This is a genomic window from Brenneria izadpanahii (assembly GCF_017569925.1).
Lineage (GTDB): Bacteria > Pseudomonadota > Gammaproteobacteria > Enterobacterales > Enterobacteriaceae > Brenneria > Brenneria izadpanahii.
On the sequence record NZ_CP050854.1, the window covers coordinates 2,993,484 to 3,051,154 of the forward strand.

Sequence of the window (57,671 nt, forward strand, 5' to 3'; positions counted from 1 at the left end):
TCGCGCTGGCTGCGCGATCCCCAAGATCTGTCCACCATCCGCACCACCGACATTATTCCGGTGGACCTGAATTCGTTATTGTTTCATCTGGAGATGACGCTGGCGCACGGCGCCAAAGCCGCCGGCAATCAAACGGAAGCGGCGTACTTCCTGCGTGTCGCCGATGAGCGCAAGCAGGCCGTCAATCGCTATCTGTGGAATCAACAGGGCGGCTACTATAGCGACTATGACTGGCGTAGCAAGGCGATAACGCAGCCGATCACCGCCGCTGCGGTATTTCCACTGTATGTCGGCATCGCGCCGCGCGATCGCGCTGCAGCCACCGGCGAAGCGGTGCGCGATCGGTTGCTGAAAGAAGGCGGGTTAACCACCACCACCGTCAATACCGGCCAGCAGTGGGATGCGCCGAACGGTTGGGCGCCGCTGCAATGGGTCGCGGTCGAGGGCTTCAATCGCTACGGTCAGGAGGCGCTGGCGCAGGCCATCGGCACCCGCTTCCTGGCCAATGTGCAACAGTTGTATGACGCCAAGCATAAGCTGGTGGAGAAATATGTGGTGGAAGGCGCAGGGTTCGGCAGCGGCGGAGGCGGCGGCGAATATGCGCTGCAAGACGGCTTCGGCTGGACCAACGGAGTCACGCTGAAGCTAATGGATCGCTACTGCGCCGCTGTGCCGGCCTGTCAGCGCGATGCCGAACCCGCCGCCGCGCGGTAACCCGGTTCATCAGATCCGTGCTATGGAGTAAAAAAGGATTACAGCGTTGTCGTTGTAATCCTTGATGGGTTTATGATTGGCGGGGTTTATACAGCTTGAATATATTAATCACTACTGCATAGATGATTACAGTAACTATCAAATTGATGCATGTATGTGCAACTATATAAACCATTTCATAATCATGAGCGCCTATTTTTCTTGCTAGTTCTATAAGTATTTGCTGTTGTTCCGTCGCCGATAAATCTGGATAGGGTAATGCCCATGCCGCAAGAAAAAATATGACGATGAATATCGCTATTTTACATATTTTATACATCACATGTTTTGCCATGAGTAATTACCTCAATAGATCCATATGCCATCAATTTAGTACTATTGTTTATAGGTATTTTTTGTGTATTCAATAGGACGTTACGCAACGTGGTAAAATCTGTTTTTCTTTGTAGCGTGATGCATCCTAATGATAAGTTACTGCCTCCTACTGGATGCAAGCGAAAATTCCCACGACGGACACCGTCTACCCACGTGTAATCATCAATCTGACCATCGTCACGGTACAATGCAAACCATTCGAAATGATTGCTGGGATTCAACTTAACCGCAGTGTTATAGAGATCTTTCAGTGCTGAATAGGCCATCGATTTTAATCCGCCTGTAGGTCTATCAACTATCCAATATATACCAGCAGGGATGGGGCCGGCATCAGGTATCAGAGTACAACCACCGCGATTACGATAATCTCCGTCGCCAGAAAACGCCATGAACGTTCCTACCCCATTCAGTGTTAGCGGTGAAAAATCTGCGTTATTGACTTCAAACTTTCCGTGTATTGCCATATTTTCAACCAATCAGTAGTGAATAGTTTGGTTATGGTAATGAACTAAATAATGCTGTCAATATTGACTAATACTAAATCAATATATAACAATCATGGATATCCATCATCATTATTATAAATTTAATAATTTGGATGATGGTGATTCAGGCATAAATTAGCCAGCCGAATCAATCTATCCGTTTACTCACTACTAACCTGCGCCATGAGAAGATATCATCTCATGTAGCACGGCTACTTGGTAAAGTTGCTGCATCTCCTTCTAGTGAAACGAATAACCTAGAATTATCTATACCGCCCCCAAAAGCCGTAATTAAATAATAAAATGAATGACATGTGAAAATAATTAACGATTCTGCATTATGGCTTATTGTGGAGTTAAACCGCGTATTGCTCAAACGCGAAAACGTCATCTCTATTACATCAGCCAACAGAACCGCATTGACCCGACGCATCTAATCGGGCTGCTTCGCCAACCGCCAGGATGAGCCGAGACGGCTGAAACTCATCACCGATTTAAGCGCCTGGCCGCGCCCCATCGAATTTATCCAATATTCGTTAACCAATATGACCCGGCATACGCTGGCGGCGTAACGCCTTAAAAACACTAGCGGCTTATCCCTATGTGGAAGGAACCGCTTCCCATGAGCCTATCCGCTTCGCCTTCCTGTCATATTTCTGTTTTATTTCCGTCAAAAAAAAGTCATCCAAGCAGGATAAGGTGACCAAGATTTATCTAAATGCAACAATTTACTACAAGGATTATCCCATGCGTATGTGTTCCACTGCCCTGCTGACGTTTGTGCTCAGTACTTCTCTGGTCACTCAAACCATTGCGCAGGATGTAACCCCCGCCAAAGCAAAAAACGTCATTTTGCTTATCACGGACGGCGCGGGCATTAATACCTGGCACGCAGCCAGTTATTATCGCCACGGAGCATTAGGCCATGAAGTCTATGATGATTTTGACGTCAAACTGTTCGCCTCCACCCATCCTCTGAATACATCTAATGTCCCGACCCATACCGAAAAAGGCGCGGTAACTTTCGAAGCGTCCAAAATCTGGACTAAAGACAAATCCGACGCCATATTCGAAGGCAGCCTGGGGAACTATCCCGGCTACTTCTCCGGCTACGACTACCTTCGCGCCGATTTCACCGACAGCGCCGCCGCAGCCACCGCACTGGCATCGGGCCATAAAACCTACAACAACGCGATCAACTGGTCCAATGATGACAAGAAGCTGAAACACATTGGCGAGTACGCGGTGGAAAATGGCAAAGCGTTGGGCGTTATTACCTCCGTACAGTGGAGCCATGCCACACCGGCGGGTTTCCTGGCGCACAATGTCAGCCGCAATGACTATGCCGCAATCGGTAAAGAAATTATCGAGTCCGGCCTGGCGACGGTGGTAATGGGTTCAGGGCACCCCGCCTATGATGAAAACGGTAAAGCCATCACGCCAAAGGATGAGAAAGCCTATCGTTATGTCGGCGGTAAAGAAGAATGGGATCGTCTCATTTCTGGTAAAACCGCCTACAAACATATCGAAACCAAAGCCGATTTCGAGGCGTTGGCCAACAATAAGCTGGATTTGGGCAATAAAACCAAACTGATTGGAACGGTGCAAAACAACGCTACGCTGCAATTCAACCGCGACGGCGTTGCCGCGGGCAACCTGCTGCCTAACCAGCCTGACCTGCCGACCATGACGAAAGGCGCGTTGAATCTGGTCGCCAAAAACCCGAACGGATTTATGCTGATGGTGGAAGGCGGCGCGGTGGACTGGGCAGCCCATGCCAATAACCTGCCCCGCCTGATCGAAGAGCAAATCGATTTTAACCGTGCGGTTGAAGCGGTAGCGGAGTGGGTGGAAGAAAACAGCTCCTGGGATGAAACGCTGGTCATTGTCACCACCGACCACGGTAACGGTCTGTTGCTGGGGCCGGACTCCAATAACGATGCGTTTTCCGACATCGTCAATCAAGGCGCGGGAGCCCTGCCACTGGTGCGCTGGCACACCGATACCCACACCCGCGAACTGGTGCCGGTGTTCGCCAAAGGCCCTGGCGCCGACTTCCTGACCTCGGTGGCGAAACACGACGCGGGTCTGGCGGCTTATCATGTCTCTGAAGACAATCAGCAGTATGTCGACAATACGGATATTTTCCGTACGGTAGCCAACGCGTTCGGCATTAATACCACGCAGACCCACTAAGCATTAAGCAATGCCGCACGCGATAGATCGATTCCGTGCGGCATTGGCTGATTCCCGTTTACCAAGAGATCCTGTTTATTCATGAGTATGCAATCTTTAACGCCAATCCGTCACATCTGGCTGAAAGCCGTCATGTTATGCGGCCTGTTGCTGTTGCCCGTCTTGAGCGTCAACGCAGCCGAACGTCCGACGGCGCCGACCAACAGCGCCAATGCCGAAGCCCAGGTGATGCGGGCAATCCGTAAAGACGGCGAATTGAAGATCGAACTGCGGTTTGAAACCACAGCCGACACTTTTGGCGGTGAAATCATTTACAGCGGCCTGACTCCCAACGATTTGGACACGCAATTCTATATCGAAGCGGACGGGCAACGCTGGCCGCTAAGCGCCGCCGGCAAACAGAAAACGCCCAGGGATCTGCGCCTGAATTTCAGTTATGACCGCAAGAAAAACCCCAGAGTCGGCTCCTGGCAGGGTATTTTTACCGCCCCGCCGGCCGAAGTCGCTCAGGTCACATTGAAGCTGCCCGGGCTGCCGCCGATTCCATCGATCGCCATTGTCGATCGCTAAATCCAGATAACGCGCTTCCCCACGCCGAACCGCTTCTCGCCCTCACCCCGATTATCACCGGGTTGTAAAACCTTTCCTCTTTACAACCCGGTGATTAACACAGTAAAGTCCCCACCCTTTTTTCATGGCATGGGAAACTCAGGATGTTTATAGGTTTTGACTATGGCACGGCCAATTGCTCGGTCGCGGTGATGAATGCCGGCGCGCCGCAGCTCGTACCGTTGGAAAACGCTTCCCCGTATTTATCCTCCCTGCTGTGCGCCCCGGTGCGCGAAGCCGTTAGCGAGTGGCTGTGGCGTCATCATCAGATCGAATCTATGGGGGAGAATGCGTTATTGCTTCGCCGCGCCATCAACTATAACCGTGACGAGGATATCCGCGTTCAGGCGGACAGCGTGAAATTCGGACGCGCCGCGCTGCAGCAATATATGGACGACCCGGAAGAAACCTGGTTCGTTAAGTCTCCCAAGTCTTTCCTCGGCGCCGTCGGTCTTCAGCCCCAGCAGATCGCGCTATTTGAGGATCTGGTTTGCGCCATGATGCTGCATATTCGCCAACAGGCCGAACGGCAGCTCGCGCAGCCTATCTCACAGGCCGTTATCGGCCGCCCCATCAACTTCCAGAGTATTGGCGGAGAAGAGGCTAACCAGCAGGCGCAGGGCATTCTGGAGCGCGCCGCACACCGCGCCGGCTTCCAACAGGTGAGATTTCAGTTTGAACCGGTCGCCGCCGGCCTGGACTTTGAAGCCTCGCTCAGCCGGGAAACCCGCGTGCTGGTGGTCGATATTGGCGGAGGAACCACCGACTGCTCGATGCTGTTGATGGGGCCGGAGTGGCATCATCAACGTGAACGGCAACAAAGTCTGTTGGGACACAGCGGCTGCCGGGTCGGCGGTAACGATCTGGATATCATTCTGGCCTTCAAGCAGTTGATGCCGGTGCTGGGTATGAACGGCATGACGGAAAAGGGCATCACGCTTCCCAGTCAGCCCTGGTGGAATGCGGTGGCGATTAACGATATCCCGGCGCAGAAAGACTTTTACAGCACGGCATGCCGTACTTTGATCAATGAAATGATACGTGACGCCCAGCAGCCGGAAGCGGTAAAACGCTTGCTTACCGTCTGGCGACGGCGGCTGGGTTATCGCCTGGTGCAACTGGCGGAAGCATGCAAAATCGCCCTGTCCGATGCAGAACTGGCCGCCGCCGATCTGCACTTTGTCGAGCCGGGCGTAACGACGACTATTAGCAACGATGAGTTAAATACGGCAATAGCGCAGCCGTTGATTCGCATTCAACAGCAGATAGAACAAGCGCTGAAGACCAGCCAAACCCAACCGGACGTTATCTATCTAACCGGCGGCAGCGCCCGTTCGCCGCTATTGCGTCATGCCATTGAGCAGTTGTTGCCGGACATTCCCATCGCCAGCGGCAATGACTTCGGTTCGGTCACAGCGGGGCTGGCCCGCTGGGCTGAGGTTTTATTCCGCGATTAACGCGCCGGCCGGATAGTCAATTATGGGAGTGAATAATCGGCCCTCTTGCTCCGATGACTTCATTCGCTCCCTGTCGCCCGGTAATAGACGCGGCCGGTTTAACATGAACGGATAACGCACTCTGAAGGTGCATATTATGGTTTCAGCTAGCTCCCGCCGCGTTGTCCAAGCGGCGCTCCGCCGGGAAAAATAATCATCTACGCCTCGCCCGGCGCCCGTCATCACGTACTATTATTAACGCACCCGTCCGCCCATGGCACCAATATTGCTTCGTAATACAGTACGACAAGCGGAACAGATTAATTTCTAATGCTATTTTTGCCACGGTCTACAGCCTGGCGCGGAGCTGGGCGCAGGCGTTCATTCGTCTTCGCCACAGCCTTCATACCAAAACGGAGTACACAATGAAAAAACAAACACTGGTCTCATTACTGCTGATGGGGATCGCTTGCAATGCTGCCAATGCTGCGGATACCAGCTCTGCCGACGGAGCCGTTCCGACCGATACGCTCAAAAAAATCAAAGACGCCGGAGTTATCGTCGTCGGACATCGTGAATCCTCCGTCCCTTTCTCCTACTATGACAACAATCAAAACGTCGTCGGGTATTCGCAGGAATACTCGAATGCGATTGTTGACGCGGTGAAAAAACAGCTGAATATGCCCAATCTGGCGGTCAAGCTGGTTCCGATCACCTCACAGGCGCGTATTCCCCTGTTGCAAAACGGCACCATTGATTTTGAATGCGGCTCTACCACCAACAATGCGGAACGTCAGCAACAGGTGGCCTTTTCCAACTCGATCTTTATCGTCGGCGGACGGCTTCTGGTCAAAAAAGGCGGCGGCATTAACGATTTCCAGGATCTGGCGGGAAAACCGGTTGTCACTACCTCCGGCACCACCAATGAAATTCTGCTCAATCAGTTGAATGATAAAAACAGCATGAAGATGCGCATCATTTCGGCCAAAGACCATAGCGACGCATTTCGCACGCTGGAAAGCGGCCGCGCCGTAGCATTCTATATGGACGATCCGCTGCTGGCCGGTGAGCGCGCCAAAGCGAAGAGACCGGATCAGTGGGATATCGTTGGCACCGCGCAATCTCATGAGGCCTACGGCTGTATGCTGCGCAAAAATGATCCCGCGTTTAAACAACTGATGGATAATACCATCGCCCAGGCCCAGACCAGCGGCGAAGCGGAAAAATGGTATCAACGCTGGTTCACACAACCGATTCCGCCTAAAAACATCAACATGAACTTTGCCATGTCCGACGAAATGAAGGCGCTGTTCAAAGCGCCGAACGACCGTATTCTGTAATCGCTTCCCCCGGCGGAGGCGGCAGGCATCAATCGCGCCGCTCCCCGCCGGGTGAGCGCGAAGATTGCGGCAACCGCCAGTACGACAGACATTACGGATGATGGAAGAGCGCTGCCCATGGGATTACGCTATTGGGCAGCGTGGAGAGAATCGTTCCGGCCGATGTGCATCAGGTTTTCTGGTTGAGGATCAGCTGACCATTTTTATCTACCGGAATCTGCGTTCCTGGATCGTGGTCCATGCGAATTTTCCCCTGCTGGTCGCCGATTTTATAGGTGACGTCATAACCCAGCACTTTCTGCGATTTGTCGTATACCGTTTGACAACGTTGCTGCGTCGTCGTGTAAGTATCGTTTTCCTGCATATTGCCTTGAACTTTATTACCGGCATAGCCGCCCGCCAAGGCGCCCGCCACCGTTGCGACATCTTTACCTCGGCCGCCGCCGAACTGGTGCCCCAAGACGCCGCCGGCCACCGCCCCTAACACCGATCCGGCTATTTTATGTTCGTCCTGAACCGGACGACGCTGGGTAACGCTAACATTACGACACTCCTGGCGAGGAGTTCTGATCGTTTCTTTGATTGGTGTTGCCGTAACCACCTGCGCAAACTGCGGTTTGGATGAGAAAACATCCATACTCGCCACAGCAGCCACACCCAATGCAGCAGCTACGCCAATACCAATACCCGCTAACATTGATTTGTTCACAGGATACCTCCCAATATATTTCCACGCATTCCCCATCTGCGACCCCGTATATAAGTACGGTGCGACCTAACTACGCATCGCGTCTCACACGATGAATCCGCAGGCTTATCCTGAATAATTTGTCTTCAGGATGAGCGGCGCTCTGTGCCGCCAATAAGACAGTAGGAAGTCTGCACAATGCTCATGGCTCCCGCAATCAGACAAATTAACCAAATATGTTATTTTCATAACAAAAAAACATAGTTTGAGAATTATCTTAACGGGAAGCGCTAACGGAGCGATATTTTATACTGAATAGTGAATAATTAGCAGTGTGAGATAAAACCGCCGTATTGCGCAGACGCCATTCATTCAGATCGAGTATGGAGAGAAAAAAACAGGATAGGGCTAATGATTACGCGCCCTATCCCGAGGAGAAAGCCGGTCAACCCGGCTCTCGATATTAATGCAGTTTAAGGCGGGGACGAATAACCCGGTTGATGCCGCCGACCAGCATCATCAGGCCGGTTTTCACATAACCGTGCAATGCAATCTGGTGCATGCGGTACAGCGAAATATAAACGAAACGGGCAATGCGCCCTTCCACCATTACCGAACCACGCATCAGGTTACCCATCAGGCTGCCGACGGTGCTGAATTTGGACAAGGAAACCAATGAGCCGTGATCTTTATAGACGTACGGCTTCAGCGGTTGTCCGTTCAATAACGCCAGGATATTGGCATGGCAGCGTGACGCCATCTGGTGCGCGGCCTGCGCGCGCGGCGGAACAAAACCGCCCCCTTGCTGCGGGCAAGATGCGCAGTCGCCGATAGCAAAAATATTGGCATCGCGGGTCGTCTGCAGCGTAGGCTCCACCACCAGTTGGTTGATGCGGTTGGTCTCCAGGCCGGCGATATCTTTCATGGCGTCCGGCGCTTTGATCCCGGCAGCCCAGACCATCAGATCGGCCTCAATAAACTCACCGTCCTTGGTATTCAATCCGCCGGCTTCGGCGCTGGTTACCATGGTTTTGGTCAGAACCCGGACGCCAATATTGGTCAGTTCCTGGTGCGCCGCGGCAGAAATACGCGGCGGCAGCGCAGGTAAGATGCGCTCGCCCGCTTCCACCAGCGTAACGTTCAACGTATTTTTATCCAGGCCATCAAAACCATAGCTGTGTAGCTGTTTCACCGCATTATGCAGCTCCGCGGACAATTCGACCCCGGTGGCGCCGCCGCCGACGATGGCAATGTTTACCCGTTCCTTTCCTTCCGTATTGGCCGTGAATTTCAGGAACAGATTCAGCATTTCGTTATGGAAGCGCCGCGCCTGTTGCGGATTATCCAGGAAAATGCAGTGATCTTTTACCCCTGGCGTACCAAAATCATTGGAGGTACTGCCTAACGCCACAACCAGAATGTCATAAGAAATTTTACGGGCCGCCACCAGCAGTTCACCCTGCTCGTCACGGATTTCAGCCAACTGGATATTCTGCTCTTCACGGTTGATATCCGTCAGCATTCCCAACTGGAACTGGAAATAGTGGTTGCGGGCATGAGCCAGATAGCTCAACGCATCCATATCGTCATCCAGCGATCCGGTTGCGACTTCATGCAGCAGCGGTTTCCACAAATGGCTGTGATTACGATCCACCAGCGTAATCTCCGCTTTGCCCTTACGACCTAGTTTGTGACCCAAACTGGTTGCCAGTTCAAGTCCACCGGCTCCCCCACCGACAATAACAATTTTTTTGCTTGGTGATGTCAAAATGACCCCCTAAAAATGTGAACCGATAGTTAATAAAGGGTTAACGATAATATCCTTATATAACATAGGGTTCGCGTAAATCAGACTCGATATCTGCGGCAAGAATACCATGCCAGGTCATTTGGTCATACCAAAATTGATATATATCAATTTATTTTCATTTCGATGGTTTGAGAGGCTGAAATTTATTTTTTATTTCAGTCAATTAGGCGCTATTGGCAAACAGCTAAAAGTGACGCCGTCACCAAATCGGTCTTACCGCGAAGGCTAACGGAAGATAACAGATTGATATTTATTTCAGCGTCTTAAATGCCTTGATGCGCTGTAAGTGGGTCGAAATACTTTTGAATTTGTGCGTCTGTTCATCATCCCAGACTATTTCATAATAGTGACCCAGCGTCCGCGCGCTGCGCTGACTATCCAGCATTTCATCTTCGCGGGATAGCACCACCAGGCAACGCTCGCGGTTTCTTTCACGAAAATCGGCAACGCATTTCGTCGCGATGTCCAGATACTCTTCGGGACGATCGATTTTACCGACCATGTTTTCCTGCGGATACAGGTTGGGATTAAAAATCACCTGCCGAATATCGCACAAGAAACCAATGCGTTCCGCCCAGAAACCGCCCAGCCCGACGCCACATATCAGCGGACACTCGTCGTCGACCTGCTGAATCATTTTATCTACCTGTTTCAGCAGATGATGCATGTCATGACGCGGGTGCCGTGTGCTATAGCTCAACAGCCGGACATCGTCATCGATAAACTCAAGCTGCAGCACTTTCTCATGGTTGCCGGGACTGGTCGAATCAAACCCATGTAAGTAGATGATCATCTATATCCTCGCCGCTGTTTTAGCTACGCCGCGCGCGGCGTAGCGGGAAGGCCTATTTCCCCTCGTCCTTGTATGCCTGCCAACGATCGCTGAGCGCCGTAAGCGCCTGGTTCGCCTGCTTCCAACGCGACGAATCCAGCAACTGTCGACGAGAGAACGAACCCTGATGATATAAGCTGGATAGCCGCTCCGCTTTGACCGGGGACAGATTATCCAAAACGCTTATCGCACCATCCCGGTTATTGCAGGCCAGAACCATGTCGCATCCGGCGTCTAGCGAGGCTTTCGCCCGTTCAGGATAGCTCCCCATCACCGCCGCCCCTTCCATCGACAGGTCATCGGAAAAGATGACCCCGTTAAAGCCCAACTCCTGGCGCAGTATCTGTTTGAGCCAGAACGGCGATCCGCTGGCTGGACGAGGATCCGCGTCAGTATAGATCACATGAGCCGGCATGATCGCATCCAACAGCCGTTGCTGGATAAGCGCTTTGAATATCAGCATATCATGCGCGCGGATTTCATCCAGCGGGCGGGGGTCGATCGGCGTCTCTTTATGGGAATCAGCGCTGACGGCGCCGTGGCCGGGGAAATGTTTACCCGTCGTTTTCATCCCCGCGCTATGCATCCCGGTAATAAAACTTTTAGCCACCACGAGCGCTGACTCAGGCTGAGCGTGAAACGAGCGATCGCCAATCGCGGCGCTTTTGTGACCAATATCCAGCACCGGCGCGAAACTGATATCAATATCCATAGCGATCATTTCCGCCGCCATCAGCCAGCCGGCCTCCTGCGCCAGTCGGCAGGCATCGGCTTCGGCATTCAACGCGGCAAAAGCTTGCGCCGCCGGCAAGCGGGTAAATCCCTCCCGGAAGCGCTGAACCCGTCCGCCTTCCTGATCGACCGCCACAACCAAACGTTCACGCGACGCCGCGCGAATCTGGCGCACCAGTTCAGCCAGCTGCTGCGCATCATGGAAATTTCGGGTAAATAAAATCACGCCGCCGACCAGCGGATGAGCCAACACTTCCCGATCTTCAGCATCCAGCTCGTAGCCGGCGACATCTAACATTACTGGGCCCACAAAAACCTCGTTCATTACTCAATTGATTAACACATCGTCCCGGCCTTGCGCTAACCCGGCTATTCACTTATCCCCAGTTGCCGACGCAAGGGCGCCAGCGCTCGCAGAAATCGCTCCTGTCCGGTTTGCCGCCAGCGTATTTCGTACCACATCAACACCAGATAATCGACCCACGGCAGCCACTGCGCGGTTCTCTGCCGCAGACATGCGAGAGAAAATCCCGGACGCTGCTGCTGATAGGTTTGTAAAAAACGCCGCTGCGCTGCGCTATCCAACTGGTTGGCGCGCATAATAAACGCCATCTCCAACGCAATATCGCCATCCGACGCGTACTCCCAGTCGATAAACATCATTGTTTCATCTGTCAGCAACAAATTTTCCGCATGAACATCCAGATGCAACGGAGCAATAGCCAATGGTTTAGGCTGCGCCTTACGTTGGAAATCTTGGTGAAGCCGCAACAGCCCCGGCGTACGCCGGCGGACATCCATCATTTGCCAATGACGGGCGAAGATCGGCTTTAGCGCTAACGGGTAGCCGCAGCGCGGCTGTTGGTGAAGACGGGCGAGACAACGCGCCAGTTCGCCGTTACGCAGAAAGGCGGAGAACTCGGACGCCGTGGCAACGCGCCCCGCCACCCATTCGACAATTAACCAGCCATCGGCCCACAGCAGCGGACGCGGCGCCAAACCAATCTTCGCCATCTGCCGCAGCAGGTGAAACTCCCGTTGGCGGTCGGTGCCCGATAGACGGCCGGATACCGACTGTGGCCGCGCCAGCACGTCGAATCCGGGGGAACGGATCCGCCAGCTTTCGCTGCTTAACCCGCTGATGGGTTCAAAATGAAAACCGGCGGACTCTGCCGCCGGGAAATGCTTACCGATTATGTCGGCAATCTGTTGTTTGCTATTGTACCGCACCGCTACCCGACCAAACGATTTCGCCGGTCTGAACCAGCATCAGCTGCATATCCAGCACCGGTGATTTGATATCGCCACTCACGTCGCTATACAGCACATACTGCGCGCCGACATAGCGGGCCAGCCCAATCGCCTTGCTGCGCGAACCCAGACTATCGTCAACCGACAGGCCTAACGTCTGCGTAGCCTGAGCGACCTGCTCTTTCGGCACCAGCGTAAAAGTATGATCGGACGACAGCGCGTTATACAGCGCATTAGTGGCTCTCGCCGTCTGCAACGCGCCGTTGGTGTTATTCTTCACGCTGTCCAGCAGCAGGATACTTCCCGGCGCGACGCCCTCGGCTTTCAACATTTGAGCGATCAGCGGATTGATGCTGGCATCCCAATTCTGCGTCTGGATTTTTGGCGGCGGCGGAACCTGCTCGCTCGGCGGGGGCGCCGTAGAAACCGGCGGCTCCACCGGTTCAACTGTCGCAGGCGGTTCCGTGGGCTCGGGCGGTCGGCTTGGACACCCCGTCAGCACCAGCGTAGCCAATACCACCCATAGATATTTTTTCATATGTCCTCTCTCAACACCTAAGTCCGCAGCATCAGTCGGCACTTCCTAATCAATAAAACAGCCGGTACCGGCGCATTGGCGTCAGGCCGGCTCAGCCAATAATGGGCCTAACGCGCGGCCGCCAAGCAGATGCATGTGAATATGGTAAACCTCTTGTCCGCCGTGTCGATTGCAGTTAATAATCAGTCGGTAGCCATCGTCGGCGATACCTTCCTGTTTGGCGATTTTCCCGGCAACCGTAATCATCCGCCCCAATGCGGCTTCATGTTCAGCCGTCGCATCATTAACCGTGGGGATCAAGACGTTGGGTACGATCAGAATATGTGTGGGTGTACGCGGGGCGATATCACGAAAGGCTGTTACCAATTCATCCTGGTAAACGATGTCAGCAGGAATTTCCTTGCGGATAATTTTACTAAAAATGGTTTCTTCAGCCATGATTGATTTCCTTTTAAAACAAGCTCGGACCAAAATCGTATCTGCCCAATAGAATGAAAGGCATAGGCAGTATGAGTGACATATTCCATTTCTTTCAACCTTCTTTGACTATTTCTATCACAAATGGATAATTCGCCACCGCCAAAATACGGATCCGCCGAGTTGTCCGCCGCATCACGGCGCCTGAGATTAACGAAGCGCCCCATGGCTCGACTGACGGATCGATTCGGCCAGCCATGATTCAAACTCCGGCACGGAGAGTGGTTTTGAAAAGAAATATCCCTGCCCCAGCTTATATCCATGCTCCTGTAGAATCTCCAACTGCGCGCGTTTTTCGATGCCTTCCGCCACCAGCCTGAGCTCAAGGCCGTCGCCAATGCCGACGACCGCCTTGCTCAACGCCCGGCTGGCGGCATCATATTCAAGATCGTCGACAAAACTCTTGTCCAGCTTGAGTTCGCTTATCGGCAGCCGGCGCAAATATCCCAGGCTGGAATATCCCGTGCCGAAATCGTCGATGGATAATTGAATGCCGCTACGATGGAGCTCCATGATCGAAGACATAATGTTAGGGCTATTATCGAGCAGAATATTTTCTGTGATTTCGATGATTAAATCAGCGGATTCCAGGCCATACTTTTCCAACGTGGCAAGTATCGCCGCCGGCAGGTTCGGATTATAAAAACTCGCCGGCGAAAGATTGATGGAAATGCCGGGCACGGGAACATCAGCCTCACGCCAACGGGCGAGTTGCCGGCAGGCGGTATTCAGCACCCAATCACTCAGTTGGTGAATGAGGCCGCACTCTTCAGCCAGCGGTATAAAGCGTGAAGGCGGAATATATCCCAATTCATGATGATGCCAGCGCGCCAGCACCTCTACGCCGCACAGTTCGCCATCTTTTAGCTTCACCTGCGGCTGCCAGGCTAAACTTAGCGATTCATTGGCCAAAGCCAGGCGAAGTTCGTGTTCCATCATCATCCGTTCGCGGGCGGCGATGTTCATCTCTTTGTTATAGAAACTCAGGCCGCCACGTCTGGTACGTTTGGCCTGATACATAGCCAGATCGGCATGTAATAACAGCGTAGTCATATCTCTGCCGTCATTCGGATATAAACTGATACCGATGCTGGACTGCGGCGTTACGGTGATACCGGCCAACTGAAAGGGCTGACTAATGGCTCCGCGCAGTTTTTCAAGGACTTCTGAAACCTGCTCTTCGCCGCAATACGGCAAGACAATGACGAACTCATCGCCGGAAAGCCGCCCGACGATGTCGGACGTCCGCGAGGACTGCCGCAGCCGATCGGCGATAGTGCGCAGCAGTTCATCCCCTGCGGCATGGCCGTAAGCATCATTGATCGCCTTGAAGTGATCCAAATCGATAAACAGCACCGCCAACGGCGCGCCTTCCCGCTCAACTTCATCAATAGTTTTATCCGCCTGAGCCAACAGCAGATTCCGGTTAGGCAACCCGGTTAGCGCATCAAAGAACGCCAGTTGTCGGATATCGCGGCGGGAATCCTCCCGCTCCAGAGCGAGCGAGCACAGATTAGTGCATATTTCCGCGATTTTCCGATGCAGTGCATCAGGCTCACGGCATTGACGGAAATAGAAAGCAAAAGTTCCGATAACTTTTCCATCGCCGCTGCGGATGGGGCTTGACCAGCAAGCATGCAATCCCAGCGATAACGCCAGCTCGCGCCCCGCCTCCCAGCGGGGATCCTGCGCAATATCCGTAACGATAACCGCTTCGTTCTGGAAGGCGGCGGTTCCGCAGGATCCCACCAACGGGCCGATGGCCAAACCATCGATTGCTTGCATAAAATCGTCGGGCAAGCTGGGCGCCGCCAGAGGATGCAGACGTTGCTGCTCGTCTACGCGGAGAATGGAAGCCATGCAGTCGGGAAGAATCGATTCAATGAGACGGCACATCTGCTCCATTACCTGCGCCAGCGGCTGTTCCCGCACCAGCGCTTCCAATACCTGCTGATGTAAAGACTGATATATCTGAGGCTGCGTGATGTCGGTCAGTACGCCGACAATATGCGAGAGGTTACCCTGTTCATCGTAAATAGGGGTTTCCATGATATCCGCCCACAGGCGCCGGCCATCCGATCGGAATAACAGCCTATTTCCTTTGAACGGCTTACCTTGCCGGAACAGTTCCCACACCGCCTCGATATTGGCGCGGGAAGACGTTCCCGAGGTCAGCAACTGCGGCGGCGTATGTCCCTGGGCCGCCGCCAGCGTATAGCCCAATATGCGGGTGAATCCGTCATTAAGATAGGTAATACGCCAGTTCTCATCCGTGATGTAAATCGCCGATCCGCTTTTATTCAGCGCCAGCGACAACAAACGCCGCTCTTCCTGCTGTCGGCGAACAATAGAGACATCTCTGGCGATGGCCAAATAGAAAATTTGTCCTGCCGTATTGATAAGAGAGAGGCCAATCTCAATAATTTTCTCGCTCGCCCCGTCGTCCAGTTCTATCTGGATATCGCGATAAGTTCCCGCCATGGACGCCAGCTCGCTTGCGGCATCGCATCCGGGATGGGCCGTCAGGGAATGAATGTCGGGGATAAGCAAACCGGCCTCCCGGCCAATCACGCTTTCTCTGTTTTTCCCCCACAGCGTTTCCGCCGCGGCATTAAAGAACAGGACGCTACCATTTTCGCCGATAACCACTTTGGCATCGACAGACTGTTCAATAACCTGTTTTAACATATCAAACCCAGCGCCCTTGATTGCTGTATGCATGCTGTCACCTTCTTGAATGCAAAATACCGGCACCCTCAGGAAATCGTAACGATTATCCTTTACTTAATTTAGGCTGCTTAGCAAAAGACGTGCGCTATGTCAGACTGGCAGCTTGCCCTTATAGATTCGCTGCGCCATATAGAGGGTTATCGGCAAGAGATTGGATTTGTGTTACGGAAATTAAGTGAAATTAAATTGACGGCGGGCGTAGTTGTCATGGAGGTAGAGCGGATGGCAGCCAATGAGGCCATAAAAAAAAGGGGCTTTCGCCCCTTTTGAAACTCCCCGACTGCTAATTAGCTATTACGGATGTAGTCGTCCATATCGGTTTTCAGGTTGTCAGATTTAGTACCGAAAATCGCCTGAACACCAGAACCCGCCACAACGACGCCAGCAGCACCCAATTGTTTCAAACCAGCCTGATCGACTTTTGATACATCCGCCACGCTCACGCGTAAACGAGTGATACAGGCATCCAGGTTGGTGATGTTGTCCTTGCCACCGAATGCGCTAACCAGCGCGGCAGCCATTTCGGAGCTTCCCTGAACAACCTGATCGGCGCTGCTATCTTCACGCCCTGGGGTTTTCAGATTCAGCTTAGCGATCAGGATGCGGAATATAGAATAGTAGATAAACGCATAACCCAGACCAACGATCGGGAACAGCCACAATTTGCTGCCGTTGCCGCTCAGCACGATAAAGTCAATCAAACCGTGTGAGAAGCTGGTGCCGTCACGCATGCCCAGCAGAATACAGATCGGGAACGCCAGACCGGCCAAAATAGCGTGGATCACATACAGGATTGGCGCGACAAACAGGAAAGAGAACTCGATGGGTTCGGTAATCCCGGTCAGGAATGCGGTCAATGCCGCCGAGATCATGATCCCGCCCACTTTGGCGCGGTTTTCCGGTTTGGCCGAATGCCAGATAGCGATAGCGGCGGCAGGCAAGCCATACATTTTGAACAGGAAGCCGCCGGACAATTTACCCGCGGTCGGGTCGCCGGCCATGTAGCGCGGAATATCGCCGTGGAATACCTGACCGGCCGCATTGGTGAATTCACCGATCTGCATCTGGAAAGGCACGTTCCAGATATGATGAAGACCAAAAGGCACCAGCGAGCGTTCAACAATACCATACAGGCCGAATGCTACAACCGGGTTCTGATAAGCGCCCCATTGGGAGAATGCCTGGATGCCTCGGCCAATCGGCGGCCAAATGAACGACAGGACGATCCCCAGAACGATCGCACACAGACCGGAAATAATGGGGACGAAGCGTTTGCCGGCAAAGAAGCCAAGGTATTCCGGCAATTGGATGCGATAAAAGCGGTTAAACATGTAGGCCGCAATGGCACCCGCAATAATACCGCCCAATACGCCGGTATCGGCAAGGTGCTGCGCCGCAATCTCTTCCGGGGTTAAATGCAGAATCAGTGGCGCCACCACAGCCATGGTTTTCACCATGATGCCATAAGCCACAACAGCAGCCAGTGCCGATACGCCGTCATTGTTGGTGAATCCCAATGCCACACCAATAGCGAAGATCAGGGGCATATTGGCGAAGACAGAACCGCCGGCTTCAGCCATAACATGGGATACAACAGCGGGTAACCAGCTAAAATTCGCCGCGCCGACGCCCAGCAGGATACCTGCTATTGGCAGTACGGATACCGGCAGCATTAGCGATTTACCTACTTTTTGCAGGTTTGCGAATGCGTTCTTGAACATAATTGAGTGTGCTCCTGAGTAATGGTGCTTTTACTTCTGATGCTTATATATACATAAAAGGCGGGGAGGATACCCTTTACAAGTAAGGGAGGTCTTAGCCCCCCTTTAATTTTTACGAAGAGTAAAATAAATAGCGCAAACAATGTTTGACTGCTATCACGTTTCAACAACCCGGCAAGTCAAAACAGAGCATAAAGTAATCTAATTTGAGATATCTCACTAAAAAACGCACATAAATGGCGAAAAAAAAGCCAGACAGCTTGTGCGCCCGTCGCTATTAATTACACACCTCAAAAAAACTCGGCTATTCTTAACCACTATTGCGCACTGGTCAACCGTGCCGGATCGATACGAAACAGGCGGGAAAAGTTTTCCGTCGTCATCTCCGCCAGTTTGTCCAACGCGACGCCTTTGAGCACGGACAAATACTCCGCCACATCGCGAACGTTCGCCGGCTGATTTTCCTGCCCCCGGAAAGGAACGGGAGCCAGCCAGGGAGAATCGGTTTCAACCAACATGCGATCCAACGGCACATAGCGAGCGACGTCGCGCAATTCCTCCGCGGTACGGAAGGTGATGATGCCGGAAAACGAGATATAGAACCCCATATCCAATAGCGTTCTGGCTGTAGCTAAATCTTCGGTAAAACAATGCAGTACGCCGCCACACTTCTCTACCTGTTCTTCTTTTAAAATAGCCAGCGTATCGGCTCTGGCAGAACGGGTATGAACAATCACCGGCTTATTCAGCTCATTGCCGATGCGAATATGCTCACGAAAAGACGCTTGCTGTTGCGCTTTAGTCTCTTCCCGATAGTGGTAGTCCAGCCCCGTCTCCCCCATCGCCACCACCTGGCTGGACGCAGCAAGCTGACGCAATTCGGCGTAATCATAAGGCTCATCCTGATTTAGCGGATGAACGCCACAGGAGAAAGCCACATTATCCCGCACGCCGATGAGATCGGTCATGGCGCGGAAACCAGGCAGCGTCGTGGCGACCGCCAAGACAAAACCGACGTCGCGGCGTCTGGCTTTTTCCAATACGTCAGAGACATCTTTATGTATTGACTGATAATCCAGTCCATCAAGATGGCAATGGGAATCAACTAACAACATGATATTTACTCGAAATTAATTAAGCAGAAAATGGATGAAAGTAGCGCTGAACACGCGCAGAGAGGCTCTGTTCGGCATCAAGCAATCGCTCGGTCAATAATAACTCACGGTTCACTCCCGTTACCGTCAGTAACTTTTGCCGGCAGGCCAGCCACTGGTGCGCTTCGTACTGTAGCTGAGAATTGTCTACATTCGCCAACTGTTCAACCAGCGCGGTCTGATCCTGATTCACCAGATATTCTCCCGCCCCTAGCTGCCGCTTCATTGCATCAAGCAGCAACGACGCCAACCAGTGGATACGTTCATCGGCATCATCGTGATTAACTTGAGGCAATAACGAAAGCAGATCGCGCGAGGTCAACGCGGCAGAGAATGCTTGGCATAACATGACCCGCTGCTTCCAACGCTCCGGCTGCAAAAGCTTTTCCGCCGCCAGCGGAGCGCCCGCCTGTAGCCTTAATGCGGTACGCAACGCCAGAGCGTCGCTTTTATGACGTGAATTTAACCATAGCACGCTCTGCGTTTCGCTCGGCGCATCCAGATAATGGTACAGGCAACGGCTACGCAGCGTGGCCAACAAGCGAGCAGGCTCACGGCAGCCAAACAGAAAGTAGGTTCCCTGCGGAGGCTCTTCCAACGTTTTCAGCAACGCATTGGCCGCCGCTTCGGTAAGCTGTTCCGCAGACGGCAACCAGACGACTTTAGCGCCGCCCTGCCGGGAATGCTGATACAGCTTGTCCAAGACGTCGCGCAACGCATCAACCCCCAGACTGTGTTTGCCTTTTTCCGGGCTCAGCACATACCAGTCAGGATGGGTTCCCGCCACCATCAAGTTACAGGAATGACACTTGCCGCAGCTTTTCATTCCTTCCGGCTGCTGGCACATCAACCAGCGACTCAGCGCATAGACCAGCGAATCGTCCCCCATGCCGGGTAGCGCATGCAGCAAAATGGCGTGATGGCCTCTCCCCGCCTGATATTGGCCGATCAACTGGCGGTAGGAGGAATTAAGCCACGGATACCAGTCCATCAGGCACGATCCTGTTCTAACGCTTGCGGAGTCAACCCTTGCTTTTGCAGCCATTGCCGCATGACGTCCCGAATGTCGGCGCTGACCTGGTCTATCGGCTGCGAGGCGTCGATCGTCACAATACGGCTATCCTGCGCCGCCAGAGCCTGGTAGCAGGCTCGGGTACGTTCAAAAAAAGCCAGTGACTCCTGTTCAATGCGATCCAACGCCCCGCGCTGACGGGCGCGTTGCAAGCCAATGGCCGGCGGTAAGTCAAGATAGAGGGTCAGGTCGGGCCGAAAGTCGCCCAGTACGGCATCACGCAATGATTGCAGCAGCTGCCGATCTATTCCCCGGCCCCCTCCCTGGTATGCCTGAGATGAGAGATCGTGACGATCGCCGATCACCCAATTCCCCTGCGCCAACGCCGGCTTGATCACGTTCTCCACCAGTTGGATTCGGGCTGCATACAGCATCAGGATTTCCGCTTTATCCGTCACTTTCTCATCAGTGGCGCCCTGCTTGATCAATTCGCGCAGTTTTTCGGCCAGCGGCGTGCCGCCAGGCTCGCGGGTAAAAGTCACGTCACGGATGCCGTACTCATGCAACGCATCAACCACAACGCTTCTGGCGCTGGTTTTTCCAGCCCCTTCCAGACCTTCCAAAACGATAAATTTACTGTTGTTCATCCCGATCCTTTAGCGCTGAGCGGTATTGCCTTACAGCACGGTTATGGTCTGCAAGGTTAGTAGTAAAACTATGACCGCCTTTGCCATCCGCCACAAAATAAAGATATGACGTTTTAGCCGGGTGCGCGGCCGCATCCAGTGACGCTTTTCCCGGCATCGCGATAGGCGTGGGCGGTAATCCGGAAATAACGTAGGTATTGTAAGGCGTCGGCGTGTCCAGTGCCTTGCGGGTAATAACGCCCGTATACGCATCCCCCATGCCGTAAATGACGGTGGGATCGGTTTGCAAACGCATACCGGCCCGCAGGCGATTAATGAAAACGGACGCGACCTGAGTACGTTCTTCGGCGATCGCCGTCTCTTTCTCAACGATCGATGCCATAGTTAACAGCTCATCCGGCGTTTTATACGGCAATCCTTCCTCGCGTCCCCGCCATACTTCATCAACGGCTTTTTTCATTCGCTGATGAGCGCGTTGCAGCAAAGCAATGTCGGTCGTATCGGCCGTATACATATAGGTATCGGGATAAAACCAGCCTTCCGGATTAGGTTTATCCGTCATTCCAAGCTGCTCTGCGATCGCCTGCGCGCTTTTATCCGTCAGCGTATGCTTAATATAGGATGACTGGCGCAACGTTTCGAGCCATTCCTTCAGCCGGGAGCCTTCCACAAACCGGATGGAAAACTGAGCCTCTTTACCGCTGGACAGCAAGGCCAGCATCTCCCGGACCGTCATTCCCGTGGTAAAGCGGTAGGTGCCGGCCTTAAATTTCGCCAGCTCCGGCTCAACGCGCAGCAACCACGGAAAAAACGTCCCATCGCTAATGATTTTCTGCTCCAGCAATAAGGTTTCCAACCCGTCCCGTCCGGTACCCGCCGGGAGCGTAAAAATGGTTTCCTGTTTGATAGCGAGCGCCGATCCGGCGAAATTTTGTACTTTCTGCCATAGCAGCAATGCGGCTATCAGCAACACGACGATCGGAATACCAATCTTTTTTATCTTCATAAATCAACCAACAACTAACAGTTAGGGCTCAGAAAGCGGTACAGTTTTCTGGAGCGATAACACCAGGATTGCGCCTGGTTTACGGGAACAATCGGCATCAATGCATTACAAATGAGCGCCTCATCCGCATCAGCCAGAGTCTCTGGCGGCTCGCTGACGATATGCAATTCAAAATCGGAATCCGCAAGCAGTGAAATGATATGCCGTCGGGCAACGCCATCAACGCCGGCATAGGATAGATCCGGCGTATAAACCCGTTTTCCCTTACGCCAGAACAAATTAGCCGCACAGCATTCCACTAGCGCACCGGAAGTGTCAAGCACCAATACCTCATCGGCGGAACGCTGTTCAAGATCGATGCGAATCAGCACCTGCTCCAGGCGGTTCAAGTGCTTTATACCGGCCAACAGCGCACTTCTGGCTAACGCCACCGGACTGAGGCTCAGACGAATCCCCTGCTCGCGCCAGCGGATATAGTGCGCGGGATAGTCGGCTTGCATAACGATGCGCGTCGGGCTACCGCATCCTTGAATACCATATCCCCGCCCCCCTTGTCCCCGGGTGAGGATGACCTTGACGATGCCGTCACGGCGGCCCTGCGCCGCCTGCCCCATTTCCTGCGACAACCGCGGCCAGTCAACGGCGGGCAGCATCAAACGCCGGGCGGCTTCCTGCAATCGAGCCAGATGTTTGTCAAGCCATACGATTTGCCCGTCGCGCACTCTGGCCGTGGTAAAGCAACCATCGCCAAACTGGGTGCCTCGATCCGACACCGCCAGCTGTTCTTGCAACCGACCATTTATCCACAGCATTTATTTCTTCCATTCAGCCAAGTGTCGACAGCTTGCCAGCATTTAGGCGCGTCATACAAGCCAAGCAGTCTTATTTTACACAGGCAAAAAAAAACCCGGAAACCGGGTTTTTTCATCGGGGTTTGACGGTCAGACCTTACGGAATAACAGAGAACCGTTCGTTCCGCCGAAACCAAAAGAGTTACACAACGTATACTCCATACCGCTAACCTGGCGCGCTTCATGCGGCACAAAATCCAGATCGCAACCTTCATCCGGGTTATCCAGGTTGATAGTCGGAGGAACAACCTGATCGCGTAGCGCAAGTATACTGAAGATGGACTCTACCGCGCCGGCAGCACCCAGTAAGTGCCCGGTCATCGATTTGGTCGAACTGACTAATACACGGGCGGCATCCGCGCCAAACACCGATTTGACGGCCTGGGTTTCAGCCTTATCACCCGCGGCGGTGGATGTACCGTGCGCGTTGATATAACCGATTTGCGACGCTGAAATGGCCGCATCACGCAACGCATTCTCCATCGCCAATGCGGCCCCGGCGCCATCAGCCGGCGGTGACGTCATGTGGTAGGCATCGCTGCTCATACCAAAGCCGACGATTTCCGCGTAAATCTTGGCGCCGCGTTTTTTCGCATGTTCGTACTCTTCCAGCACCATAATACCGGCGCCGTCGCCCAGCACGAAACCATCACGATCTCTATCCCACGGGCGGCTTGCGGCCTGAGGGTTATCATTACGGGTCGATAAGGCGCGCGCGGCGCCGAAGCCGCCGACGCCCAGCGGGGTACTGGCCTTTTCGGCGCCGCCGGCGACCATGACATCGGCGTCATTATAGGCGATGATACGCGCCGCATGACCGATGTTATGCACGCCCGAAGTACAGGCGGTGGCGATAGAAATACTCGGCCCACGCAATCCGTACATGATAGTGAGATGTCCGGCGACCATATTAACGATGGTCGACGGTACGAAGAACGGGCTGATTTTACGCGGACCGCCCTTCACCAGCGAGCTGTGGTTCTCTTCAATGAGCCCCAAACCGCCAATGCCGGAACCGATCGCCGCGCCGATGCGCGGTGCGTTCTCTTCCGTTACTTCCAGACCGGAATCCTGCATGGCCTGAATGCCGGCTACGATCCCGTATTGAATAAAGGCATCCATTTTGCGAGCTTCTTTGCGCGAAATGAATTCCTCACAGTTAAAATTCTTTACCAGGCCAGCAAAACGCGTTGCATAGGCACTAGTATCGAAATGGTCGATCAGGCTGATACCACTCTGACCGGCAAGAAGAGCACTCCAGGTAGACTCCACCGTATTGCCGACAGGAGATAACATGCCCAGTCCGGTAACAACTACTCGACGCTTAGACACGCTTGTCCTCCAGGGAGGGAAAAATATGACACTGCGGGACAAAAAAAACTTAGGCGGTCGAGTGACCGCCTAGATATGTTCGCTTACTGCTGGTTCGCCTGAATGAAATCAATGGCTGCCTGAACAGTCGTGATTTTTTCGGCTTCTTCGTCTGGAATCTCTGTATCAAATTCTTCTTCCAGCGCCATTACCAGCTCAACGGTGTCAAGAGAATCAGCGCCGAGGTCGTCAACGAAAGAAGCATTGTTTACGACTTCTTCCTGCTTAACACCAAGCTGTTCAACGATGATTTTCTTAACGCGTTCTTCGATAGTGCTCATACTCTTAAATTTCCTATCAAAACTCGCTTTCGCGATGGTTTTCGTAGTGTATAAAATGTTGAAAAAGATGCAACAAAATCCCGGCTGGTCGAACCACGATTTTGTGCTATTTTGCGGTTATCGCCGCAAATAACGCAAATAGTTTTCGTACTTTTTAAACCATATACATGCCGCCATTGACATGCAATGTTTCGCCGGTAATGTAGCCCGCCTCATCAGAGGCTAAAAATGCAACAGCACTGGCGATTTCTTTAGCATCACCAAGCCGGTTAGCGGGAACCTGGCTCAAAATGCCTGCTCGTTGTTCTTCTGTCAATGCCTGAGTCATATCTGTTTCAATAAAACCTGGCGCAACAACGTTAACCGTAATGCCCCGGGAGGCCACTTCGCGAGCAAGCGATTTGCTGAAGCCAATCAGTCCGGCCTTGGCCGCCGCATAGTTTGCCTGTCCGGCATTGCCCATCGTTCCGACCACGGAGCCAATAGTGACGATACGGCCAAAACGCTTTTTCATCATAGCGCGCATTACCGCTTTGGAGAGACGGAATACCGATGTCAAATTGGTATCCAGAATATCCTGCCATTCATCTTCTTTCATGCGCATCAGCAGGTTATCACGGGTGATGCCGGCATTATTGATCAAAATATCAATTTCGCCGAACTCTGTGCGAATATCTGCTAATGTTTTTTCCACGGACGCCTCATCAGCGACGTTCAGCACATAGCCTTTACCGTGTTCGCCCAGCCAGGCGCCGATCGCTTCCGCGCCCTTCTCGCTGGTGGCGGTGCCAATGACTGTCGCGCCGCGAGCAGCTAACGTCTCGGCAATAGCCCGGCCGATTCCGCGGCTTGCGCCAGTAACCAGAGCAATTTTTCCTTCAAAACTCATCGTCTTCTCCGTTTTTATTTTTCAAGCGCCGCTGACAGAGAAGCAGGATCGTTCACCGCGGCAGCTGTCAGGGTAGCAACGATTCGCTTGGTTAAGCCGGTAAGCACTTTACCCGGCCCAACTTCCAGCAATGATTCAACCCCTTGAGAGGCAATAAACTCGACGCACTCCGTCCAGCGCACCGGACTATAAAGCTGACGCACCAGCGCACTGCGAATCGCTTCCGGCGATGTTTCAATCCGCGCGTCGACATTATTTACCACTGGGATCTTCGGTTCGTTGAAATCAACTGACTCAAGCGCGACAGCCAGTTTTTCGGCGGCGGGCTCCATCAACGCGCAGTGTGACGGAACGCTGACCGGCAATGGCAGCGCACGTTTGGCGCCGGCCGCTTTACAGGCCGCGCCGGCTCGTTCCACCGCTTCTTTGTTCCCGGCGATTACGACCTGCCCAGGGGAGTTAAAGTTTACCGGCGAGACAACCTGCCCTTGCGCGGATTCTTCGCACGCATTGGCGATGGCGTCATTATCCAGGCCGATAATCGCATACATCGCGCCAGTGCCTGCCGGTACGGCTTCCTGCATCAGCTTGCCACGCAGTTCAACCAACCGCACAGCTTGCTGGAAATCAAGAACGCCGGCGCAAACCAGCGCGGAATACTCGCCCAGGCTATGCCCGGACATCAGCGCCGGCGTTTTTCCGCCTTGCTGTAGCCAGACGCGCCAGATAGCGACGGAAGCCGTTAACAACGCCGGCTGAGTCTGCCAGGTTTTATTCAACTCTTCCGCCGGCCCTTGCTGCGCAAGCTGCCATAAGTCATACCCTAAAACAGCAGAGGCCTGAGCAAATGTTTCAGTAACAATCGGATATTCCGCCGCCAGTTCAGCCAGCATGCCAACGGATTGCGATCCCTGACCTGGGAATACCATTGCAAATTGCGTCATAGTGAAAATCCTGTTTAATCAAAAACGAACCAGCGCAGAACCCCAGGTGAAGCCGCCGCCGAAAGCTTCAAGCAGTACCAGTTGTCCTGGTTTTATCCGCCCGTCGCGCACGGCTTCATCCAGAGCCGAGGGAACGGAGGCCGCCGATGTGTTGCCGTGACGATCCAACGTCACAACAACCTTATCCATTCCCATGCCCAGTTTTTTGGCCGTCGCACTGATGATGCGTAAATTGGCCTGATGAGGCACCAACCAATCTAATTCGCTTTTATCCAGTTGGGACGCCCGCAGCGTTTCCTCAACAATGTGCGCCAGTTCGGTTACTGCGACCTTGAATACTTCATTGCCGGACATCGTCAAATAAGCCGGTTTTCCCAGATTATTGCGATCCTGGTGCGGCAGCGTCAGCAGCTCGCCATAACGTCCGTCAGCATGCAAATGCGTGGACAGGATCCCCGGCTGCTCTGAAGCGCTCAATAAAACGGCGCCGGCGCCATCACCGAACAAAATCAGCGTACCTCTGTCTTGCGGATCCAACGTGCGGGATAACGTATCAGAACCGACGACCAAAGCATAATCCACCGCGCCATTTTTAATGTACTGATCGGCAACGCTGAGCGCATAGGTAAATCCCGCACAGGCAGCAGCCAGATCAAATGCGATGGTATCTTTGATTTCAAGCAGTTGCTGAATCTGGCAGGCCGCACTGGGAAAAGCATGGCTTGAAGATGTCGTCGCTACAATCAACAAACCGACTTGCGATTTATCGATGCCGGCCATTTCCAGCGCCTTTTGCGCCGCATGATAGCCCATCGTGGCAACACTTTCATCTGGCGCGGCGATACGGCGCTCACGAATTCCGGTACGCGTGACGATCCATTCGTCAGACGTATCCACCATCTTCTCTAAATCAGCGTTCGTCCTGATTTGTTCAGGCAGATAACTGCCCGTTCCGATTATTTTTGTATACATGTACGCTTAATCACTCTTGGGTAATACAGCTTCTAGACGGGCAGCAATCCGTTCGGGAAGTTGCCTTTGTACCGCCTGCATTGCCTGTTCGATAGCAACCGCAAACGCTCGCTGGTTCGCAGCGCCGTGACTTTTGATTACGGTTCCCCGCAGTCCCAACAGACACGCGCCATTATATTGGTCAGGATTCAAATGGCCGAAACGTTTGGCCAAACGTTTTTGTAACAAACGTCCCAGTAATCGTAACCACCATGACTGTTTTTGCCTGCGGTCCGTACCGGAAGATGGAGACTTTAGCAACGAAAGGAACATCCTTACCACGCCTTCCATTGTCTTTAAGGTGACATTACCCACAAACCCGTCACAGACCATGACATCCGTCTTCCCGGTCAGCAATTCGTTACCTTCAAGATAACCGATATAGTTGATCGAAGGCGTATTTCTTAATTTGGCCGCGGCATCGCGGATGTTATCCAAGCCTTTGCTCTCTTCCTCACCGATATTCAGCAACGCCACCCGCGGATTTTTCAGCCCAAGAACCTCTTCAGCCATCACCGAGCCCATCACCGCGAATTGAACCAGCATGGTGCTGCCGCAATCGACGTTGGCCCCTAGATCCAGCACCACAGTTTTCCCGTGCTGCTGATGAGGCAAAACGGAAACCAATGCCGGGCGCTCAATGCCATCAAGCGGTTTAATCAGGAGCTTAGCCAGCCCCATCAGCGCGCCGGTGTTGCCCGCGCTGACGCAAGCCTGAGCCCTTCCGTCTTTGATCAGCTCAAGCGCGATGCGCATCGAGGTGCCGCGACTCGCGCGGATGGCCTGCGAAGGTCGGGCATCACTGGCAATAACCGATTCAGCCGGAATAATTTCCAACCGGGACGATAAATCAGAATCGACTTTGGCTAGTAATGGAGTAATCGCAGCAGGATCGCCAACTAATATCAGGTTGAGGCTTGAATTAGAAGCCAGTGCCTGCAATGCAGCAGGCACTGTTACGCAGGGACCGAAGTCCCCGCCCATCGCATCTAACGCCAGAGTTAGGCGTGTCAAAGTATTGCCTTGCTGATAATTCGCAAGAATTACTTGGCAATAACCTTGCGACCGCGGTAGTAACCGTCCGCAGTGATGTGGTGACGCAGGTGAGTTTCGCCAGAAACTTTATCTACGGATACGGAAGACGTGGTCAGCGCATCGTGAGAACGACGCATACCACGTTTGGAACGAGTGGGTTTATTCTGTTGTACGGCCATGGACCTTACTCCTTAATTACTTACGCTTTAAACTGGCTAATACGGCAAACGGGTTCGGTTTTTCTGCCTCTTCAGGCAATTTGCCGAACACCATGTCCGCTTCGGACACTTCACAGTGTTCAGAATCATGTACCGGGGCGATAGGCAAAGTCAGGATGATTTCATCTTCAACCATTGCCAGCAGATCGACTTCGCCAAACTCATCAACCTCGATCGGCTCGTACGCTTCCGGTAAAGCTTCGGCCTGTTCATCATTGATGACCGGGCTAAAACAAAACGCCGCATGAACCTGATGTTCAAATGGCTTTCCACAGCGCTGGCACATTAATGTGACCGTAACATCCGCGCTGCCATTAATCACCGCCAGGCGCTGATTATCGATATTGAAAGACAAAGAAGCCTGAACATCACTGTCCACACTCACCACTGATTCGGCAACACGCACTACCTGCTCTGGCGTATAAACACCAATGTAATCTAAACGCTTTTGAGCAGTGCGGACCGCATCAAGGGTTAGGGGTAATTTTACCTTTTGCATAGGGCGCGCATATTAACGTCGTAACGACATAGAGTCAAAGAAAAAGGCAGTGAAGCACGACCTTTCACCAATATTCGCTTCCAGAGCGGCACACAGTTTAAAATGCCTTTTATCATTACGCTACGGTTTATAAAAAAATTATGTATCAGATCGTTCTCGCTTCAACATCCCCCTACCGCAAATCTCTGCTGGAAAAACTCGACCTGCCTTTTATTTGCGCCTCCCCAGATATAGATGAAACGCCCGCCCCCGGCGAAGATGCGCCGTCGTTAGTGGCGAGGCTGGCTGAAAGCAAGGCGCGCGCATTGGCGGTGCAGTACCCCAATCATCTTATTATAGGCGCCGATCAGGTTTGCGTATTGAACAACGCCATTACCGGGAAGCCGCATAACAAAGCGAACGCCGTGCGGCAATTGCGGCAGGCAAGCGGACAGTGCGTCACTTTTTTTACCGGATTAGCGCTGTTTAATAGCGCCTCTCAGCGGCTACAGCGCCTCGTTGAGCCGTTTGACGTCCATTTCCGCTCCCTGACGCAGGAGGAGATTGAGGGTTATCTGGAAAAGGAACAGCCCTGGAACTGCGCCGGCAGTTTTAAATGTGAAGGGTTGGGAATTACACTATTCGATAAACTGTCCGGGCGCGATCCCAATACGCTTATCGGCCTGCCTTTAATTGCTTTGGCGGATATGCTGCGCGCGGAACAGGTTAATCCGCTGATAACGCAATGATTGGATGGGATACCGCTGACCCGGCATCCCGATGAAACGCCTGGCTATCCTTTCGCTTTACGAAGCATTTTCAGACAGTGGCGAAGTTGCTCATCCAACGGCGCTTCAATCCGCAGCGTTTCACCCGTATTGGGATGCTCAAAACGCAACGCCTGCGCATGCAGAAACAGACGTTTCAGCCCGGTTTCGGCCAGTTGGCTATCAAAATCGCGGTCGCCATAGCGGTCGTCAAAGGCGATCGGATGACCGGCGTGCAACGTATGTACGCGGATCTGATGGGTTCTGCCCGTTACCGGACTGGCGCGAACCAGCGTCGCCGCTTCAAAGCGCTCTTCCACCTTAAAACGCGTTTCCGAAGGCTTGCCTTCGCTGCTCACCCGGACAATACGCTCGCCGCTTTGCAGAATATTCTTCAACAACGGAGCCTGTACGCTTTTGCAATGCGACGGCCAGTTGCCCCGCACCAGCGCCAGATAATCTTTCTGCATCCCCTTGAGACGTAACTGCTCATGCAAGGCACGCAGCGCAGAGCGTTTCTTGGCCACCAGCAAAACGCCCGACGTATCACGATCGAGGCGATGAACCAGCTCCAGGAAACGGGCCTCCGGGCGCAGCGCGCGCAGGCCCTCGATAACGCCGAAGCTCAGCCCGCTGCCGCCGTGAACCGCCGTACCGGAAGGTTTATTCAGCACCAGGATATGATCGTCTTCATAAATAATGCATTCAGCCAGCGCCGCGACTTTGCCAAGACTGGCGGAAACAGGCGGAGCATCGCGCTCGGCCTGCCGCACCGGCGGGATACGGATCTCATCCCCGTCGAGTAACTTATATTCCGGCTTTACCCGCTTTTTATTTACCCTTACCTCACCTTTGCGCAAGATGCGGTAAACCATGCTCTTAGGCACGCCTTTTAACCGGGCATGCAAAAAATTATCGATACGTTGTCCGGCCTCATCGGCGGATATTGTCACAAACTGTACTGCTGGATTCTCTGTTTTCATGATGCGCGATTCTAAATAGAGAGGTTGGATAGCGCCACTTCTTTTTCTGTGCTTAACTGGGAGTCTGACTTATGAAGATATTGTTACACCAGCAGGTTCGGCTGAATTTGCTCTCAACCGCCGACAGTTTGGCGGATAACGGCGCAACTATCTTTATACTGGCAGGCAAAGTAACCTTGCTATAACAGTGCCAGCAATGGAATAATGCTTTTCGTGTTTTCCGCGCTGATTTCCATTAAAGCAAGGGAAATTGTGGAATTATTAAGTTTGCCTGATGACACACAAACGCAGCAATGGCGTAAGACGTAATGTGATATCAAGCAGTTAGCGGGCTGCGGATTGCAGCTTGGCCGGCAAATGGAATCAGATCTGGCGACATTATTCAGAAGCTGTTCCCTCAGTAAACGCGCTGTTTTCCATCAGGAAACACAGGCTACCGAAACATGCGTCTCTATGCAGGCGACAACCGGGAGGTTGACGTCCTTGCGATAAGCCACGAGGCCATCGGTTCACTCCGGTCATGCGGTTCTTTTGTCCGCAGCTCTATCAATAATGTAAGTAAAAATAACGAGTAAGTTAAAGATGAAGAGAATGTTGATTAACGCGACTCAACAGGAAGAGTTGCGTGTTGCCTTGGTTGATGGTCAACGGCTGTATGATTTGGATATCGAAAGTCCTGGTCATGAGCAGAAGAAAGCAAATATCTACAAAGGTAAAATCACGCGTATTGAACCCAGTCTTGAAGCCGCTTTTGTTGATTATGGCGCAGAAAGGCATGGTTTTCTCCCTCTCAAAGAAATCGCTCGCGAATACTTCCCCAGCAACTATTCCTCTCATGGCCGTCCCAACATCAAAGATGTCTTGCGCGAAGGACAGGAAGTCATTGTTCAGGTAGATAAAGAAGAGCGAGGCAACAAAGGCGCGGCGCTGACAACGTTTATCAGTCTGGCCGGCAGTTATCTGGTATTGATGCCAAACAACCCCCGCGCCGGCGGTATCTCACGCCGAATTGAGGGCGACGATCGAACGGAACTGAAAGAAGCGTTAGGTTCTTTACAGTTGCCCGATGGTATGGGGCTTATCGTTCGTACCGCAGGGGTCGGCAAATCCGCCGAAGCATTGCAATGGGATTTGGCTTTCCGTCTGAAGCACTGGGAAGCTATCAAGAAAGCGGCTGAAGGCCGTCCCGCGCCTTTTTTGATCCATCAGGAAAGCAACGTTATTGTTCGCGCCTTCCGTGATTATTTACGCCCGGATATCGGTGAAATCCTGATCGACAACCCTAAAATCGTCGAACTGGCAAAAGAGCATATCTCCGCGCTCGGCCGCCCGGACTTCAATAGCAAAATCAAACTTTACAGCGGCGAGATCCCGCTGTTCAGCCATTATCAGATTGAATCCCAGATTGAATCGGCGTTCCAGCGTGAAGTGCGTCTGCCTTCCGGCGGTTCTATCGTCATTGATACCACGGAAGCCTTGACCGCGATTGATATCAACTCCGCCCGCGCTACCCGCGGCGGCGATATTGAAGAGACCGCGTTCAACACTAACCTGGAAGCCGCCGATGAAATCGCCCGCCAGTTACGACTGCGCGACCTGGGCGGTCTGATCGTCATCGATTTTATCGACATGACGCCGGTTCGCCACCAGCGAGAAGTGGAAAATCGTCTGCGGGACTCTGTCCGCCAGGATCGGGCCCGTATTCAGATCGGCCGCATTTCTCGCTTTGGTCTGTTGGAAATGTCCCGCCAGCGCCTTAGCCCGTCGTTGGGAGAATCGAGCCATCATGTCTGCCCACGCTGCGGCGGCACCGGCACCGTGCGCGACAACGAGTCCCTTTCCCTGTCTATTCTGCGTCTTATCGAAGAAGAGGCGCTGAAAGAAAACACCAAAGAAGTACATGCCATCGTTCCCGTACAAATCGCATCCTATTTGCTGAACGAGAAACGTGAATCGGTCAATGCGATTGAGAAACGTCAAGGGGGAGTTCGAGCCGTTATCGTCCCGCATGATGGCATGCAAACGCCGCACTACTCCGTCGTACGCGTGCGCAAAGGGGAAGAAAAGCCGACCCTCAGCTATCTGCTGCCGCAACTGCTGGAAACCGAAGCCCAACAATTGCAGGAAGAACAGGTTGCCGAACGTAAACAGCCGGAGCAGCCAGCATTAGCCGCCTTCACCATGCCTAGCATGCCGGCGGAAGATAAAGCACTGGCGGTGGAAAAATCGGCCCCATCGGCGGTTTCGCCAGTCGCGCCGGCTCAGCCAGGGCTTGTTAGCCGCTTGCTGGGCGTGCTGAAAGGTATTTTCGCATCCGAACCCGCTAGCGCGGTAGCAGAGACGGCGGATGAGAAGAAAACCGAATCGGCCGCGGCCAGCGAAGGCCAGCGTCAGGAACGTCGTAATACACGCCGTCAGAGCAACAACCGCCGCGATCGCAATACGCGTGAAGAGCAACGCCGGAATAAACGTCAGAATGCTGAAGCGGCGCCTGAAGCCCGCGCGGCGGAAGAGCCAGAAAAAGCCGCTATTGACGAGCAACCGCGCCGCGAACCGCGTGCGGAGCGTCAGCGTCGCCGTCAGGATGATAAACGTCAGTCCCAACAGGAAGCGAAAGCGCAAAATACCGTTGTAGCCGAAGCGGAAGAAGTCGCCGCCGAACAGGAAAAACCGGCTCAGGTCATGCCGCGCCGTCAGCGTCGCCAATTGACGCAGAAGGTACGGATTCAATCCGAAAACGCGCCGGCTGAAGCTGCCGAACCGGCAGCGACGGCGGTAACGACGGAAAGCGTAGCGCCGCAAATCAAGCCCGTTGATGAAGCCGCGATTGCCGTTGCCGACGCTAACGAAACGGAAAGTACGCAGGCCGCTGACGCCAACAAAGGGGCGAATACGGAAAATAACGGTATGCCGCGTCGTTCCCGCCGCTCACCGCGTCATCTGCGCGTTAGCGGTCAACGCCGCCGCCGTTACCGTGATGAGCGGTATCCGTCTCAGTCGCCAATGCCGCTGGAATATGCTGCCGCTTCTCCGGAAATGGCGTCAGGCAAAGTGTGGATAAACTATCCCGTTGCTCAATACCAATCGCTGGAACAGCTTGAAGAACAGCAGCAGGCGGAAAATAACGCGTCTGTAGCCACGCCTCATCTGCCGACCATCGTGGAAACAGCGGCTCCGGTTATCGCGGCTTCAGTTCAGGAAACGCCGGCGGTAATAGAAGATGAGCCGGGCAAAGCGGCGACTGCCGTTGAAGCTGGGCAACCAGTACAGAAAACCGCGCCCGAAGCAGTCACGGATGACATTGTCGAAACGCAAACCGATGCCGACGATATTCCGCCGATACTGGTTGATGACAAGGCTTACGGAGAAAGCGATGAAGCTGTCGTAGAAAGCAACGAGCACGTTGCAGAACGCGATGAGGCCGTCGTGGAAAGCAATGAACGCGTTACAAAACACGATGAAGCCGTCGTGGAAAGCAATGAAAGCGTTGCAGAGCACGATGAAGCCGTCGTGGAAAGCAACGAGCACGTTGCAGAACGCGATGAAGCCGTCGTGGAAAGCAACGAGCACGTTGCAGAACGCGATGAAGCCGCCGTGGAAAGCAATGAGCGCGTTGCAGAACGCGATGAAGCTGTCGTGGAAAGCAATGAGAGCGTTGCGGAACGCGATGAAGCTGTCGTGGAAATCGACGAGAGCGTTGCAGAACGCGATGAAATCGTCGAGGAAAGCGTGAAAATCCCCGCAGAAACCGCACCTCAGCCGGCAGATGTCGCACCGGTTGCGCCAGCGGAAAAACCGGTGATTTCGGTTAAACCGGCAGAAGCGGAGACAGCACAACCGCGTTATAAGTTTCACGCAACCGCGCCGATGACCAAAGCGCCAGCGCCGGATTATCAACCGGAACCGGCTCGTCAGAGCGACTGGAAGCGTCCTGAGTATCAGTTCAACGGCAAAGGTTCAGCCGGAGGCCATGCCGCAGTTAACCAGGCTACAGCGCCTGCAACCAAGCCAACGCCGATTAATGAATAATCAATTTCATTATCAGTAAAAACGCCCGCCAATTCGGCGGGCGTTTTTTATGGCGGGCTATCCCTGCCCGCCCCCCTTCGGGCCGCCGCAAGCGGCGTTAAAAAATACTCCTGGCATTTTTTTATCGCGGGCTATCCCTGCCCGGTCCCTTCGGGCCGCCGCAAGCGGCGTTAAAAAATACTCCTGGCATTTTTTTATCGCGGGCTATACCGCCTTAAAAAAATCCCGGATGCCTTTTATCAGCCCAGAAATTTCAGCAATTTTATGCTTGATGATTCGGTTTTCCCTTCCAAATCAGCGATCAGACGCTTGAAATGGGCTGATTGTTCATGCTCTGTCAGCGCAGTCTGATTCTTCCAACGTTCAAAGAAGACAAACGCGCCGGGCTTGTCGATTTCTTCATGCAAATCATATTGCAGATTACCCGTTTCCTGACGGCTGGGCGCCACAGCCTGTTTCACCGCTGCGGTAACATCGTCAATAAATTCAGCTTTAGCCTGTAAGCTGGCAACGATACGAATTTCCATTTTAGTCCTTCTTATTTAATTTATGTTTAAAGATCAAAAGATAAGGCATGAGATGCCAATAGTCGTAGTGGTTATACTAGTTAATTTTGAACATTCATCAACTAACGGATGCATTCGAAAGGCTTTGCACTTATCCTTATTCCCCGCCGTATTAGTCTCAATCCGACTGACAGATGATGTTTTTCTACTGACCGCTGGAGCACATTCCATGACCGCACTGCCAGACATGCTGAAAATCCGCCGCCCTGACGATTGGCACCTTCATTTACGTGATGATCAGATGCTCAAAACCGTTCTTCCGTACACCAGCCGCTTTTTTGGCCGAGCCATCATCATGCCCAATCTGACACCGCCGGTCACCAGCGTGGCAAGCGCTATCGCTTATCGTCAGCGCATTCTGGCCGCCATCCCCGAAGGCGATAGTTTTCAACCGTTGATGACTTGTTATCTGACCGATTCGCTGGATGCCGCGGAGATTGTCAGCGGCTTTGAGCAGGGCGTTTTTACCGCAGCAAAATTATACCCGGCGAATGCGACGACCAACTCCAGTCATGGCGTAACGGATATTGCCAACATCCATCCCGTTCTGGAAAAAATGCAAGAAATAGGGATGCCGTTGCTGGTACATGGCGAAGTGACCGCTCCTGAAATCGACATTTTCGATCGGGAAGCCCGATTTATTGAATTGGTGATGGAGCCATTACGCAAGGACTTCCCCGAACTGAAAGTCGTATTCGAGCACATTACGACTAAAGAGGCCGCGCAGTACATTGTATCAGGTAATGAGTATCTTGCCGCCACCATTACCCCACAACATTTAATGTTTAACCGCAATCACATGCTGGTTGGCGGAGTTCGGCCGCATCTATACTGCCTGCCCATTCTTAAAAGAAACATTCACCAGCAGGCGCTGCGGGATGCCGTCGCCAGTGGCTGCAACCGGCTTTTCCTCGGCACTGACTCTGCTCCTCATGTTAAACACAGGAAAGAATCCAGTTGCGGCTGCGCCGGCGTATTCAATGCCCAAGCGGCCTTAAGCGCTTACGCGACGGTTTTCGATGAAATAAACGCGCTGGATAAACTTGAAGCATTCTGTTCGTTAAACGGCCCGCGTTTTTACGGCTTGCCGGTTAATGAAGACTGGGTTGAACTCCGCCGCGAACCAATTACCCTCCCGGAAGAAATTTCAACGGGCAGCGAAGCGTTGGTCCCTTTCCTGGCGGGACAGAGCCTCAACTGGTCCGTCCGATAGCTGACAGGCCCATCATCATGCTCCCCCTCAATGCTGATGGGTCGGCGTTTCAAAGTCTGCCGCGGCATGCCTGATTGGGATGCGCAAGAATCAATCGGCATGGTGAACGCGGCTTAACAAATATCCTTTTTCGTCACTTGTTCTTTTTTACGGATAACTGTATAAATAAACAGTTATCCATGGAGGCAATTATGCGTGTCGAAATTACCATAGCAAAGTCGTCCCCTCTTCCCGCTGGCGCTCTTGAAGCACTGACGCACGAGTTGGGGAGACGAATTCACCAGCACTACCCAGATACCCCAATTAATATTCGTTATGCCGCTGCCAATAACCTTAGCGTGCTGGGTGGCAATAAAGATGACAAAGAGCGTATATCCGAATTGCTGCAAGAAACCTGGGAAAGCGCGGACGACTGGTTTATACCAGAATAAAAATTTTTTAACGCCAGCGCCGCTTGCAACGGTCCGAAGGGCGAGCCCCGCGGACGGAGCGAGTAAATTTAGTCTGTTGAAAGATTTGGCTGAATGATAGGTTATAGGCTGTAATGACTATTGTATCGGGCATCTTGCCATCCTGTTATGACTGAGGATACCTATTATGACAGTAGAAAAACCGGAAGAGGCAATGACATTCGGTGAACTGCTGGAGCTGATCGGCGCACAGCAGCGCAAGATTGACGCACTGGAGCTGGCATTTTCATCGCTGGTTTTCTGCCTTGATGAAAAAGCCAACCAGTTGCTGATCCACAACCTGCGGCTGGAATCTCAAAATGAAAATCGGGATCCGATGATGAAAAAACATCTTGCCCGTTTTGTCGCCACATTAGAGAAAAATGCCGGTTTAAATACCGAATAGATTCTCATTTATTCAATTTTCCGAAACAGTCCGGATAAATGCATTTTGTCCCGGACTGTTTAATTAGTGTACGGAAAAAAATTTTTGCAGATTTTTTTAAAATATTTTTCATAAATTAAATAAGCGACGATATACTGTTAATGCTCTTCTAAATAAGGAGCCGCCTTAAACCTCGTTAGTCACTCATGTTAGTAACTAGTCAGTAAGGGGTATTTATGGATAGAGAAAATGAAGTTATTCAGACACATCCTCTTGTAGGTTGGGACATCAGTACCGTTGACAGTTATGACGCCATGATGATCCGTTTACACTATTTATCCGCCTCGGATCAGGCTCCAGATGAAGCGCAAGTTGACCGGACGTTATGGTTAACGACAGATGTAGCCAGAAAACTCATATACATACTTGAAGCTGGCATTGCTAAAATTGAATCAACCGATTGTCAATCCCTTGATTATCGAAAGCATTAGCCATTGATAACGTTTACCATTATTTTTATACCAGATTTATTGATTTTTGATTTACGATCCCAATAACAACGCCGTCTTACTGACGGTGTTGTTATTTTTACCGCTACTCTGTATTTTTCCCCCGTTCTAATCCGCAATAATTCTTACCACGCCTTATTCGCTTGCCCGCACGATCGCCGCAGATAGTAACGCACCGCACAATTATTCAGCTAATTAACAGCCCAGTGAGTAGCAATCTCATTCTTCCGCGCGAACAGCAGTGAAGCATCCGTAAATGATTTTCCTTATCAGCTCACTCCATCAGATTGAACAAGATATGACTTCAAATTCAAAAAAACTGTTGAAGTTCGACTGAGTGTTAAAAAATGTGACTTTATATTGCTTTTGTGTTTAGACATGTTTAAGTTTGCAAAATTGTACAGGTCACCTGATAAGGAGTCACCGCTATGCTTTGGCGTAACACCTCATCTCGTTATGGTCATGTCAGTATTCTTCTCCACTGGGCCGTCGCGTTAACCGTTTACGGCATGTTCGCGTTAGGGCTCTGGATGGTGTCATTGGGGTACTATGACGTTTGGTATCATCGCGCGCCTGAAATCCATAAAGGCATCGGCGTATTGCTTTTCGCCGTTATGATATTCCGCGTAATCTGGCGCTTCTTTTCTCCTCCGCCGCGGCCATTGAGCAGCTATTCAACCTTGACCCGCATCAGCGCCACGCTGGCGCACATTGCTCTTTACGTTGTTTTATTTGCGATATTAATCAGTGGATATTTGATTTCCACAGCCGAGGGGCAACCTATTTCAGTTTTTGGCTGGTTTTCTATTCCAGCTACATTAAGCGGTTTGACGGATCAAGCCGACATTGCCGGTACCGTGCATCTTTATCTTGCCTGGGTGGTGGTAGCGCTGTCAGCTCTGCACGGGTTAGCCGCATTAAAGCACCACTTCATAGATGGTGATACGACCTTGAAACGGATGTTGGGCCGCAACATCTCTTAACTTTTATGAATTAATGGAGAAATACCGATGCTGAAGAAAACACTACTGGGCCTGACTGCCGCATCTTTACTGGCCTCTGCCGGATCGGCCTTAGCCGCCGATTACAAGTTTGATAAGGAAGGCCAGCACGCGTTTATCCAGTTTCGCATTAACCATCTGGGCTATAGCTGGATTTATGGCGGCTTTAACGATTTTGACGGGACGTTTACTTTTGATGAAAGCAATCCTGCCGCGGATAAAGTGAATGTCACCATTAATACCAATAGCGTCGATACTAATCATGCGGAACGTGACAAACACATCCGCAGTGCGGATTTTCTGAATGTATCCAAATATCCGCAGGCGACGTTCACCTCCACGGAAGTGAAAAAAGACGGTGAGGCATACGATATCACCGGAAATCTCACCTTGAATGGCGTAACCAAGCCCGTGACGCTGGAAGCAAAACTGATTGGTCAAGGCGATGACCCGTGGGGCAATTATCGCGCCGGTTTTGAAGCCAAAGGAACCCTCGCGCTGAAAGACTTTAATATCACCCAGGATTTGGGGCCGGCCTCTCAACAAGTTGAATTGATTATTTCCGTCGAAGGCGTTCGCCAGAAATAAGTTATCAACGATAGTCGGTTACAGCCCTTTCAGTTGACGAAAGGGCTTTTTAAGCTCGCTACTTCCGCTCATCCTTGCCGTCTGGGGCGGGGATATGCAATGTGGATTTTAATAACCCTTTGGATTTATTAAAAATCTTCATGCCATTTTCACGACCGCTGCGCCGGGCGCGTTGCTCCGCCAGTGGCAGCCGACGCTCTTCCTGACAGTTTACGCTACAGCACCCTTCATATTTTTCCGCACACGCCGGACACTGGATGAACAATAGGTGGCAACCTTCATTACGGCAGTTGGTATGAGTATCACAAGGAGCGCCGCACTGATGACAATGCGCAATAACGTCATCAGAAATCCTTTCCCCCATCCGCTCGTCAAACACAAAGTTTTTGCCTATAAACTTCAACGGCAACCCCTGAGCTTTTGCCTGGCGCGCATACTCAATAATCCCGCCCTCGACGTGGTAAACGCGCTTGAAGCCGTGATGCAGCATATAAGCGCTTGCTTTCTCACACCGAATCCCCCCGGTGCAATACATGACGATATTCTTATCCTGCTCATGCTTGAGCATTTCTACCGCCATCGGAAGTTGCTCGCGGAAAGTATCCGAGGGAACCTCCAGCGCATTTTCAAAATGTCCGACCTCATATTCATAATGATTGCGCATATCAACAAAGAGCGTATTCGGGTCTTCGGCCATGGCGTTAACCTGTTCGGCTTTCAGATACTGGCCGACATTAGCCGGATTAAACGTCGGATCGTCGATACCATCGGCCACAATGCGTTCACGAACTTTCATCCGCAACACCCAGAATGATTTTCCATCATCGTCCAATGCGATGTTCAAGCGAACATTGTCAAGGGCGGGATGCGCGCCGAATAACACTGTTTTAAACGCTTCGAACTGATTCTTGGGCACGCTGATTTGCGCATTAATCCCTTCCGATGCGATGTAGATCCGCCCAAAGACCTTTAGCTGCGCAAACTGGCTATACAGGCGATCGCGAAATGCTTTCGGCTCATCGATCGTAAAATATTTATAGAAAGAAACTGTGGTTCGCGGCTCGGTTTCAGCAAGCATTCGCGCTTTCAGTTCCTCATTGGAAACCCGGTTATGTAACACTGGCATGGTGTACTTTCCTGTCTTCATTGAGGTTAATCATTACCATTCACCGCCACGTCGATCCCGACGGATTAAATGGCCCGGCATCATACCTGATTGCGGGACTTAAGTCAGGATGCGAAATTGACAGCGGAAGGTGAAACGGCGATCTTAAGGAGAGAAGGCTACCTCTCTATTTTAATCTGGATCGGTACTCTCCATCCCCCAAGAGATATCACAATCTAAGGTCATCATATGAGTCAACTATTCTCCCCGCTGTCTATCGGTAAGCTCACGCTTCCTAACCGTATTATCATCGCGCCGATGTGCCAATATTCCGCCGAAGACGGCAAGGCGACGGCGTGGCATAGCATGCACCTGGGCAATCTCACTCATTCAGGCGCAGGGTTATTGATCATTGAAGCCACCGCCGTTACGCCAGAAGGCCGCATCTCGCCCAAAGATCTCGGCTTATGGGATAGCGGTACTGAAGAAGCTCTGGCCGCCGTCATCCGGTCGGTAAAAAAATACTCGGATATGCCGCTGGGGATCCAGCTTGCTCACGCCGGACGTAAGGCCTCCACGGATGTCCCCTGGGGCGGACGCGCCACGCTTCGAAAGGATCAAGGCGGATGGCAAACAATTGCGCCGTCAGATATTCCTTATAATGAGGGCGACGATAAACCACTGCCAATGACCCGCCAGCAAATCAACCGGCTGATCGCTGCCTTCGTCGACGCCGCCAAGCGGGCGGATCGTCTCGGTCTTGATTTGATAGAGATTCACGCCGCGCACGGCTATTTATTGCATCAATTTCTATCGCCACTGACAAACAACCGAACAGATGAATACGGCGGCTCGCTTCAAAACCGGATGCGTCTGGTATTGGAGGTCTATAAGTCTGTTCGTCAGGCGTTCCCGCCACATAAGGCAGTAGGCGTGCGAATTTCAGCAACAGACGGCGTTGCAGGCGGCTGGGATCTGGAACAATCCGTTCAAGTCAGTAAAGCGCTGCACGCATTGGGCTGTGATTTCATTCACGTCTCCAGCGGCGGCCTCTCAGCAGAACAACAAATTCATCCTGGGCCGAATTATCAGGTGCCCTACGCGCAAAAGATCAAACAGGAAGTCGGCATTACCACTATCGCCGTCGGGCTGATTACCGAACCCGAACAGGCCGAAGCTATTGTCGGCACCGGCGAAGCCGATGCGGTTGCGCTGGCTCGCGCTATTCTCTTTAATCCGCGCTGGCCTTGGCATGCCGCGGCCAGATTGGGCGCCCAGGTAACCGCGCCCCCCAATACTGGCGTAGCGAGCCCGGTTATGCCAGAGGGATATTCAAACGATAAAGCCGATACGATAACCACGCCCCGCCATACAGGCGGGGATTCGCTTCATTGGATAATCAAACGCGCTTTATCAATGGCATCAACGGTTACACACTGTCGGCGGCAAATGTTATCATTAGGCGCCCACTCGCTTTTTTGTATAAAAATCAGGCTATAGCACGTCGCAAATTTGTTTTCCCATTAAAGTGCCGTAATAATCTATCCTGTTGAGTGACAATCCCATTTATTCTTTTTAACGGTATGAGTGCCTAAAGGCACCAGAATTTGATACTGAGGCCATGACACAACTCCCCATTTTTAATCGTTCACTATTGCACCCGCGCTATTGGTTAACCTGGCTGGGTATCGGCGCGCTTTACCTGGTGGTATTGCTGCCCTATCCCCTGCTCTATTTTATCGGCACCGGTCTCGGCCATTTGTCCATGCGTCTGCTGCCGCGCCGCGTTGAAATCACCACCCGAAACCTTGAACTATGTTTCCCGGATATGCCGAAGGCAGAGCGGAATGAGCTGGTCAGAAAGAATTTTGAAGCCGTAGGCATGGGGATACTTGAAACCGGCATGGCATGGTTCTGGCCTGACTGGCGTATAGAACGCTGGTTTACGGTGAAAGGCTTTGAGCATATGCAGCAGGCGCGAGCGGGAAAACGCGGCGTATTGTTGATCGGGCTGCACTTCCTGACCTTGGAGCTCGGCGCCCGCATCTTCGGCATAATAAATGCGGGGATCGGCGTTTATCGTCCTAACGATAATAAGCTGATTGACTGGTTGCAGACCTGGGGAAGAATGCGTTCAAACAAATCCATGCTGGATCGGAAGGATCTTAAAGGCATGATTCGAGCGCTTAAACAAGGTGAGATTATCTGGTATGCCCCCGATCACGATTATGGCCCGCGCAGTAGCGTATTCGTGCCGCTTTTTGCCGTAAATAAAGCGGCTACAACGGTGGGCAGTTATATTTTAGCCAAGACCGCCAAACCAGCCATCGTGCCCTTTGTGCCACGCCGCCTGCCGAAAGGTAAGGGATACGAGCTGTTGATCCAGCCGGCAGAATTAGACGTCCCATTGGAAAATGAAGAAGCAACGGCGGCATGGATGAACAAAATCGTCGAGCAAAATATCCTATTGGCGCCCGATCAATACATGTGGCTGCACCGTCGTTTTAAAACGCGCCCGGAAGGCGAACCCTCGCTCTATTAATATCACATCAGCCTCATTCACGTCAGACGGCGTGGATGCAGGCTCGCTCAAGCGGCATTGCCCCCTAAAATATGCTGAATTTTTAGGGATTAATGATGATCATCTTGCTGATATCTTTTAAGCGGCACATACTTAATAGATCGCCTGCTATGTAATTTGTTTATCCTCACACATATACCCAAGGGATCTCAAAGTGAGGATCGAAACGCCAACCTCGTTATCGGGAATTTATGACACCAGAATCGGAGCCTATTGATTGGAAGCGTAATCTTTATGTCGCTTGGTTAGGCTGTTTTTTTACCGGCGTCGCCTTCAGTCTGGTCATGCCGTTTCTTCCTCTCTATGTCGAACTGCTGGGCGTCAGCGGGCATGAAGCGTTAAACATGTGGTCCGGCGTGGTTTTCAGCATCACTTTCCTGTTTTCCGCCATCGCCTCTCCCTTTTGGGGACGCCTTGCCGACCGCAAAGGCCGCAAACTGATGCTACTGCGTTCGGCGCTGGGCATGAGCATCGTGATGGTACTCATGGGGCTGGCGCAAAACATATGGCAATTTCTATTGCTGCGCGCCGCTCTCGGCGTTCTGGGCGGTTTTGTTCCTAATGCCAATGCGTTGATCGCCACACAGGTTCCACGGAACAAAAGCGGATGGGCGCTGGGAACCTTATCGACCGGAGCCGTCAGCGGCGCGCTGCTCGGCCCGCTGATTGGCGGCTATCTCGCCGATACCTATGGATTGCGTCCGGTATTTTTCGTCACCGCCGCCGTGCTGTTCATCTGTTTTCTGACCACGCTGTTTTATGTTCAGGAGCGTTTTACCGCAGTCCGCAAGAAAGACATGTTAAGCGGCCGCCAGGTAATGACATCGCTAAAAAATCCCAAGCTGGTATTAAGTCTGTTTGTGACCACGTTAATCATTCAGGTCGCTACCGGCTCAATTTCGCCGATACTGACATTATTCGTGCGCGATTTAGCCGGACACACTCAGAATCTGGCTTTTATCAGCGGAATGATCGCCGCCATACCCGGCGTATCCGCGCTGATCAGCGCCCCGAAACTCGGCAAATTAGGAGATAAAATCGGCCCGGAACGTATTCTGATCGCCATGCTGATCGTGTCCGTCCTGCTGCTGATTCCCATGGCATTCGTTCAGACGCCATGGCAGCTGGGCGTCCTCCGTTTCCTGTTAGGCGCTGCGGATGGCGCGTTACTGCCCGCGGTGCAAACGTTACTGATTTACCATTCATCCAATCACGTTGCCGGACGAATATTCAGTTATAACCAATCGTTTCGCGATGTTGGCAATGTGACCGGCCCGATAATCGGCGCATCCATTTCGGCCAGTTATGGCTTCCGGGCCGTATTTATCGTTACCGCGTTAGTGGTCCTGGCAAACGTGATCTATTCCTGGCGAAGTTTACAGCTTCGTAGCTCGAAACTTGAGCTGCCGGGAGATTGATATCCCCCGCCGCCTATCCGCTAAATAATTCAAGCTGCGGAAAGTCAGCCGCAACGAGGCGAGGCCCATGAATGGTCCGAGCAACAAAGCCCGCGCACATGTAACTTACAGCATGACGAGTATATAACCGCGGCGTAAAAGCGCCAGCATGATTACGTGAAGATACGCCTCATCCGCAGACCGACCGCAGAGCAAAAAAAAAGCAACAGCGCAGGCCGTTGCTTTTTCCATTAACGGGGAAAAGAATCTTATCCCTTAATATACGGCGCTGGTAATTTCCGATAATACTCGGACCACGCGGCGTACTGTTCCGGCTTCTGCCATACGTGATAGTGAAGACGAGATATCGTCACGGGATCGCTCAGCAGCGCCAGACGCTGATTATTGTTAACCTCTTCCGGTCCTCGGCTCAGCGCATCACTGACGCTCTGCCGGCGGACATCCTCAATCGCCTGGCTGAAACGATGACGGGCCGTCGCCATCGCGCTGGCAAGGGCGTTAATCGAAGGATCGAACACCGCCTGCATAAAGCCATTTTCCAGCTTATGTTGACGATTCAGCTGCCAGTAGGCATCGGTCGCCACCAGCTCGCGCGGCGGGTCATACTCTTCCGGGATCAATAACAGCTTGGCTCGTTTACATTTCAGCCCCAACGAAGCACGGCTGGAATAAACAGAGACAAACGGCGACAGGATCAATGAGAATACAATCGGCGCAAGCCACCACAGGAAACGCAGATCCAACCACGCCATGCCGATCGCCCAAACCAGACCCAGCACTAACTGGGAGCCATGGCGAACAAAGGCTTCCCCCCAGGGGGTCGCATCATCGTCACGCTGAGGCGAATTCCACTGTACTGACCAGCCCAAAAATGCGCTGACGACAAAGACCGTATGAAACAGCATTCTGACCGGCGCTAACAGAACAGAGAACACCATCTCCATCAGCAGCGAAATGACCAGCCGGAAAGCGCCGCCATAAGCCTTCGCGCCCTTGGCGCAAACCAGGATCACGCTTAACAACTTCGGCAAAAACAGCAATACCAACGTTGTGGAGAATAAGGCGATCGCCAACTCCGGCCGCCATTGCGGCCATACGGGGAAGAGCTGTCTGGGTTGCAGAAAATACTGGGGCTCCATCAGGGTATGCACAACCTGCAAAGCCGTTGATAGCGCCAGGAACATGAACCACAGCGGCGCGGACAGATAAGACATCACGCCGGTAAGGAATACGGCGCGGTGAACCGGATGCATCCCCTTAACCAGAAACAGCCGGAAGTTCATGAGGTTGCCATGACACCAGCGGCGATCGCGCTTCAGCTCGTCCAGCAGATTAGGCGGTAATTCCTCATAGCTGCCCGGCAGATCGTAGGCAATCCAGACGCCCCACCCCGCCCGGCGCATCAATGCGGCTTCCACGAAGTCATGCGAAAGAATTGCGCCGGCAAATGAACCTTCGCCCGGCAACGGCGCCAGAGCGCAATGCTCAATAAACGGCTTCACCCTGATGATGGCATTGTGTCCCCAGTAATGAGATTCGCCTAACTGCCAGAAGTGCAAACCGGCGGTAAACAGCGGGCCATAAACACGGGTGGCGAACTGCTGGCAACGCGCATACAGCGTATCCATGCCTGAAGCTTTCGGCGAGGACTGGATAATCCCTGCATTAGGGTTCGCATCCATCAGCCTGACAAGCGATGTAAGACATTCGCCGCTCATAACGCTGTCGGCATCTAGAATGACCATATAACTGTATTGGCTGCCCCAGCGACGGCAAAAGTCGTCAATGTTGCCGCTTTTCCGTTTCACGCGGCGGCGGCGACGGCGGTAAAAAATGCGCCCGGCTCCGCCTACATCACGACAAAGATCTATCCAGGCCTTTTGCTCGGCGACACAGGTATCCGGATCGTTGCTGTCGCTTAGCACATAAATATCAAAGTGGTCGAGCGCTCCGGTCGCTTCCACGGATTCATACGTGGCGCGCAAACCGGCAAAAACACGCTCTACATCTTCGTTACAGATAGGCATGATAAGCGCAGTGCGATGATCGGGATTGAGCGGCTCATCGCCAACCGTCGTCGAAGAAATACTGTACTTATCCCGTCCGATCAGCAACTGGAGGAACCCCATCAGCGCCGTCCAGAAGCCTGCCGAAACCCAGCAGAACAACACCGCAAACAAAACAAGAATGCCGCTCTGCAACACATAAGGCAGCAGTTGCAGGAATGACTGCATCAACGGCTGATCGGCCATTTCAAACGGATCGACCAGCGCCCATCCTTGATACGGCAGGATGGTTTTCATATACCACGTTGCGACAGCTGTCTGAAAAAGCGTCAGGATCAGCAGAATATAGCGGCGCATTGTCCCGACCATACGCCATCTGTTTTCAGCAATGGTTTCTTCTGGGCTGGCGTCATGATAATGGTGACGTGGCGGCGCCGTCCGCCCCAGCAAACTTTCCCACCAGCGAACCAGCGGGTTGGTCCGCCAGACATCAGGAAACATAGAAGAACGCGTGATCTTAGGCATAGCCTGCAATGCCGTCCGTCCTTCGGTATCTTTACCCAACAACTTATCGTTATTCAGATCATCAGACCAGGCCATCTCCAAACGGGACTGAACCGAATTCAGCGTTACATCGTCTTCCGACTGGCTCTTGACCTGGTTGCCATCAGACAATACCTGATGCAATGCAGACTGATCGATAGGCTCTGATTTTGGTAGCTTTTCACGCAGCGCCCTTGCCTGCTCCGCAGACAAGGGCAATTTCTCGATATAATCGAGAGGAGAAGTTGACTTATTCATTGGCAGGTAGCTGATAGCTCCAGGTTTCAGTCAATGTTGTTTCACCATTAACCAACGCAGCCCGCATTTCTGTCGGCTGCTTGTTATCTTTCACACGCAAACGCAGCGTCAAACGCCAGCCATGAGTTACCGGGTTATAGCGGACGCTATTTTCAACAACCTCGCCATTATCACCAACGCTTACCTGAGACGTAACCGGCGTCGCTTCATCCATCTCTTTTAACGTCGGGCCGACAAAGTCCACCAAAAAAGCAATTGTGCCGTCAGGTTGACGGATCAGATTAGACTGTTTGACATCGCCAGTGGAGCGGCGGGTCTGCTGGACATAGGCGATATCCGGCGAATGCAACTGATCCTCATTGCTGGTAAAGCGCAGACGATACTTCATATCCAGAGGTTTACCGGCTTCAGGTAAAACGTCCGGCGTCCAGAAAGCGACGATGTTATCGTTGGTTTCATCGGCTGTCGGAATCTCAACCAGTTCAACCTTGCCTTTACCCCAGTCGCCTTTCGGTTCGATCCAGCCGCTTGGACGCAGATCATAGCGGTCATCAAGATCTTCATAAGAGGAGAAATTGCGGCCACGCTGTAATAAACCGAACCCTTTCGGATTTTCTACCGCATAGGTACTGACGGACAGATGCCGAGGATTATTCAACGGACGCCAAATCCATTCGCCATTGCCGGCATGAATCGACAGGCCATTGGAATCATGTAACGCCGGACGATAATTCATCGTTGGAGACGGCTGATTAGGCCCAAACAGATACATGCTGGTTAACGGCGCAACCCCCAGCTTACCGACTTTATCCCGCAAGTAGACTTTAGCCTGAACATCAACGACGCTATCGCTTCCCGGATAAATAACAAAGCGATAGGCCCCGGCCGCGCGCGGCGAATCCAGCAAGGCGTAAATCACCAGATGCTTATCAGCCGGTTTAGGACGTTCAATCCAGAATTCGCGAAAGCGCGGGAACTCTTCGCCGGAAGGCAGCGCGGTATCAATAGCCAGCCCGCGCGCAGACAAGCCATAAATCTGCCCTTTACCCACCACGCGGAAATAACTGGCGCCCAGCATGCTGACGATTTCATCATTCTTATCCGCTTTATTAATTGGATAGAGAATCTTAAAACCGGCAAAACCGAGGTTCTTCACCGTTTCGGGGTCATGGTTGACTGAACCAAAATTGAAGTAATCTGCTGAATATTTAATCTCATCTACCGTCGTAGCAGTGACTTCATTAATTTTTACCGGCGTGTCGAAATACATGCCCTGATGGTAAAATTGCAGTTTGAATGGCGTCTGCAACGTGTTCCAGTACGATTTTTCCTGATTGAATTGAATTTGCTGATAATCAGCAAATTTCATATCACGAAATTGAGCTGGAAGATTACTTTTCGGCGCGTCGAAGCCTTTAGCCGCCAACGCCTCCGCTTGTTGAGCAACGTCGTCAATAGAAAATGCCCATACCGGTGCTGCACTTAAAGACAGCACGGTTATCGCTGAAAGCCAGCAAAGGCCAACGGCCCGCTGTTTAGACCCAAGTTTATTAACCAGCACAACTCCCCCTGTTCGTGTGCTTCAATCAATTAAAATCCATATTAATGGATAAGTTAGCTTTCCGACAACTTGATAAAGATATGATTCATCATAATAGGTCAGCGTTTAGGCAACCTGAACGCTAATAGATGATAGTCCGGATAAAAAATGGAAAACAGATAACATGTTACTTCCCGCTTACTTTCCGTGCTAAAAACCTTTCGACCATGCTTACATCAAATCAGTCGCGCATTTACATAAAAATACATAAAAAGCCGCTTGCTCCACTTTGCCTTAACAGCGTCGGCAACAATCTTGCCTCCCGTAACCATTAAAGCGTCATTTATCCAGATGCATGAGAAGATAAAATCCCGATGCGTATTTAACAACTTTCACCGTTACTATATCGGATACCCCTACGCCCTGGCTTCAGGAATATTCCGTTTACCAGGCTGAGTCATCTTCAGGCGATAGCGGTCATATCCATCCCCATCGCGCGATCAATCCGCCACAAAACATTTATGTAACAAAATCAAAATAAATAAGGTACAGTGTCCGCCACTGAATCCGACAACGCTTTAACGCCATATTTATGCTTTTGCCTCCGCGACGGCAGCGAAGTTTCCCGGCCTGGTTCGGTATCTTCGCTATATTAGCCATTTCCATTGCGCCAGTGATTTCACAAACGCTGGTCCACCGCAATCATGGCACCGCCCAAGCGCTGAGCGCATCTGCAACGGAACATCACCATGCCGTGCATGGCGTGTCCGGCGCGCATAATAGCAGCCAGACACGCCATTCTTCACCGCCGAATCCCGCCTCCATGGCCGATCACAACGCCTGCGGCTATTGCGCCCTTTTTTCTTATACTCCCGCGCTGCCAGAAATACACGAGATCATCGTGGCGCTAACACGTTATTTCTCTCATGCCCGCGTTATCCTATGCCTATCCTGCGTTATCCCGTTCGAGAAGTTCTCTTCCCCGGCTCCACGCGCGCCACCTTACTGAATATACGCCGATAAGCCTACGGGCATTTCCAAAACAAACCTGGCTGCAATATTCTTTTCGGATATCGCTTTTGGCTTGGTTATTTTTGCCAACCGACTTCAGAAGGTTTTATGCCGCATTCTAAAAATCAGGCATCGCCAGTCTCTACGCCTAAGGGAGCGTTACCTCCCGCGCACAGCGGGTCATCAAATACCATATCGCCACGCGCCGCGATGCTTGCGTTATTGATTCGTCTTCATTTTTATATCGGTATTTTCGTTGGGCCGTTCATCTTCATTGCCGCGCTTACGGGCACGCTATATGTGCTGACGCCGCAAATTGAAAACCGACTTTATGCGCATCAGCTTTTTACCGAAAGTTATGGCGTTCCCCGGTCGCTGGAGGAACAAATTACCGCCGCCCAAGCCGCGCTCGGACATCACCATGAGGCCAGACTATCCGCCATTCGTCCTGCGCCCGCTCAAGGTGAGACCACCAGAGTGATGTTTGCCCACCAAGGGCTGGGACCATCGGAAAACAGAGCTATTTTTATTGACCCGATCTCACTGGAAATTCGTGGCGATGAAACGGTTTATGGCACCAGCGGCGTCCTACCGTTTCGTACCTGGATCGATTATCTGCATCGGGGATTATTGCTTGGCGATATTGGACGCAACTACAGTGAACTAGCCGCATCCTGGTTATGGGTAGCGGCGTTGGGGGGATTCCTCATATGGGGCGCGACCCGTCGTTCAACCTCGGTCAACAAACGCCGACACAATAAAATGAACCCAACTCCGGCAGCGCAAAAACGGCGATTACGCCACTGGCATACAACCATGGGGCTATGCCTGATGGTTGGTATGCTGTTCTTTTCCGCGACCGGGCTAACCTGGTCGCAGTGGGCCGGTAAAAATATCTCCGTGGCGCGCAACCACTTAGGCTGGCAAACGCCCGCGGTAAATACGCAGTTGATCAATACGCCGATGTCCGCCCACGAACATATGCACGCTGACGAACATGCGGAACATCGCGCCTCGATGCCGCTCCCGCATCCGCAGGGACAGGAAAACGCGCCGGAAATGTTTGACCGGGTATTAGCCGCGGCCAGAAAAGCGGGCATTGATGCGCAGAAGATCGAAATAAAACCGGCCGGTAAAGCTAATCAGGCGTGGACTGTCGCTGAAATTGATCGCGCATGGCCGACACAGGTTGATGCCGTTGCGGTTAATCCCGCAACGCTTGAGATCGTCGATAGAACGGATTTTTCCACTTTCCCGCTGGCGGCCAAACTGACCCGCTGGGGCGTTGATGCACATATGGGCGTTCTGTTTGGTTTACCCAACCAGCTAGTATTAGCCGCTTTCGGCCTCGGGCTCTGCGCAATCATTATCTGGGGATACCGGATGTGGTGGATTCGACGGCCGAAGCCTCAGAGGGGCAACAGTCCCGTTAACACGCTGACCCAGGCACTATTACAAATCCGCCCTTTCCCCAGGCTGATATTGATCGTCGTTACCGCCCTGCTGGCCGTCTGTTTACCGGTTATGGGCGTAAGCCTGGCGTTATTTATATTGATTGATGTGATTCGCTGGCGTCTGAATCGAACGAGCTAACGGCTATTTTCTGAGCACGTCATCATATCCAGCAAAAAAAACCGCCATTGAGAGGGAATCTGTGGCGGTCATGAGAATTATGAGATGCGCTGTCGCGTTTTCTACGTTCGCTGCGACAGAATTTTTGCCGATAATAATCCATTAGATTTAAATTAATGGTTAATTAAAATCCTGGTATTTAACTTCGCCGATTAAATAAATACTAAACAGTAAATCATGCTGTTAAATCCTAAAGCGAAAAAAGGCATAATTTCTTATTCTCTTTGCCGCTTTTATATATTTACACCAAGATTCTGTATGTTTCTTTCCAGTGAGATTCGCATTCCATACGGGCGTTAGGGATATAATGTGATTTCATATGCCACTGTGGATTATCAATAACCCAGGTGGCTATCGCCGTATCATTCAGCAAAACGGTTTTTTGAACATATATAACAGCGAAATACCCACCTTGATGGTCACTCTTGTAGATCTCGTACCGATGACGTCCGGCGTCATCATCTTGTACAAAAACCATGGTTTCTTTAAGAGTTCCCATTAACATAATTGCCTCCACAAATGATATGAATAGCATTTATCGGCAAAAAACGGGGGAACCTTACTGAATTGCATCACAAATTTTAACTTTAGTTACCGGCGGGCAGCATTGCTATATCACAACGAACGGCAACATAGGCGTTATGATATAGCATGCTTGATAAGCGGATATTACTTTTTCTTTGAAGAACTTTTGGCCTTGTCTTTAAGTAATGCTCTGATTTTCTTAATTTCTTTTGGCGTTAACTGCGTTTCTTCGTCTTCTTTCGTGTCTTGATTGTCTACCGCTTCCACTGAGGATGAGTACGAATTTTCACCTTCATCAAAGCTTCGCAGCAACCTTGCACTCACCTCAGCACTGATCGAAACTCCATTCTCCAGTGCTGCAGCTTTAATCTTTTCCTTCAGATCCGACGGGACCTTCAGTGATAGGCTAGATATCTCACTCATTTTATTACCTTTCTCGTGGGATAAAACAACAAGCTATGATAGTCTTTAAACAATGTCCATACTGACATAAAAATTTAATATTTCTGTCATAACTTGATGTGTTATTAATTTACTAATTATTTTTCACTCAAAATATTAGCATGCTTATTTACCCTCGAAAGGAATACAACAACTATCCCTTCCGCTGTCTCCATTCAGCAATCATTTTCGCCGAAATTTCGTTTTTATAGCAAATTGGCGCATATCCGCCGGCGCGACTCCATGCGCTGCGTTTACCGCACTGACTCCCGTTACGGGCGACATTATAAGGACAAGGACAGCGGCCCGGATAAGAAGAAATTGATTCTTGAATAATCAGTTCTTTGACCTGCTCATCAGAAATCTTATGTGGCTGCGCCATAGTATGGATTGACGCAAAAAGCATAATCATAGCCAAGGCCCCAGACCCAAGCACCCTGTTCATAAAAGATATCCCTGTGAAATCAGAAGACCATTTCTATTTCACTGTAGTACAAAACAAGGCCGTTAGCCGGAGATGATGTAGATAAGGCCTTGTCCCAATGCGTCAAAATCAGCTGGCCAAGGCTGGCGGGAAAGTAAGTGAAAGAAGCGATTATGGAATCAATGGGTTAAAAAATTGATCATAAAATATTAACGGCATAGAATGCGGACGCATCTGGAATAAAAGGAAACAAACGTGCCACACCAGACCCTGTGGGAATCAATTAAGCTCATCTACTTCATCGGCTTCGCTATTTCACTATTCGTCACATTCCTGCTAAGCAGAGACAACTCCCTGATTATTAGGATCCTGACATCGTTGTTAATAGGACTTACCTGGCCGTTAAGTTTCCCTGTCGTTTTACTTTTTTCTATTTTTTAGCGAACCCAATCCATGCCGAAGAGTACTTGCGCTTGAAATCAACCCGGCTATGATAGCTATATTTACGCAATATCCCGCCTATGAATAAAATCCTGATTAGCGCCTGTCTATCTGGCTTCCCCGTACGTTATAACGGTTCCGCTAAAAAATCGGTCGAGGCGTATCTTGCGCAGTGGCGAAAGCAATCACGCCTGGTAACGTTTTGTCCTGAATTGGCCGCCGGATTCACCACGCCCCGACCTTCCGCGGAAATTATTCCCACACGGGACGGAAACGCGGTAATCGCACAAGGCGCCAGAGTTATGGAGGCAAGCGGCGAGGATGTTACTGAGCGCTATATTCTAGGTGCCTGGCTAACCTTGCAAATGGCGGAACAACATAGCTGCCGCTTTGCGTTACTGACGGAAGGAAGCCCATCTTGCGGCAGCAACGTGATATACAGCGGTAAGTTTGACGGTACGCAAACGTCAGGAAATGGCGTGACGGCCGAACTGCTGAAGGCGCATGGCATAGAAGTGTTTTCAGATAAGAATATCGACCAGTTGATTGCGCGCGTTGAATACGCCGATCGTTACGAAAATCACGCTGGCTGACGCCGACTAGTTCAGGAAGGCCATCGCGCCGCAAGCGCCGCCTGTCGGCGGCTTTTATCTTCACTTTCATCAAAACAATTGCCGGATTTATTCTTGAATCGTACAAAATCCCCCCAATACTAAGAAAGAAAAGGTTCACTATTCTCCGGAGGTAATCATGGCTAGTGGCTGGTCAAATGATGGGGCCGTTCAAGATCAAATTGATGCTACCGTGGATGACGCCATCGCGCATGCTCGTCGTCAGTTAAATAACGGGGAAAGCGCACATTACTGTGATGAGTGCGGCGTCCAGATTCCGGAGGCCCGTCGTAAGGCCTTACCCGGGGTACGATATTGCATCGAATGCCAAGAGCAGTTTGACAAGAAGAATATCCTAAACAGCGGCTATAACCGACGTGGCAGCAAAGATAGTCAATTAAGGTAAGTCACCGGCTTATTCTGCACGACAGACATAAGCCGGCAATCAATCTAACGAACGACCAATACCGATGTTTTGGCATGCCGGACAATCGCGGCGGCATTCGATCCAAGCAGGTAGGTTTTTACATCCGGCCGGCGGGAACCAACAACGATCAGATCGGCATTGATTTCCTGCGCCAGTTGCAATACCTCATCTCGCGGCGTACCGAAGCTCACGCTGAATGACAGACGGGAAGCAGGAAGATCAATAGTTTTAATGAGCGCTTTCAATCTGTCGTTAGCTTTAACCACGGCTTCATTCTCAAACTCTTTTATGCCGAAAGAATAAGCGGACAAAAACGCCGAGGCATCCGGCAGCGCATGAAAAAGATGCACCGTGGCATCAGATACTTTTGCCAGCTTTACCACATGGATTAGTGCGTTTTTGGTTAATTCATCTTCTTCAATATCAACAGGCACTAAAATAGTTTTATACATGACAGCCTCTTTCTTTGTGAACCGTTCATAGAAAAAGACTAGCTCGCCTTGCCATTCAGTACCATGATCTCGTTCACTTTTATTCGGCAAACGTTATTTCCGTTAATATATTGCATCAATCCGCCGGCCATTCCACCAGCATTTCCCATGAGGTCTTCACAGATTTTCGCCAGAAAAATCTGACCAATCTATCCGAAATCCGAACGCTTCAGCCGACTCATTCCATCAGACATAAGCAACGCGATGAATTCCAATATATTTTGATAATAGGTTTGTAAATTCTGTACATTATCAATATGGTTTTACATTTCAAACAAGGCGGAATGGCACGGAAAGTATGGTACTGACCATTTTAACCATATCAGGAGCAATTCTCCTGGGCGCGATGAGCCCAGGACAAAGCTTTATTTTAGTGGCCAGAACCGCAGTGGCCTCTTCACGTAAAGCCGCAATGGGTTCAGCACTCGGCATGGGAGTAGGATGCCTGATTTTCGCCGCTATCGCGTTACTGGGCTTCCATTCAATTTTGACATTGGTTCCATGGCTGCACACAGCTTTAAAAACGGCTGGCGGCCTTTATCTGATATGGCTGGCAATAAAGATGTTTAGTAGGGCCGGGACGCCATTGACCGTTGATACGTCACCCACCGCAGAAATGAGTTTCGGAAAAGCGTTTATTACCGGATTGCTTACTCAGTTGAGTAACCCGAATACCGCAATAGTTTTCGGCAGCATTTTTGCCGCAATATTGAGCCATAAAATACCCATATTCGTATACATGGTATTACCTATCATCGCATTTCTGATTGACTTGCTGTGGTATGGGTTTGTTGCCTATGTACTTTCAGCCGACAAACCACGCCATGTTTACCTAAGCTATAAAGCATCACTGGATCGAATGAGCGGATGTGTAATGGCCATTCTCGGTTTTCGTCTTATCATCCGCTAATACAAGGAAATATATTTATATGATCTGTTTATCCGCCAATGCGCAAATGGGGAGCACCTATGTCTGATACTACTAACTATATTGCTTTTTCTCTCATCTGTTTAGGTATGGTGCTTGCCCCTGGCCCAAACATGATCTACCTGGTTTCCCGTTCCATCTGCCAAGGCCGGATTGCCGGACTGATTTCACTGGGCGGCGTTGCCCTGGGCTTCATCTTTTATATGCTTTGCGCGGCTTTCGGTCTTACCGCTCTGGTGATAGCCGTCCCCTACGCCTATGACGCTATTCGTTTTGCCGGCGTAATTTATCTGTTATGGCTGGCTTGGCAGGCGATTCGTCCCGGCGGCCATGCCGTTTTCCAATTACGGGATTTGCCTAAAGATAGCCCGCGCAAATTGTTTCTCATGGGACTATTCACCAACCTACTGAACCCGAAAGCCGCGGTACTCTATCTCTCGCTATTACCGCAGTTTATCGATCCGGCTAAAGGCAGCGTTTTTGCGCAGTCTGTTACGCTGGGTTTTACCCAGATCTCCATCAGCGTATTCGTTAATGCGTTAATCGCTATTGCCGCGGGTTCTATCGCGAATTTTCTTATGAGACATCCGAAATGGGGAGTATTTCAACGCTGGATGATGGGGACAATACTGGCATCGCTGGCAGTAAAAATGGCAACTGAAGCTCGGCGTTGAGCCCGGCGGCTGTTTAGGGGCTGGCTGATGGTTTTCAAAGCCAGCAAGCACTACACGTGTTTATTATATATGTTGGCCGGCTCGCCGCGCGCAGGCCAACATCTGGCGTCAATCCTGAGCCGGCAGGAAACCGCCACGCCCTCTATATTTGGCTGCGGGATGGGCGAAGCGGTTACTTTACAGTCAATAGTCGGCTCAATGACTTATTGCCCTATACCTCTATATTTTAGCTATTTGCTACCGGGGCTAAGGAATTTATCTCTTCCCACGACAGAGACAAAAAATTATTTTTTTGTAATTCGGTGATACCGTATAAACGGTCCCGAATCAGCCCAAGATTATTTTCAGCATGGAATAAGTAGACAGCGATGAGATAGTCATAGATGAACTTTCCGAAACCGGTATCACCAAAGTACAACTGATAGGCATCCTGAATTTCTTTTTTAAACAAGTTCCATTCTTCATCATTTATCATATTACACGTAAGCCCCCAGCGAACCAGCATGGCCGCGCGTTGCAGATTAAATGCGACAAAAGGTATTGTAGTATTATGATGTTTTTCAAGTTGGGTCAGTGTTACTGCTGAAAATTTATCCAAAATGGAAATGGCATCACTAAATATTGATTTGACATCCGGTCTATTTTCTTCTGGTAGAGAACTCAACAAACCTCTGACAAAATTAATAAGTTTTGTTTTCGTATCTATATCATAACTTAACACAAGATAATCATAAGCAGAATTGCATATAATTCCTAATTCGTTGGTTTTTTTATTGACAGTATAAGCTTCTCGGCTATTTATATAAGATCTGGCATGCTCTACACGATTGTTTCGCATATCACCCACATCCATTAGACAAGATAGTTTCACCACTAATGCATCCGACTCATCCATAAGAGGATAACGAACATCATTATTAATTCCATTAGAAATTTTCGGCATGCCATCTTTAAAGTTATAATTCGTCAAAATACCAAAGAATAATTGAAGAATCACCACCACAAAGAAAAAACCAAAAAACCAAAAAAAGTAAGTGTGAAATCTAGACAAATCTATGCCAAAAAAATGTTCAACACCACGAAGCGAGTAATGGACCGCTGCCAACATAATAGCCAGCACTGCTGTCACCAGCAAAAAATTTCTTATAATTGGCTTATAAATAACAAACATAAATTTCCCTTATAAATATATTTTTCATTACAATAATTAAATAGAGAAGCAGTGAAAATTGCTCATAGAGAATTCATCGTCGCTCCATTTCGCCCAGAGCCACAGCTGCATGGGGATAATCCT

57 protein-coding genes and 1 pseudogene (1 of these 58 only partly in view) are annotated in these 57,671 nt (G+C 51.4%); 24 read left to right on the top strand and 34 right to left on the bottom strand.

Features of this window, described 5'->3' with window-relative positions; genetic code table 11:
* Positions 1 to 714, top strand: the final stretch of a protein-coding gene (gene treA, locus HC231_RS13375; RefSeq protein WP_208227123.1) for an alpha,alpha-trehalase TreA. 987 nt of this gene lie to the left of the window's left edge; only the last 714 of its 1,701 coding nucleotides appear in the window; the start codon falls outside the window, past its left edge; the stop codon is at positions 712 to 714.
* A 311-nt stretch (positions 715 to 1,025) separates the two neighbouring features.
* Here the strand turns inward: treA and HC231_RS13380 are convergent, their stop codons facing one another.
* Positions 1,026 to 1,553, bottom strand: coding sequence for a DUF2778 domain-containing protein (locus tag HC231_RS13380; RefSeq protein ID WP_208227124.1), 528 nt, complete (start codon positions 1,551 to 1,553; stop codon positions 1,026 to 1,028).
* A 454-nt stretch (positions 1,554 to 2,007) separates the two neighbouring features.
* Positions 2,008 to 2,160 carry a hypothetical protein gene (locus HC231_RS13385; protein WP_208227125.1) on the bottom strand — a complete coding sequence of 51 codons (153 nt, stop codon included), beginning with the start codon at positions 2,158 to 2,160 and terminating at the stop codon, positions 2,008 to 2,010.
* Positions 2,161 to 2,321: 161 nt separating this feature from the next.
* Between HC231_RS13385 and HC231_RS13390 the strand changes: the two genes are divergently transcribed.
* The 4 genes from HC231_RS13390 (at position 2,322) to HC231_RS13405 (ending at position 7,155) form a co-directional block, all read left to right on the top strand.
* On the top strand, positions 2,322 to 3,770 hold the full coding sequence (locus HC231_RS13390) for an alkaline phosphatase (protein WP_208227126.1): 1,449 nt from the start codon (positions 2,322 to 2,324) through the stop codon (positions 3,768 to 3,770).
* A gap of 81 nt (positions 3,771 to 3,851) precedes the next feature.
* Positions 3,852 to 4,340, top strand: coding sequence for a hypothetical protein (locus tag HC231_RS13395; RefSeq protein WP_208227127.1), 489 nt, complete (start codon positions 3,852 to 3,854; stop codon positions 4,338 to 4,340).
* A gap of 143 nt (positions 4,341 to 4,483) precedes the next feature.
* Positions 4,484 to 5,836, top strand: coding sequence for a molecular chaperone (gene yegD / locus HC231_RS13400; protein WP_208227128.1), 1,353 nt, complete (start codon positions 4,484 to 4,486; stop codon positions 5,834 to 5,836).
* 404 nt (positions 5,837 to 6,240) lie between these two features.
* The gene (locus HC231_RS13405) at positions 6,241 to 7,155 is read left to right on the top strand and encodes a glutamate/aspartate ABC transporter substrate-binding protein (protein ID WP_208227129.1); all 915 of its coding nucleotides are present in this window, start codon (positions 6,241 to 6,243) and stop codon (positions 7,153 to 7,155) included.
* 169 nt (positions 7,156 to 7,324) lie between these two features.
* Here the strand turns inward: HC231_RS13405 and HC231_RS13410 are convergent, their stop codons facing one another.
* The 8 genes from HC231_RS13410 to HC231_RS13445 form a co-directional block, all read right to left on the bottom strand.
* A complete protein-coding gene (locus tag HC231_RS13410; RefSeq protein ID WP_208227130.1) occupies positions 7,325 to 7,864 on the bottom strand; it encodes a glycine zipper 2TM domain-containing protein in 540 nt (179 codons plus the stop codon).
* 442 nt (positions 7,865 to 8,306) lie between these two features.
* A complete protein-coding gene (locus tag HC231_RS13415; protein WP_208227131.1) occupies positions 8,307 to 9,611 on the bottom strand; it encodes an NAD(P)/FAD-dependent oxidoreductase in 1,305 nt (434 codons plus the stop codon).
* Between the two features lie 292 nt (positions 9,612 to 9,903).
* Positions 9,904 to 10,446: an alpha/beta hydrolase YcfP gene (gene ycfP / locus HC231_RS13420; RefSeq protein ID WP_208227132.1), complete on the bottom strand. Its 543-nt coding sequence runs from the start codon at positions 10,444 to 10,446 to the stop codon at positions 9,904 to 9,906.
* A gap of 52 nt (positions 10,447 to 10,498) precedes the next feature.
* The gene (gene nagZ, locus HC231_RS13425) at positions 10,499 to 11,527 is read right to left on the bottom strand and encodes a beta-N-acetylhexosaminidase (RefSeq protein WP_208227133.1); all 1,029 of its coding nucleotides are present in this window, start codon (positions 11,525 to 11,527) and stop codon (positions 10,499 to 10,501) included.
* 59 nt (positions 11,528 to 11,586) lie between these two features.
* A complete protein-coding gene (gene thiK, locus HC231_RS13430) occupies positions 11,587 to 12,447 on the bottom strand; it encodes a thiamine kinase (RefSeq protein ID WP_208227134.1) in 861 nt (286 codons plus the stop codon).
* Positions 12,434 to 13,006, bottom strand: coding sequence for a penicillin-binding protein activator LpoB (gene lpoB / locus HC231_RS13435; RefSeq protein ID WP_208227135.1), 573 nt, complete (start codon positions 13,004 to 13,006; stop codon positions 12,434 to 12,436). The genes thiK and lpoB overlap by 14 nt, the downstream gene beginning before the upstream one ends.
* 81 nt (positions 13,007 to 13,087) lie before the next feature.
* Complete coding sequence (hinT, locus tag HC231_RS13440) at positions 13,088 to 13,444, bottom strand: purine nucleoside phosphoramidase (RefSeq protein ID WP_208227136.1); 357 nt, start codon at positions 13,442 to 13,444, stop codon at positions 13,088 to 13,090.
* A gap of 189 nt (positions 13,445 to 13,633) precedes the next feature.
* A complete protein-coding gene (locus HC231_RS13445; protein ID WP_208227137.1) occupies positions 13,634 to 16,204 on the bottom strand; it encodes an EAL domain-containing protein in 2,571 nt (856 codons plus the stop codon).
* A gap of 96 nt (positions 16,205 to 16,300) precedes the next feature.
* On the opposite strand from HC231_RS13445, the gene HC231_RS13450 reads away from it, so the two are divergent.
* Positions 16,301 to 16,483, top strand: a complete 183-nt coding sequence (locus HC231_RS13450) for a hypothetical protein (RefSeq protein WP_208227138.1) — start codon at positions 16,301 to 16,303, stop codon at positions 16,481 to 16,483.
* Positions 16,484 to 16,500: 17 nt separating this feature from the next.
* On the opposite strand, the gene ptsG is transcribed toward HC231_RS13450, so the two are convergent.
* From ptsG to yceD, 14 genes are all read right to left on the bottom strand, one after another.
* Positions 16,501 to 17,934, bottom strand: a complete 1,434-nt coding sequence (gene ptsG, locus HC231_RS13455; protein ID WP_208227139.1) for a PTS glucose transporter subunit IIBC — start codon at positions 17,932 to 17,934, stop codon at positions 16,501 to 16,503.
* 317 nt (positions 17,935 to 18,251) lie between these two features.
* Positions 18,252 to 19,049, bottom strand: a complete 798-nt coding sequence (locus HC231_RS13460) for a metal-dependent hydrolase (RefSeq protein WP_208227140.1) — start codon at positions 19,047 to 19,049, stop codon at positions 18,252 to 18,254.
* 19 nt (positions 19,050 to 19,068) lie between these two features.
* Positions 19,069 to 20,079, bottom strand: coding sequence for a DNA polymerase III subunit delta' (holB, locus tag HC231_RS13465; RefSeq protein ID WP_208227141.1), 1,011 nt, complete (start codon positions 20,077 to 20,079; stop codon positions 19,069 to 19,071).
* The gene (gene tmk, locus HC231_RS13470) at positions 20,079 to 20,747 is read right to left on the bottom strand and encodes a dTMP kinase (protein ID WP_208227142.1); all 669 of its coding nucleotides are present in this window, start codon (positions 20,745 to 20,747) and stop codon (positions 20,079 to 20,081) included. The genes holB and tmk overlap by 1 nt, the downstream gene beginning before the upstream one ends.
* Entirely contained in the window at positions 20,734 to 21,753 is a 1,020-nt protein-coding gene (gene mltG, locus HC231_RS13475; RefSeq protein WP_208227143.1) for an endolytic transglycosylase MltG, read from the bottom strand. The genes tmk and mltG overlap by 14 nt, the downstream gene beginning before the upstream one ends.
* Before the next feature lie 14 nt (positions 21,754 to 21,767).
* A complete protein-coding gene (pabC, locus tag HC231_RS13480) occupies positions 21,768 to 22,565 on the bottom strand; it encodes an aminodeoxychorismate lyase (RefSeq protein ID WP_208227144.1) in 798 nt (265 codons plus the stop codon).
* Between the two features lie 129 nt (positions 22,566 to 22,694).
* Positions 22,695 to 23,936, bottom strand: a complete 1,242-nt coding sequence (gene fabF / locus HC231_RS13485; protein WP_208227145.1) for a beta-ketoacyl-ACP synthase II — start codon at positions 23,934 to 23,936, stop codon at positions 22,695 to 22,697.
* A gap of 83 nt (positions 23,937 to 24,019) precedes the next feature.
* A complete protein-coding gene (acpP, locus tag HC231_RS13490) occupies positions 24,020 to 24,256 on the bottom strand; it encodes an acyl carrier protein (protein ID WP_005970506.1) in 237 nt (78 codons plus the stop codon).
* A gap of 154 nt (positions 24,257 to 24,410) precedes the next feature.
* Positions 24,411 to 25,145 carry a 3-oxoacyl-ACP reductase FabG gene (gene fabG / locus HC231_RS13495; protein ID WP_208227146.1) on the bottom strand — a complete coding sequence of 245 codons (735 nt, stop codon included), beginning with the start codon at positions 25,143 to 25,145 and terminating at the stop codon, positions 24,411 to 24,413.
* A gap of 14 nt (positions 25,146 to 25,159) precedes the next feature.
* Positions 25,160 to 26,089 (bottom strand): ACP S-malonyltransferase, encoded by a 930-nt coding sequence (gene fabD, locus HC231_RS13500; RefSeq protein ID WP_208227147.1) that lies wholly within the window; start codon positions 26,087 to 26,089, stop codon positions 25,160 to 25,162.
* Positions 26,090 to 26,107: 18 nt separating this feature from the next.
* Positions 26,108 to 27,061 carry a beta-ketoacyl-ACP synthase III gene (locus HC231_RS13505; protein WP_208227148.1) on the bottom strand — a complete coding sequence of 318 codons (954 nt, stop codon included), beginning with the start codon at positions 27,059 to 27,061 and terminating at the stop codon, positions 26,108 to 26,110.
* Positions 27,062 to 27,067: 6 nt separating this feature from the next.
* Positions 27,068 to 28,114 carry a phosphate acyltransferase PlsX gene (gene plsX, locus HC231_RS13510; RefSeq protein WP_208227149.1) on the bottom strand — a complete coding sequence of 349 codons (1,047 nt, stop codon included), beginning with the start codon at positions 28,112 to 28,114 and terminating at the stop codon, positions 27,068 to 27,070.
* Positions 28,115 to 28,143: 29 nt separating this feature from the next.
* The gene (gene rpmF / locus HC231_RS13515; RefSeq protein WP_048638531.1) at positions 28,144 to 28,314 is read right to left on the bottom strand and encodes a 50S ribosomal protein L32; all 171 of its coding nucleotides are present in this window, start codon (positions 28,312 to 28,314) and stop codon (positions 28,144 to 28,146) included.
* A gap of 16 nt (positions 28,315 to 28,330) precedes the next feature.
* Complete coding sequence (gene yceD, locus HC231_RS13520; RefSeq protein ID WP_208227150.1) at positions 28,331 to 28,852, bottom strand: 23S rRNA accumulation protein YceD; 522 nt, start codon at positions 28,850 to 28,852, stop codon at positions 28,331 to 28,333.
* A gap of 140 nt (positions 28,853 to 28,992) precedes the next feature.
* On the opposite strand from yceD, the gene HC231_RS13525 reads away from it, so the two are divergent.
* Positions 28,993 to 29,580, top strand: coding sequence for a Maf family protein (locus HC231_RS13525; RefSeq protein WP_208227151.1), 588 nt, complete (start codon positions 28,993 to 28,995; stop codon positions 29,578 to 29,580).
* 44 nt (positions 29,581 to 29,624) lie between these two features.
* On the opposite strand, the gene rluC is transcribed toward HC231_RS13525, so the two are convergent.
* Entirely contained in the window at positions 29,625 to 30,581 is a 957-nt protein-coding gene (gene rluC, locus HC231_RS13530; protein ID WP_208227152.1) for a 23S rRNA pseudouridine(955/2504/2580) synthase RluC, read from the bottom strand.
* Between the two features lie 582 nt (positions 30,582 to 31,163).
* On the opposite strand from rluC, the gene rne reads away from it, so the two are divergent.
* Positions 31,164 to 34,610: a ribonuclease E gene (gene rne / locus HC231_RS13535; protein WP_208227153.1), complete on the top strand. Its 3,447-nt coding sequence runs from the start codon at positions 31,164 to 31,166 to the stop codon at positions 34,608 to 34,610.
* A 239-nt stretch (positions 34,611 to 34,849) separates the two neighbouring features.
* Here rne and HC231_RS13540 read toward each other — a convergent pair whose 3' ends face one another.
* Complete coding sequence (locus HC231_RS13540) at positions 34,850 to 35,137, bottom strand: putative quinol monooxygenase (protein WP_208227154.1); 288 nt, start codon at positions 35,135 to 35,137, stop codon at positions 34,850 to 34,852.
* 208 nt (positions 35,138 to 35,345) lie between these two features.
* On the opposite strand from HC231_RS13540, the gene pyrC reads away from it, so the two are divergent.
* The 6 genes from pyrC to HC231_RS13570 all read left to right on the top strand — a co-directional run bounded on the left by pyrC (position 35,346) and on the right by HC231_RS13570 (position 39,321).
* Complete coding sequence (pyrC, locus tag HC231_RS13545; RefSeq protein WP_208227155.1) at positions 35,346 to 36,389, top strand: dihydroorotase; 1,044 nt, start codon at positions 35,346 to 35,348, stop codon at positions 36,387 to 36,389.
* Positions 36,390 to 36,580: 191 nt separating this feature from the next.
* The gene (dinI, locus tag HC231_RS13550) at positions 36,581 to 36,820 is read left to right on the top strand and encodes a DNA damage-inducible protein I (protein ID WP_208227156.1); all 240 of its coding nucleotides are present in this window, start codon (positions 36,581 to 36,583) and stop codon (positions 36,818 to 36,820) included.
* Positions 36,821 to 36,986: 166 nt separating this feature from the next.
* Positions 36,987 to 37,244 carry a hypothetical protein gene (locus HC231_RS13555; protein ID WP_208227157.1) on the top strand — a complete coding sequence of 86 codons (258 nt, stop codon included), beginning with the start codon at positions 36,987 to 36,989 and terminating at the stop codon, positions 37,242 to 37,244.
* 215 nt (positions 37,245 to 37,459) lie between these two features.
* A complete protein-coding gene (gene bssS / locus HC231_RS13560; protein WP_208227158.1) occupies positions 37,460 to 37,714 on the top strand; it encodes a biofilm formation regulator BssS in 255 nt (84 codons plus the stop codon).
* A 446-nt stretch (positions 37,715 to 38,160) separates the two neighbouring features.
* Complete coding sequence (locus HC231_RS13565; RefSeq protein WP_208227159.1) at positions 38,161 to 38,715, top strand: cytochrome b; 555 nt, start codon at positions 38,161 to 38,163, stop codon at positions 38,713 to 38,715.
* A 30-nt stretch (positions 38,716 to 38,745) separates the two neighbouring features.
* Positions 38,746 to 39,321: a YceI family protein gene (locus HC231_RS13570; RefSeq protein WP_208231333.1), complete on the top strand. Its 576-nt coding sequence runs from the start codon at positions 38,746 to 38,748 to the stop codon at positions 39,319 to 39,321.
* Between the two features lie 58 nt (positions 39,322 to 39,379).
* Here HC231_RS13570 and trhO read toward each other — a convergent pair whose 3' ends face one another.
* Positions 39,380 to 40,447, bottom strand: a complete 1,068-nt coding sequence (gene trhO / locus HC231_RS13575; RefSeq protein WP_208227160.1) for an oxygen-dependent tRNA uridine(34) hydroxylase TrhO — start codon at positions 40,445 to 40,447, stop codon at positions 39,380 to 39,382.
* A gap of 228 nt (positions 40,448 to 40,675) precedes the next feature.
* Here trhO and HC231_RS13580 point away from each other — a divergent pair.
* The 3 genes and pseudogenes from HC231_RS13580 to mdtG all read left to right on the top strand — a co-directional run bounded on the left by HC231_RS13580 (position 40,676) and on the right by mdtG (position 44,425).
* A pseudogene (locus HC231_RS13580) lies at positions 40,676 to 41,769 on the top strand (NADH:flavin oxidoreductase/NADH oxidase).
* A 278-nt stretch (positions 41,770 to 42,047) separates the two neighbouring features.
* Positions 42,048 to 42,968: a Kdo(2)-lipid IV(A) acyltransferase gene (locus tag HC231_RS13585; protein ID WP_208227161.1), complete on the top strand. Its 921-nt coding sequence runs from the start codon at positions 42,048 to 42,050 to the stop codon at positions 42,966 to 42,968.
* 230 nt (positions 42,969 to 43,198) lie between these two features.
* Complete coding sequence (mdtG, locus tag HC231_RS13590; RefSeq protein WP_208227162.1) at positions 43,199 to 44,425, top strand: multidrug efflux MFS transporter MdtG; 1,227 nt, start codon at positions 43,199 to 43,201, stop codon at positions 44,423 to 44,425.
* Between the two features lie 248 nt (positions 44,426 to 44,673).
* On the opposite strand, the gene mdoH is transcribed toward mdtG, so the two are convergent.
* Positions 44,674 to 47,232, bottom strand: coding sequence for a glucans biosynthesis glucosyltransferase MdoH (gene mdoH, locus HC231_RS13595; protein ID WP_208227163.1), 2,559 nt, complete (start codon positions 47,230 to 47,232; stop codon positions 44,674 to 44,676).
* Positions 47,225 to 48,793, bottom strand: a complete 1,569-nt coding sequence (locus HC231_RS13600) for a glucan biosynthesis protein G (RefSeq protein ID WP_208227164.1) — start codon at positions 48,791 to 48,793, stop codon at positions 47,225 to 47,227. Before HC231_RS13600 ends, mdoH begins: the two co-directional genes overlap by 8 nt.
* Positions 48,794 to 49,364: 571 nt before the next feature.
* On the opposite strand from HC231_RS13600, the gene HC231_RS13605 reads away from it, so the two are divergent.
* Both HC231_RS13605 and HC231_RS13610 read left to right on the top strand, forming a co-directional pair.
* Entirely contained in the window at positions 49,365 to 49,781 is a 417-nt protein-coding gene (locus HC231_RS13605) for a DUF2946 domain-containing protein (RefSeq protein ID WP_208227165.1), read from the top strand.
* 110 nt (positions 49,782 to 49,891) lie between these two features.
* Positions 49,892 to 51,376 carry a PepSY-associated TM helix domain-containing protein gene (locus tag HC231_RS13610; RefSeq protein WP_208227166.1) on the top strand — a complete coding sequence of 495 codons (1,485 nt, stop codon included), beginning with the start codon at positions 49,892 to 49,894 and terminating at the stop codon, positions 51,374 to 51,376.
* Positions 51,377 to 51,656: 280 nt separating this feature from the next.
* Here the strand turns inward: HC231_RS13610 and HC231_RS13615 are convergent, their stop codons facing one another.
* From HC231_RS13615 to HC231_RS13625, 3 genes are all read right to left on the bottom strand, one after another.
* A complete protein-coding gene (locus HC231_RS13615; protein WP_208227167.1) occupies positions 51,657 to 51,920 on the bottom strand; it encodes a hypothetical protein in 264 nt (87 codons plus the stop codon).
* Between the two features lie 164 nt (positions 51,921 to 52,084).
* Positions 52,085 to 52,363, bottom strand: coding sequence for a hypothetical protein (locus HC231_RS13620; RefSeq protein ID WP_208227168.1), 279 nt, complete (start codon positions 52,361 to 52,363; stop codon positions 52,085 to 52,087).
* Positions 52,364 to 52,535: 172 nt separating this feature from the next.
* A complete protein-coding gene (locus tag HC231_RS13625; protein WP_208227169.1) occupies positions 52,536 to 52,826 on the bottom strand; it encodes a hypothetical protein in 291 nt (96 codons plus the stop codon).
* Positions 52,827 to 53,060: 234 nt separating this feature from the next.
* Here HC231_RS13625 and HC231_RS13630 point away from each other — a divergent pair, with 234 nt between their 5' ends.
* From HC231_RS13630 to HC231_RS13640, 3 genes are all read left to right on the top strand, one after another.
* On the top strand, positions 53,061 to 53,246 hold the full coding sequence (locus tag HC231_RS13630; RefSeq protein ID WP_208227170.1) for a GhoT/OrtT family toxin: 186 nt from the start codon (positions 53,061 to 53,063) through the stop codon (positions 53,244 to 53,246).
* An 80-nt stretch (positions 53,247 to 53,326) separates the two neighbouring features.
* Positions 53,327 to 53,839, top strand: coding sequence for a 2-thiouracil desulfurase family protein (locus tag HC231_RS13635; protein WP_208227171.1), 513 nt, complete (start codon positions 53,327 to 53,329; stop codon positions 53,837 to 53,839).
* 157 nt (positions 53,840 to 53,996) lie between these two features.
* On the top strand, positions 53,997 to 54,263 hold the full coding sequence (locus HC231_RS13640; RefSeq protein ID WP_208227172.1) for a DksA/TraR family C4-type zinc finger protein: 267 nt from the start codon (positions 53,997 to 53,999) through the stop codon (positions 54,261 to 54,263).
* A gap of 44 nt (positions 54,264 to 54,307) precedes the next feature.
* On the opposite strand, the gene HC231_RS13645 is transcribed toward HC231_RS13640, so the two are convergent.
* Entirely contained in the window at positions 54,308 to 54,736 is a 429-nt protein-coding gene (locus HC231_RS13645; protein ID WP_208231334.1) for a universal stress protein, read from the bottom strand.
* Between the two features lie 337 nt (positions 54,737 to 55,073).
* Here HC231_RS13645 and HC231_RS13650 point away from each other — a divergent pair, with 337 nt between their 5' ends.
* Complete coding sequence (locus HC231_RS13650; protein WP_208227173.1) at positions 55,074 to 55,685, top strand: LysE family transporter; 612 nt, start codon at positions 55,074 to 55,076, stop codon at positions 55,683 to 55,685.
* A 59-nt stretch (positions 55,686 to 55,744) separates the two neighbouring features.
* Positions 55,745 to 56,377 (top strand): LysE family translocator, encoded by a 633-nt coding sequence (locus HC231_RS13655; RefSeq protein ID WP_208227174.1) that lies wholly within the window; start codon positions 55,745 to 55,747, stop codon positions 56,375 to 56,377.
* 226 nt (positions 56,378 to 56,603) lie between these two features.
* On the opposite strand, the gene HC231_RS13660 is transcribed toward HC231_RS13655, so the two are convergent.
* Positions 56,604 to 57,548: a hypothetical protein gene (locus tag HC231_RS13660; RefSeq protein ID WP_208227175.1), complete on the bottom strand. Its 945-nt coding sequence runs from the start codon at positions 57,546 to 57,548 to the stop codon at positions 56,604 to 56,606.
* Between the last annotated feature and the right edge of the window lie 123 nt (positions 57,549 to 57,671).

Excerpts from the sequence above, each read along its gene's own strand:
- HC231_RS13625 (WP_208227169.1), bottom strand. The coding sequence starts at position 52,826 with ATGAACAGGGTGCTTGGGTCTGGGGCCTTGGCTATGATTATGCTTTTT.
- HC231_RS13540 (WP_208227154.1), bottom strand. The coding sequence starts at position 35,137 with ATGGAAATTCGTATCGTTGCCAGCTTACAGGCTAAAGCTGAATTTATT.
- HC231_RS13635 (WP_208227171.1), top strand. The coding sequence starts at position 53,327 with ATGAATAAAATCCTGATTAGCGCCTGTCTATCTGGCTTCCCCGTACGT.
- HC231_RS13660 (WP_208227175.1), bottom strand. The coding sequence starts at position 57,548 with ATGTTTGTTATTTATAAGCCAATTATAAGAAATTTTTTGCTGGTGACA.
- HC231_RS13505 (WP_208227148.1), bottom strand. The coding sequence starts at position 27,061 with ATGTATACAAAAATAATCGGAACGGGCAGTTATCTGCCTGAACAAATC.
- ptsG (WP_208227139.1), bottom strand. The coding sequence starts at position 17,934 with ATGTTCAAGAACGCATTCGCAAACCTGCAAAAAGTAGGTAAATCGCTA.
- holB (WP_208227141.1), bottom strand. The coding sequence starts at position 20,079 with ATGGACTGGTATCCGTGGCTTAATTCCTCCTACCGCCAGTTGATCGGC.
- bssS (WP_208227158.1), top strand. The coding sequence starts at position 37,460 with ATGGATAGAGAAAATGAAGTTATTCAGACACATCCTCTTGTAGGTTGG.
- HC231_RS13585 (WP_208227161.1), top strand. The coding sequence starts at position 42,048 with ATGACACAACTCCCCATTTTTAATCGTTCACTATTGCACCCGCGCTAT.
- HC231_RS13645 (WP_208231334.1), bottom strand. The coding sequence starts at position 54,736 with ATGTATAAAACTATTTTAGTGCCTGTTGATATTGAAGAAGATGAATTA.
- HC231_RS13650 (WP_208227173.1), top strand. The coding sequence starts at position 55,074 with ATGGTACTGACCATTTTAACCATATCAGGAGCAATTCTCCTGGGCGCG.
- trhO (WP_208227160.1), bottom strand. The coding sequence starts at position 40,447 with ATGCCAGTGTTACATAACCGGGTTTCCAATGAGGAACTGAAAGCGCGA.
- pyrC (WP_208227155.1), top strand. The coding sequence starts at position 35,346 with ATGACCGCACTGCCAGACATGCTGAAAATCCGCCGCCCTGACGATTGG.
- yceD (WP_208227150.1), bottom strand. The coding sequence starts at position 28,852 with ATGCAAAAGGTAAAATTACCCCTAACCCTTGATGCGGTCCGCACTGCT.
- HC231_RS13525 (WP_208227151.1), top strand. The coding sequence starts at position 28,993 with ATGTATCAGATCGTTCTCGCTTCAACATCCCCCTACCGCAAATCTCTG.
- HC231_RS13445 (WP_208227137.1), bottom strand. The coding sequence starts at position 16,204 with ATGCATACAGCAATCAAGGGCGCTGGGTTTGATATGTTAAAACAGGTT.
- pabC (WP_208227144.1), bottom strand. The coding sequence starts at position 22,565 with ATGCTGTGGATAAATGGTCGGTTGCAAGAACAGCTGGCGGTGTCGGAT.
- HC231_RS13380 (WP_208227124.1), bottom strand. The coding sequence starts at position 1,553 with ATGGCAATACACGGAAAGTTTGAAGTCAATAACGCAGATTTTTCACCG.
- acpP (WP_005970506.1), bottom strand. The coding sequence starts at position 24,256 with ATGAGCACTATCGAAGAACGCGTTAAGAAAATCATCGTTGAACAGCTT.
- lpoB (WP_208227135.1), bottom strand. The coding sequence starts at position 13,006 with ATGAAAAAATATCTATGGGTGGTATTGGCTACGCTGGTGCTGACGGGG.
- rpmF (WP_048638531.1), bottom strand. The coding sequence starts at position 28,314 with ATGGCCGTACAACAGAATAAACCCACTCGTTCCAAACGTGGTATGCGT.
- yegD (WP_208227128.1), top strand. The coding sequence starts at position 4,484 with ATGTTTATAGGTTTTGACTATGGCACGGCCAATTGCTCGGTCGCGGTG.
- tmk (WP_208227142.1), bottom strand. The coding sequence starts at position 20,747 with ATGAACAACAGTAAATTTATCGTTTTGGAAGGTCTGGAAGGGGCTGGA.
- HC231_RS13450 (WP_208227138.1), top strand. The coding sequence starts at position 16,301 with ATGTCAGACTGGCAGCTTGCCCTTATAGATTCGCTGCGCCATATAGAG.
- HC231_RS13390 (WP_208227126.1), top strand. The coding sequence starts at position 2,322 with ATGCGTATGTGTTCCACTGCCCTGCTGACGTTTGTGCTCAGTACTTCT.
- rne (WP_208227153.1), top strand. The coding sequence starts at position 31,164 with ATGAAGAGAATGTTGATTAACGCGACTCAACAGGAAGAGTTGCGTGTT.
- fabG (WP_208227146.1), bottom strand. The coding sequence starts at position 25,145 with ATGAGTTTTGAAGGAAAAATTGCTCTGGTTACTGGCGCAAGCCGCGGA.
- HC231_RS13405 (WP_208227129.1), top strand. The coding sequence starts at position 6,241 with ATGAAAAAACAAACACTGGTCTCATTACTGCTGATGGGGATCGCTTGC.
- rluC (WP_208227152.1), bottom strand. The coding sequence starts at position 30,581 with ATGAAAACAGAGAATCCAGCAGTACAGTTTGTGACAATATCCGCCGAT.
- HC231_RS13395 (WP_208227127.1), top strand. The coding sequence starts at position 3,852 with ATGAGTATGCAATCTTTAACGCCAATCCGTCACATCTGGCTGAAAGCC.
- HC231_RS13565 (WP_208227159.1), top strand. The coding sequence starts at position 38,161 with ATGCTTTGGCGTAACACCTCATCTCGTTATGGTCATGTCAGTATTCTT.
- HC231_RS13640 (WP_208227172.1), top strand. The coding sequence starts at position 53,997 with ATGGCTAGTGGCTGGTCAAATGATGGGGCCGTTCAAGATCAAATTGAT.
- ycfP (WP_208227132.1), bottom strand. The coding sequence starts at position 10,446 with ATGATCATCTACTTACATGGGTTTGATTCGACCAGTCCCGGCAACCAT.
- HC231_RS13620 (WP_208227168.1), bottom strand. The coding sequence starts at position 52,363 with ATGAGTGAGATATCTAGCCTATCACTGAAGGTCCCGTCGGATCTGAAG.
- mdoH (WP_208227163.1), bottom strand. The coding sequence starts at position 47,232 with ATGAATAAGTCAACTTCTCCTCTCGATTATATCGAGAAATTGCCCTTG.
- HC231_RS13460 (WP_208227140.1), bottom strand. The coding sequence starts at position 19,049 with ATGTTGTTAGTTGATTCCCATTGCCATCTTGATGGACTGGATTATCAG.
- HC231_RS13610 (WP_208227166.1), top strand. The coding sequence starts at position 49,892 with ATGCCGCATTCTAAAAATCAGGCATCGCCAGTCTCTACGCCTAAGGGA.
- HC231_RS13655 (WP_208227174.1), top strand. The coding sequence starts at position 55,745 with ATGTCTGATACTACTAACTATATTGCTTTTTCTCTCATCTGTTTAGGT.
- fabD (WP_208227147.1), bottom strand. The coding sequence starts at position 26,089 with ATGACGCAATTTGCAATGGTATTCCCAGGTCAGGGATCGCAATCCGTT.
- mltG (WP_208227143.1), bottom strand. The coding sequence starts at position 21,753 with ATGAAGATAAAAAAGATTGGTATTCCGATCGTCGTGTTGCTGATAGCC.
- hinT (WP_208227136.1), bottom strand. The coding sequence starts at position 13,444 with ATGGCTGAAGAAACCATTTTTAGTAAAATTATCCGCAAGGAAATTCCT.
- dinI (WP_208227156.1), top strand. The coding sequence starts at position 36,581 with ATGCGTGTCGAAATTACCATAGCAAAGTCGTCCCCTCTTCCCGCTGGC.
- HC231_RS13555 (WP_208227157.1), top strand. The coding sequence starts at position 36,987 with ATGACAGTAGAAAAACCGGAAGAGGCAATGACATTCGGTGAACTGCTG.
- HC231_RS13605 (WP_208227165.1), top strand. The coding sequence starts at position 49,365 with ATGCTTTTGCCTCCGCGACGGCAGCGAAGTTTCCCGGCCTGGTTCGGT.
- HC231_RS13615 (WP_208227167.1), bottom strand. The coding sequence starts at position 51,920 with ATGTTAATGGGAACTCTTAAAGAAACCATGGTTTTTGTACAAGATGAT.
- mdtG (WP_208227162.1), top strand. The coding sequence starts at position 43,199 with ATGACACCAGAATCGGAGCCTATTGATTGGAAGCGTAATCTTTATGTC.